Here is a 57,671-nt window from a genome sequence, read left to right on the forward strand (position 1 = left end):
GGTGACCGCCGAGCGCAACGCGCTCGCGTGGGAGGGCGAGGCCGGCGGCAGCTCGGCGCCGGCCTCCGTCTCGAGCGCCCGCAGCACCACGAGCAGCTGCTCGAGGGCCTCGGGGTGCGGGTTGAGCGCGGCCGTGGCGTCCGCGAGCCGGTTGAGCACCACGCTGGGCGGGACGACGGCACGCTGAGCAGCGGTGACCATGAGCTCGACGATGGTGCGGACCCATGATCGGGCGTCCAGGGAGGCGGGGCGCTCGGCTCCGGAGCCAAGGAACACCGCACGGGTGAGCTCACTGAGCTGGGCCGCTGCCGAGCCGGACGGCAGCGGCGCGCGGCTGCCGCTGCCGTCGACGAGCAGACCAGCGTGCGCCGACGTCAGGCAGCCGCACGACTCCCGCGCCACCAGGGTCGTCTGGCTCAGGTGCGTGCCCGCTCCCACGTCCTGCCCGCTCAGCTGGGCGAGCAGCAGCGTGACCGCGAGCTCTCCCACCCGGTCGTGGTGGGGGTCCACGCTGGACAGCCGCGGCCTGGCGCGCGCACCGTTGTCGCTGTGGTCGAAGCCGATCACCGCATGGTCGGCCGGGACGGACAGGCCGCGCGTGCGCAGCATCCGCATGAAGCCGAGGGCGTTGCGGTCGGTCGCGGCGATCGTGGCGGTCGTGGGCATCCCCCGCTCGAGCAGCTCGGTCGCCGCGGCCGAGCCGCTCACCTCCTGGTTGTCGCTCGTGGTGAGGATCCAGCTGTCCTGGGTCTCGATGCCGTTGGCCTGCATCGCCGACCGGTAGGCCTCGTAGCGCTCACGGATGTCGAGCTGCTGCGGGTTGCCCAAGAACCCGATCCGGGTGTGCCCATGAGAGACGAGGTGCTCGACGGCGGCCCGCAGGCCGCCGCGGTTGTCCGGGGTCACCACGGGGGCGCGCAGCCCGGCCTCATGCTCGCTGACCACCACGAGCGGCTTGGCCGAGGCGTCGAGCTCACGCAGGGTGTCCCGGTCGACGGCGGAGGTGATGACGATGAAGCCGTCGAGGGCGTCCATCCCGGCCGGCACCTCGACCCGGGACCGGTCCGGGAACCGCTCGCGGTCCAGGTCCGCCGCGTAGGTCTGGATGGCAACCACCTGGTGACCGCCGGAGCGGGCAGCCCGGGCGATGCCCGACAACAGCTTGCCGAAGTAGAAACCTCCGACGACTGGCGAGAGCACCCCGATCGTGAACGGCCCCGCTCCAGCGCCACGTGCACCTGCGGTTGTCGTCATGGAACCAGCACCATCATTGACCTACCTCGCCCCTTCGGTGGAGTCGAGCAGATGCGCGCACGCGCTCCGTCGAGCATGCTGTGGTCTCGTGACACCCGAAACTTCACCCGAATTTACGCATGCAGCGACGAAACGTCCAACGATCACGGATGTCGCCCGTGCAGCAGGTGTGTCGATCGCGGTCGTCTCCTATGCGCTCAACGGCCGCCCCGGTGTCTCGGCGGCCACCCGCGACCGGGTGCTGCGCATCGCCGACGAGCACGGCTGGCGCCCGAACGCCGCGGCTCGGTCGCTGCGCACCAGCAGCCGTACGGTGGGCCTCGCGCTCGTGCGCGGCGACTCCGCGGCGACCCACCCCTCCTACTTCGTGGACCTCCTCAGCGGCATCCAGGACGCCCTCGCCGCGAGCGGCCTGGCCCTGGCGCTCCAGCTGGTGGACGACCACGAGAGCGCAGCAGCGCTGTACAAGTCCTGGTGGGCCGAACGCCGCTTCGACGCCGTGCTGGTGACCGACGTCCAGACCGAGGACCCGCGGATCAAGACCCTGCGCGCCCTGCGCATCCCGGCCGTCGCCCTCTGCCACCCCCGGGCAGCCCGCGGGCTCGCCTGCGTGTGGGTGGACGAGGAAGAGGCCTACCGACGGGTCGGGGACTACCTGGTGAACCTGGGGCACACCCGCGTCGGCACCGTCACCGGACCTGCCAACCTGGACATGTCCGTGCGCCGCTCGGCGGCGCTGCGCGAGGCCGTCGAGGACCGGGGGGCGAGCATGATCCTCGCACCGTCCCTGGCGTCCCACGAGGCGGGAGCGGGCGCGACGCGGCGTCTGCTCATCGACGCCGAGCCTCCGTCGGCCATCGTCTTCGACACCGACCTGTGGGCGGTCACCGCCCTGGACGTCGCTCGCCGCCTGCGCAAGGACGTCCCCTGGGACCTGTCGATCGTGTCCGCCAACGACTCTGCGGCCTGCCGCCTGACCACCCCGTCGGTGACCACCCTGCCGCACCCCGCCGTCGCGCTCGGGGCGGCCGCGGCCACCGCCGTGCTCGACCTGCTCGACGGCGCCCAGGACATCCAGCGCATGCTCCCGGTGGGGCCACTGACGGTTCGTGGGACGACTGCACCTTTTGGTCGATGACGCAAGACATCCGACCATCACGGTCTGGTAACGGGACCATCGCCTAAACGTTTCATCCATATGTCCTCAACGGTCCCGCATGTCAGATTTCACCCGGTGCCACACTCCGTCGCACCCCCGTTCCTCAGGGCCGTTGCGCCCGAGGACCTGACATGCTCGACCTTTGGAGGACCTCGTGTCTCACGTCTCAGAACGGCTGCGCAAAGGCGCGACAGCCGTCACTGTGGGAGCGCTCCTATCCGCGCCCATGATCCTTGGCACCACGACCGCCGCTGTCGGCGCCGAGGGCCACGTCGACAACCCCTACGCCGGAGCCACCCAGTACGTCAACGACAAGTGGAGCGCGGCGGTCACCGCTGAGGCTGCTGCCGTCGCGGCCACCAACCCCACGCTCGCCGCTCAGATGCTCGCCATCAAGGACCAACCCACAGCGGTGTGGATGGACCGCATCGGCGCCATCAACGGCAATGTGGACGGCCCGGGCCTGAAGTACCACCTGGACGCTGCGCTGGCGCAGAAGGGCGCCGCCCCGATCGTCCTCAACGTGGTCATCTACAACCTGCCCGGACGCGACTGCTACGCCCTCGCCTCCAACGGCGAGCTCCCTGCGACCGCCGCCGGCCTGACCCGCTACAAGACCGAGTACATCGACCCGATCGCCGAGCTCCTGGCCAAGCCGGAGTACGCAGGCATCCGCATCTCCGCGACCATCGAGCCCGACTCGCTGCCCAACCTCTCGACCAACATGAGCGAGCCTGCCTGCCAGACCTCGGCGCCGTACTACAAGGAGGGCGTGACGTACGCCCTCGACAAGCTGCACGCGATCACCAACGTCTACACCTACGTCGACGCGGCCCACTCCGGGTGGCTGGGCTGGGAGAACAACGCCAGCCACGCCGTCCAGACCTTCGTGGACGTCGCCACATCGACGAAGGCGGGCTTCGCCTCGATCGACGGCTTCGTCACCAACACCGCCAACTCCACCCCGCTGACCGAGCCGTACCTGCCCGACTCCACGCTCTCGCTCAGCGGCACGCCGATCCGGTCGTCCAGCTTCTACGAGTGGAACTTCGACTTCGACGAGATCGACTGGACCGCGAACCTCTACACGCGTCTCGTCGCGGGGGGCTTCCCGTCCACCGTCGGGATGCTCATCGACACCTCCCGCAACGGCTGGGGCGGCCCCAACCGCCCCACGGCCACCAGCACCTCCTCGGTCCTGGAGACGTACATCGCCGAGTCCAAGGTGGACAAGCGCACGCACCGCGGCGCGTGGTGCAACCCGGCGGGCGCAGGGATCGGCGAGCGCCCCCAGGCGACCCCGGCCGGCTACACCTCCTCCCACCTGGACGCCTTCGTGTGGATCAAGCCTCCGGGAGAGTCTGACGGCTCGTCGAGCCTCATCCCCAACGACGAGGGCAAGGGCTTCGACCGCATGTGCGACCCGACCTTCAGCTCACCCAAGCTGTCGGGCAAGCTGACCGGCGCGCTCCCCGGGGCCCCCGTCTCCGGGAAGTGGTTCTCCACCCAGTTCCAGCAGCTCGTGACGAACGCCTACCCGGCGATCCCCGCCACCGGAACCCAGCCCCCGGCCGACACCGTCGCCCCGTCTGTCCCCACGAACCTCGTGGCCGGCGCGACGACCTTGTCGAGCATCGCCGTGTCGTGGACCGCCTCGACCGACAACGTCGCAGTCACCGGCTACGACATCTCCTCCGGCGGCGTCGTCGTCGGCTCGTCGCCCACGACGTCCTTCACCGTCGCCGGTCTGGCGACAGACACGGCGTACACCTTCACCGTCCGCGCCAAGGACGCGGCCGGCAACGTCTCCGCCGCCTCGGCGCCGCTGACCGCCCGGACGGCCACCGACGTGGTCATCCCGGGCCCCGACACCGTCGCACCGACCGCTCCCACGAACCTCGTGGCGGGCACGACGACGACGTCGGCCGTGCCGCTGACGTGGACCGCGAGCACCGACAACGTCGGCGTCACCGGCTACGACGTCTACTCCGGCACCACCAAGGTCGGGTCCTCCACGACCACCAGCCACACGGTCACGGGCCTGACCGCGGGGACCAGCTACACCTTCACCGTCCGCGCCAAAGACGCGGCCGGCAACGTCTCGGTCCCGTCCGCGGCGGTCACCGCCACGACCCAGACGGTCCCGGTCACCCCCGCCGGCTCCTGCCAGGTCACCTACTCGACCAACGACTGGAACTCCGGGTTCACCGCGACGGTGAAGATCAAGAACACCGGCACCGCCGCCATCAACGGCTGGTCGCTCGGCTTCGCCTTCCCCGCCGGGCAGACCATCACCAACGGCTGGTCCGCCGTCTACACCGCCGCCGGCGCCGCCCAGACGATCACCAACCAGTCCTGGAACGGCACCATCGCCGCCGGCCAGACCGTGGAGATCGGCTTCAACGGCTCTCACACCGGCACCAACACCCGCCCGACCGCCTTCACCCTCAACGGAGCCGCCTGCAGCTGACCTGACCGGCACAGACCACCGGCCGCCCGTGCTCCTCCCCCGGGGCACGGGCGGCCGGCCCTTTCACCCACTTCCTGCGCCTTGGAGGATCCACATGCCTGACACCTCTGCCCGTCGCTCGGTGATGCACCGCCTGCGGTACGCCACGACGACCCTCGCAGCCACCTCGCTGCTCACAGTCCCCATCCTTGCTGCCCCAGCCGGCGCAGCGACGAGCCTTGCTGCTGCCCCCACCGCGATCTCCCTCGCCGGAGCACTCACCTCCGACGGCACGGACTGGTTGCACACCGACGGGAACCGGGTGGTGGACGCCTCGGGCAAGGAGGTGTGGCTGACCGGGGCCAACTGGTTCGGTTTCAATGCGAGCGAGCGGGTCTTCCACGGGCTGTGGTCGGCCAACATCGAGACGACGACCAAGGGCATGGCGGACCGCGGCATCAACGTCGTGCGGGTCCCGGTCTCCACCGAGCTGCTGCTGGAGTGGAAGAAGGGCCAGACCGTCACCGCCCCCAACGTCAACACCTACGCCAACCCCGAGCTCGTCGGGATGAACAACCTGCAGATCTTCGACTACTGGCTCGAGCTGTGCAAGAAGTACGGGCTCAAGGTCATCCTCGACGTGCACAGCGCCGAGGCCGACAACTCCGGGCACGTGTATCCCATGTGGTTCAAGGGCGCCATCACCACCGAGGATGTCTATGCCGGCTGGGAGTGGGTCACCGACCGGTACAAGAACAACGACACGATCGTCGGGGCGGACCTCAAGAACGAGCCGCACGGCAGCCAGGGTGACAGCGAGCGCGCCAAGTGGGACAGCACCACGGACAAGGACAACTTCAAGCACTTCGCCGAGACGGCGGCGTCACGCATCCTGGCGATCAACCCGAACATGCTCATCCTCGTCGAGGGCGTGCAGATCTATCCCAAGGCCGGTAAGAGCTGGACGTCGACGAGCGTCGGCGACTACGACAACTACTGGTGGGGTGGCAACCTGCGCGGCGTCGCCGAGCACCCGGTGAACCTGGGCGCGAACCAGGACCAGCTCGTGTACTCCCCGCACGACTACGGCCCTCTCGTCTCTCCCCAGCCCTGGTTCGAGGGCACCGCCTGGAACCGCACCTCCCTCGAGCGCGACGTCTGGGGACCGAACTGGCTGTACATCCACGACCAGGAGATCGCACCGCTGCTCATCGGCGAGTGGGGCGGCTTCCTGGACGACGGTCCCAACCAGAAGTGGATGCTCGCCCTGCGCGACCTCATCCAGGAGGAGCGGATCCATCACACCTTCTGGGTGCTCAACCCGAACTCCGGGGACACCGGCGGGCTGCTGACCAACGACTGGGTGAGCTGGGACGAGGCCAAGTACGCGCTCCTCAAGCCGGCACTGTGGTCCGAGGGCGGCATGTTCGTCAGCCTCGACCACGAGGTCAAGCTCGGCGGCGCCACGTCCACGACGGGGATCAGCCTGTCCCAGGCGCCCGGCGGGACGACGAACCCGCCGGCCGACACCACTGCACCCTCGGCGCCGGTGAACCTGGTGGCCGGGGCAACAACAGCCTCGTCGATCTCCCTGACCTGGGCACCTTCGACCGACGACGTCGCAGTCACCGGGTACGACGTGTACCGGGGAGCGACGAAGGTGGGGTCCACTGCGACGACGAGCTACGCGGTGACGGGCCTTGCTGCCGGGACGGCGTACACCTTCACCGTCCGTGCCACGGACGCGGCAGGCAACGCCTCCCCCTCGTCCGCGCCGGTGACCGCATCCACCCAGACCGTCGTCGTCCCGGCGGGCACGTGCCGGGTCACGTACTCGACCAACGGCTGGAGCACCGGTTTCACCGGGTCCATCACGATCGCCAACACCTCGGCGGCGGCGATCAGCTCGTGGTCGCTGGGCTTCACCCTTCCCGCCGGTCAGACCATCACCAACGGCTGGTCGGCGCTCTACACCCAGTCCGGCTCTCAGGTCACGGTGACCAACCAGGCGTGGAACGGCTCGATCCCGGCCGCCGGGACGGTGGAGGTCGGTTTCAACGCCAACCACACCGGCTCTCTCGCTGCCCCGGCGTCGTTCACGCTCAACGGGTCGTCCTGCACGACACCCTGACCGATGTCGTGGACCTAAACGTTTCACATGTTCCTTTCGTCGAAGCGCTTCGCTAACCTCCAGACCAGCCGCGACAGACCCCTCGGAGGTGGTCAGTCTCCTGCGGCACACCGTCTGACACAAGGGAGTGACACGGATGCGTGCTCTATCTGCTGTGGTACCGCTCACGGCCTTCGGCCTGCTGGTGAGCGGCCTGGGGACGGCCTCCGCCGCCCCCGATGCCACCCCCGCCGCGGCCCCGGCCGTCTCGTCGAGCTACGACTGGGGCAACGTCGAGGTCGTCGGCGGGGGCTTCGTCCCCGGCATCGTCTTCAACCAGAGCGAGAAGGATCTGGTCTACGCCCGCACGGACATCGGCGGGGCCTACCGGCTGGACGCGGCCACCCAGCGCTGGGTCCCGCTGCTCGACCACCTCGGGTGGGACGAGTGGAGCCACACCGGCGTCCTCAGCCTGGCCACCGACGCCGTGGACCCGGACCGGGTCTATGCCGCGGTGGGGACGTACACCAACAGCTGGGATCCCAACAACGGCGCCATCCTCCGATCGCAGGACCGCGGGGCGACCTGGCAGAAGACCGAGCTGCCGTTCAAGGTGGGCGGCAACATGCCGGGCCGGGGCATGGGCGAACGGCTGCAGATCGACCCGAACAACAACGCGATCATCTACTTCGGCGCCAGCAGCGGCAACGGACTGTGGAAGAGCACCGACTACGGCGAGACCTGGGCGCAGGTCACCCAGTTCCCCAACGTGGGCACCTACGTCCAGGACCCGGCCTCGGCCGAGTTCGGCGGCTACCTCGCTGACAACCAGGGCGTCGTCTGGGTCACCTTCGACCCGACCACCGGGGCGGGCGGATCGACCACCCAGACCATCTACGTCGGCGTCGCCGACAAGGAGAGCTCGGTCTACCGCTCGACCGACGGCGGCGAGACGTGGTCGGCGATCCCCGGGCAGCCGACCGGCTTCCTCCCCCACAAGGGCGTGCTCGACGCGGCCGGCCAGCAGCTCTACATCTCCACCTCAGACACCGGAGGCCCCTACGACGGCGGCTCCGGTCAGGTGTGGCGCCTGGACGTGGCCTCAGGGGTGTGGACGGACATCAGCCCGGTCAAGACCTCCGACCCGGACCTGTTCTACGGCTACTCCGGCCTGACGGTCGACCGTAGCGACCCGGACACGATCATGGCCGTCAGCCAGGTCGCCTGGTACCCGGACATCATCATCTTCCGCAGCACCGACCGCGGGCAGACGTGGCAGCGGATCTGGGACTGGGACGGCTTCCCGGACCGGACCCTGCGCTACACCCTCGACATCTCCGGCGCCCCCTGGCTCACCTTCACCAAGCCGGCCGCCGACCCCGAGCCCAGCCCCAAGCTCGGCTGGATGACGGAGTCCTTCGAGATCGACCCCTTCAGCTCAGACCGCTTCTACTACGGCACGGGCGCCACCCTCTACGGCGGCACCAACCTCACCGACTGGGACACCGGCGGGACGGTCGACATCTCCGTCAAGGCCCAGGGGATCGAGGAGACCGCGGTGCTGGACCTCATCGCCCCGCCGGCAGGCGCTGAGCTCGTCTCCGGGCTCGCGGACATCGGTGGCTTCGTGCACACCGACATCACCGAGGTCCCCTCGATGATGTTCACCGAGCCGTACCACGGCGCCGTGCACAGCCTCGACTACGCCGAGCTCGAGCCGACGACGATGGTCCGCGTGGGCCAGGGCGTCGACGGCGCCGTCGAGTCCCACATCGGGGTGTCCACCTCGGGCGGGTCCTCATGGTTCGCCGGCCAGGAACCCGCAGGGGTCACCGGGGCCGGGACCGTCGCGGTCAACGCCACCGGGACCACCATCGTGTGGAGCCCGGCGGGGACCGGGGTGCACGTGTCCACGACGCACGGGTCGAGCTGGACAGCCTCGACCGGCCTCCCCGACGGCGCGCGGGTCGAGTCCGACCGCGTGGACCCCGCCATCTTCTACGGCTACGCGGGCGGGCGGTTCTACGTCTCCACCGACGGCGGCGCGAGCTTCACCGCCTCCGCCGCGACCGGCCTGCCCGAGGACGGGAACGTCAGGTTCGCAGCCGTCCCCGGCCACTCCGGCGACGTCTGGCTCGCCGGCGGCATGACGGACAAGACCTATGGCATGTGGCACTCGACCGATGCGGGCGCCACCTTCACTCGGGTCGACGCCGTCGACGAGGGTGACTCGATCGGATTCGGCAAGGCGGCTCCGGGCTCGAGCTACCCGACGATCTTCACCTCCTCGAAGATCGACGGGGTCCGCGGCATCTTCCGCTCCGACGACGCGGGCGCGACGTGGAACCGCATCAACGACGACGCCCACCAGTGGGCGTGGACGGGCGCTGCCATCACCGGGGACCCGGACGTCTACGGGCGGGTCTACATCGGCACCAACGGCCGCGGGATCATCGTCGGCAGCACGAGCGAGCCGGTCACCCCACCGGCCGGCTCCTGCAAGGCGACCTACTGGACCAGCGACTGGAACACCGGGTTCACCGCCATGGTGAAGATCACCAACACCGGCACCACCGCCATCGACGGCTGGTCCCTCGGCTTCACCTTCCCCGCCGGGCAGACCATCACCAACGGCTGGTCCGCCCACTACGCCGCAACCGGCGCCGCCCAGACGATCACCAACCAGTCCTGGAACGGCACCATCGCCGCCGGCCAGACCGTGCAGATCGGCTTCAACGGCTCCCACACCGGCACCAACACCCGCCCGACCGCCTTCACCCTCAACGGGGCGACCTGCACCTGAGCGACGACCTGGCTACCAGCCGGCCCTGCGCTCCCCGGGCGCGGGGCCGGCTGTCGTCTCCCGTCCCCCCTCGGAGGTGATGCTGAAACCGTTTGCAACGGTGCTCACGTGCGTATCTGCTCCACTAGGATGGGGTCACCATCAACGCGACCTTTACGGGGTTTCGGGCAGAGAGGCTCACCGTGGCACCGCACGACGACGCGACCGCACGTCCCCGCACGGCCACCCTCAAGGACGTGGCGCAGCTCGCCGGGGTGTCGATCGCCACCGCCTCCAAGGCCCTCAACGGCCGTGACAACGTCCACCCCGACACCCGGCGCCGCGTCGTGGAAGCCGCCGAGCGGATCTCGTTCACCCCCAACCAGCTCGCTCGCAGCATCGTCGCCAAGCAGACCGGCACGATCGGCCTGCTCACCCACGACCTCGAGGGCCGGTTCTCCATCCCCATCCTCATGGGCGCCGAGGACGCGGTGGGAGCAGGTCAGATGTCGGTGTTCCTGTGCGACGCCCGCGGCGACTCCATCCGCGAGCAGTACCACCTCAAGGCGCTGCTCTCCCGCAGGGTGGACGGACTCATCGTCGTCGGCGGCCGGACCGACCCCCGCCCGTCCATCGGCCGCGCGCTGCCGGTTCCCGTGGTCTACGCCTACGCCCCGTCCCTCGACCCGGCCGACTGCTCCGTGATCCCGGACAACACGAGCGCCGGGTCGCTCGCCGTCCAGCACCTCGTCTCGACCGGGCGGCGGCGTATCGCCCACGTCTCCGGCGACGTCACCTACCTCGCGGCGCGTGAACGCGCCGCAGGAGCGGTGCACGCCCTGGCCGGCGCGGGTCTCGAGCTGGCCGGGGGCGAGGTGCTCTACGGCAGCTGGTCTGAGGCCTGGGGCCGGTCCGCCGCGCACACCTTGCTCGAGCGCGACCCTGAGATCGACGCGATCCTGTGCGGCAGCGACCTCATCGCCCGGGGCGTCCTGGAGACGTTGCGGGACCGCGCGGTCGACGTGCCGCATGCCGTGGCGGTCATGGGCTTCGACAACTGGGACGTCCTGGTCAGCGGCGCCCGCCCGCCGCTGACCAGCGTGGACATGAACTTCGAGGCCCTCGGCCGCCGCGCAGCGCTGCGGCTGCTGGAGTCCATCGCCGGCGAGCACCACTCCGGCGTCGAGCAGCTCGACTGCCGGGTGGTGGTCCGCGGCTCCACCGCCTTCGACGGCTGAGCAGCCTCAGGGCGGGTCGGCGCGGGTGAAGACCCGCTGGGAGTCGCGCGTCCAGTGCATGAGCAGCACCGTGCAGTCGTCCGAGAGCATGCCGTTCTGCCAGGTGGACACGGTCCGGCACAGGGTCCGGGCGATCTCCGGGAGCGAGTCTGCGAGCGCGGCCTCCCGCTCGAGGAACTCCACCAGCCCGCTCGTGCCGAACATGACCTTGGAGGCGTTGCGCGCCTCGGTGATGCCATCGGTGAACAGCACGAGACAGTCCCCCGGCTCCAGCCGCTCCTCCCCGACGGTCAGCTCCGTGGCCTCGATGCCGAACAGCGGTCGCCGTCCCGCGCGCAGCGACCGCACCACGTGCCGGTCACGCAGCACGAGGGGGTAGGGATGCCCTGCCGCGAGGTACCGCAGGTGCCCCGTGTCCAGGTCGAGGTGAGCCAGCACACCGGTCACGTAGCTCCCCGGACCGAACTGGTCAGACACCGCGCGGTCCACCGCCTCGGCCTGGGCGAACAGCGACCGCCCTTCGCGTCGGGCGTTGCGGTAGGAGGTCAGCGCCGTCGCCGCCACCAGGCCGGATCCCAGGTCGTGGCCGGTCGCGTCGAAGATCGCGACGTCGGCGCTGTGCTCGGAGACGGCGACGTCGAACACGTCTCCGCCCACGTCGTTGTTCGGCTCGACCCGCCCGGTGATGACCACCTTGTCAGTCCCGGTCGTCAGCGGCGGCAGCAGCGCCCAGACGAGCTCGGCGGCGACGCTGCGTCCTTCCTGGCGACGCAGCCGGTCGATCCCGTCGCCGTGCCGCCCCACCACGGTCACCAGGTGCCCGGCGAGCTGGGCCAGGAGCTGGATGTGCTCACGCAGCGCGGCCTCCTGGATGCGGGCCGGGTCGACCGTCACCTCGAGCACGCCGACCCGTACGACGCCGTCCGCGACCGGTACCCACAGGCGGGCCCCGCCCCGCTCGGTGGACTCCACGGTGAAGTGCCGGAAGGCGCGACCAGCCAGCGTCGAGTCGACCTCGAGCCGGGAGCGTTCGACCGCGTGGGCGCCTGGAAAGGCGACGAGCACGCTGGAGGTGTAGTCCACGACGTAGAGCACCACCTGGACACCGAGCATGTCAGCGGCGGCGTCGAGCACCCCGGGCAGGCCGTCCGGGGACGTCAGACGAGACCCGCGCAACATCTCGACCATGGCTGCGAGCGGCTCCTGAGACCGGGACGTCGTGCGCAGCGGTCCGGTGTAGGCCGCACGGTGCCGGGTGCGGTGCGCCTCGAGCCGCTCGTTGACGACCTGCGCCACGAGGTCCTGCTCGTCGGGCTCGAGGCGGGCCTTCCCCGCGACGAAGTCCGCCAGGACCGCCGGCCCCTCGGTCCCTCCCACGCAGAAGTAGAGCAGCCACAGCTCATCCAGGCTCAGACCGGACTGCGTGAACGCGTGCACCACCGAGCTCGCGGCACGGTCCTTGGCCGGGGCCACCGTCGATCCTCAGCGCCGCGTCTGGCGTGAGACGGTGGCGACCACCTTGCTCGCCACCTCATGGACAGGTTTGCCGTCGCGTTCAGCGATCCCCACCAGTCGGGCGAAGGCCATGTCAGCAGGGACGGTGTCGCGGGACATGAGGATCCCGGTGGCCCGGTTGATCACGTCCCGGCGCCGCAGCGCGGCGCGGACCCGCTGGCTGACCCGGCCGGCCTGCTCGGCCACCCGGTCGTTCTTGAGCAGGAACGCCGCCTGCGCGGCGAGCAGCGTGAGCAGCTGCTCCTCCCGGTCACCGAAGACCGCGGCCTGGTGGGAGTACAGGCAGATGGCGCCGAGCACCTCGTCACCGGCGACGATCGGAGCGCTCATCACCGAGAGCACCCGCAGCTCGACCGCGGTGGGCGACCACTGCGGCCACCGGTCCTCGTGGCGCAGGTCGTCCGAGCGTGCGGTGGTCCGTCCCGCCCAGGCGGTGAGGCCGGGGCCGGCCCCGGCAGAGGACTGCGTCTCCTGGAGCCGCTCGGCGACGGCGTCGGTCGCTGCCACAGCGTGGGCCGCGCCGTCGGCGTCGATCACCGTGAGGGCCGCGCCGCTGGCCGTGTCGGTGCTCGCCACCGCGACCGAGGTGACGAGCAGCACGGCGGCGCTCAGCGCGTCGTGGGTGAGCAGCCCACCCGTCGTCCCGGCGAACACGACGCCCAGCTCGTCGGAGACTGACGTGGTCGGTTCTGCTGGCTGTGTCTGGACCATGACGCTCCCCTCGTCGGGATCTCCGTTTTCTGACGGTATACCCGGCGCGCACAGGTGGCACGGCCGCAGACCGAACCTCTCTACGAGGTGCGCTCAGCGGCGATCGGTGCGTGGGGGTAGTCCGGGGTGCGCCCCTGGAAGGTGAGGATGGTCGGGTTGAGGACGCGGCCGTCGCGGATCTCGGTCGCGCGGCGGATGGTCGCGTTCTCCTCCCACGCGAGCGGCCCCTCCAGGACGGTCCGCAGGAAGGGCATGAGCGCCTCGCTGATCTCCCACGTCGCGGAGTTCCACAGGTAGGACGGGCTGTGGTCCACGCCGTAGTAGTTCGTGCTGCCGCCGACGGTGAGCATGGGGTGGGCAAAGGTCGTGGGACGTGCCCACTCGAAGCCCATCCCCTCGTCGCAGGAGACGTCGACGATGATGCTCCCGGGGCGGAAGGCCGCGAGGTCCTCGGTCCGCAGGTAGGTCAACGGCGCCTGCGGGTCTTGGAGCGTGCAGTTGACCACGATGTCGACGGCGGCCAGGAAGGGCGCGAGCGGCACGGTTCCCTCATCCGTGTGGACGGCGCTGCGGAACGGAGCGGTCTGGTCATGGTCGAGCTGGACGATCCTGGCGGAGTGGATCGGGGAGGCGACGGCCGCGACCTCGCGGTGGGCAAGCACCTGGACATCGTGGATGCCATGGGCGTTGAGGGCGGTGACTGCCCCGCGCGCGGTCGCCCCGAAGCCGATGACCACGGCACTGAGCCGCCGGCCATAGTCCCCGGTCGACCCGCAGAGCTGCAGGGCGTGCAGCACGGAGCAGTACCCGGCCAGCTCGTTGTTCTTGTGGAAGACGTGCAGGCTGAAGCCTCCGTCGCTGGCCCAGTGGTTCATCGCCTCGAAGGCGATGAGGGTGAGCCGGCGGTCGATCGCGAGCTGGGTGATCTCCTGGTCCTGGACGCAGTGCGGCCAGCCCCACAGCACCTGCCCCTCGCGCAGGTCGGCGAGGTCGCTCGCCTGGGGCTTGGGGAGCAGGACGACGTCGGCGTCGGCGATGAGTTCGGCGCGGGAGACGATCCGCCCCACCAGCGGTGCGAGCTCGGCGTCGGTGACACCGAACTCGGACCCGTAGCCGCTCTCGAGGATGATCTGCGCGCGCAGGTCGGCGTCGATCTGGCCGAGGTGCGCCGGGTGCAGCGGCAGACGTCGCTCGTCCGGCTTGCGGGAGGTGGCCATGCCCCCCAGGCGGAGCAGGCCGGTCGTCGCGGACGGTGGTGAAGACCTGACGGTCATCGTGGCTCCCTCAAGGGTCACCACACTGGCGACCCACGTGCAAGACTAACGCACGAAACCGTCAAGAATTCATAAAGCGGTCACATCACGCGATGCGGAACCGCTCGACGAGGTCATCCATCACGCCGTCCATCCGTGCATCGACCACGCGGCGAGCGGGATCGCCGTCGTACCACTCGACGATCTCCCGCGCACCACGCTCGAAGGGGATCGTCGCCCGGTACTCCGGGACGAGGGAACGGACCTTGGCGTTGTCGAAGACCATCGAGTGCGCCTTGTCACCGAGCAGACCGGCGCCCCACCCCGGGTCCGCCGCCGCGATCGCGTCAGAGGGCACGTGCACGATGCGCGCCTCGACCCCGGCCGCCCGCGCCAGCGTCTCGACGATGTGGTTCCAGGTCGGCGCGTCGTCGGAGGTGATGTGGAAGGCGTCGCCCACAGCGCGGGCGTGCCCCAGCAGCGGGACGAAGGCTTTGGCGAAGTCCGCGGTGTGGGTGAGCGTCCACAGGGAGGTCCCGTCGCCGTGGACCACGACCTCCTTGCCCTGACGCATCCGCTCCACGACGGTCCACCCGCCGTCCATGGGCACCGACGTGCGGTCATAGGTGTGGGACGGTCGCACGATCGTGGCCGGGAAGCCCGCGTCGCGGTAGGCCGCCACAAGCAGGTCCTCGCAGGCGATCTTGTTGCGGGAGTACTCCCAGAACGGGTTGCGCAGCGGCGTCGACTCCAGGACCGGCAGGCGGGCCGGGGGCGTCTGGTAGGCCGAGGCCGAGCTGATGAAGACGTACTGGCCGGTCCGCCCGGTGAACAGGTCGATGCCCGCCTGGACATGGTCAGGGGTGAAGGCCGTGAAGTCGACGACGGCGTCGAAGTCGTGGCCGGCGAGGGCGTCGCGGACGGCTGCGGCGTCGCGCACGTCGGCGCGGTGGACGACGGCCTCGGGTGGCAGGGGCCTGGGCGAGGCGGAGCCGCGGTTGAGGACGTGCAGCTCGACCCCCCGCTCGACGGCGAGCTGCGCGCTCGCCGAGCTGATGATGCCGCTGCCGCCGATGAAGAGGACTCTCAGTGCGCTCATCTGGTCACCTTAGCCACCCCGGGCAGCCAGCGGGGGCAGCCACACCAACACCAGAGGCCCTCCGGATCCGAAGATCGGGAGGGCCTCTGGGTCGAACATCTACTTCACAAGTAGCGGGGACAGGATTTGAACCTGCGACCTCTGGGTTATGAGCCCAGCGAGCTACCGAGCTGCTCCACCCCGCGTCGGTAAACACCACTCTACGCCATGTCGCGCGCACTCTCGACCACCCGTCGGCGAGCAAGCTCCGCCGCCAGCTCGGTCCGCCCCAGGGCCAGCACGAGCGCGACCGCCGCGGAGAGCGTGGCCCCGCCCAGGATCATCAGCGGCAAGCCGCCACCGTTGGCCTCCGCGAAGCCACCCAGATAGACCGCGACACCCGCCACCACGACCGTGGCGCCGCACACGCAGATCGTCGCGACCTCCAGGAGACGCCGAGCACGGACGGAGACGATCTCGCCGGCGGCCAGGAGTGTGAGCAGCCGCCAGACGATGACGAGCACGACCTCCCCGAAGGCGATCGCGACGATGGCAGCGAGCGAGTACGGGACGACCAGATGGGTGACCTCGGGGTTCACGTCGGCGATCTCAGCGGCCCCGAGAGGCAGGAGGACCTGCGTCGCCGCCGCCCCGAGGAACAGCACCACCAGGGCCACCCGCAGCATCGCGATGAGCACTGCGCGAGCACGTGCTGGCCGTGCGGGAGTCCCCTGAGGCATCATCCATCGAGTATCGATGGATTGCTGTCGAAAAACAAGAGGGGGGGGGACGGCAACCGAGGGCGCACCCAGCGATATGCAAAAAGACCCTGGTTCGCATGTCTGCGAACCAGGGTCTTTCTCTGAGTAGCGGGGACAGGATTTGAACCTGCGACCTCTGGGTTATGAGCCCAGCGAGCTACCGAGCTGCTCCACCCCGCGTCGGTAGATACAACGTTACGTCACGGGGGCGCCCACGCCAACTCGGCGGCCCGTGACTCCCGTCACAAGGCCAGCCGCAGGGAGCAGATCAGCGGGTGATCGTGTGAGCTCCGAAGGCGAAGGTCTTCTCCTGGCCGACGGCGAGGCGGACCTCGTCCTGGCGGTCAGGGCGGTTGAAGGCATCCGTGGTCGTCTCCAAGGACTCGATCGCCGCAGACTCCCGAGGACGGGTCAGCGCGTCACCGGTGAAGGCGAGCAGCGTGCCGCGGTCCTGCCACACGGCCACGCCCTCCCCCGTCTCCGGGTCGGTGAGCAGGGTGCGGATGCGCCCGTCGGCGTCGGGCACCAGGCGGTCCCAGGCGTGGTCGTAGACCACACCTGCGAGGGTCTCGTGGACGAGGTCGGAGTCCATGGGGGCGTAGGCGGCGTCGCCGGCGAGCGGGACGAGCCTGTCGTCGGTGACGATCGCGGCACGCGCGGGGACCCGCAGGGACAGCGTGTCGATCGTCGCGTGACCGGGGACCCGGAAGTACGGGTGCCAGCCTGCGGCGACCGGGGCGTCGGTGTCGCCGACGTTGCGGTAGGTGAGCAGCACGTCCAGGGAGGACTCGGTGAGCTCGAAGCGCACCGTCGCGTCGACGGAGAAGGGGTAGCCGGCGATGTCACCGGGGCGGATGGAGTATCCGAAGGTGATGCTCACCGCGCGCGGGTCGCTGACGTCCTCGTCGACGACGGTCCAGTCGGCCATGCGCGCCGACCCGTGGATGACCTCCTTGTCGACCGGGAACTGCAGGCCCACCTCGTGAGTCACCCCGTCGAAGGTGTACTGGTTGTTGCGCAGGCGGTTGGCGAAGGGGAAGAGGATCGCGCTGCGACCGCCGAACTGCCCGGCGAAGTCCGCCTCGTCGACGTACCCGTCGATGAACTCGCCCAGTCCGCCGTGCCACGGCGCGGCCCAGGACAGCACCGTCGCCCCACGGACGAGGATCTCCGCCTGGGCGCCGCTGGCACCGTGGCGCAGGATCTTCGTCGGCAAGGATCCGAAGGTGCCGTCGGTGATGGTGTTCGCGACGGTGGCCGCAGGGGATTTCATCGTTGTCATGGGCACTATCGTCCACGCTGCACGCCACCGGGAGCAAACCCGCCACGTGCGACGACGGCGGCGACGCACCTCGAAGGTGCGTCGCCGCCGTCGTCATGCGTCCTGGCCGGGACCTGAGTCCTAGCCGAGCTCGGCCTCAGCCGCCAGCGCCGCCTCGACGGCCGCCTGCAGACGGGCCTGCGCCTCGCCGTAGGCGGCGAAGTCACCATCGGTGAGCGCGGCCTGGCTGGCTTCCAGGGCCGACCTCGCCTCGGTCAGCGCCGCGGTCAGGCGCGCCTGGGCGTCACCGACCGGGGCCTGGGTCGGGGTGTCGGTCGGCGTGTCCGTCGGAGCGTCGGTCGGCGTGTCCGTCGGTGTGTCGGACGGGGCGTCGATCGGCGGGGTCGGTGCCACGGGCACGTCACCCTCGTCCGGTGCGGTCGCGTCTCCGGCGTTGGCGCCGGAATCACCGGCGAACACCTGGTCGAGCGCCTCGTCGAGGGTGTCGGCGAAGCCCACCTGGTCACCGAAGGCCACGAGCACCTTGCGCAGCAGCGGGAAGACCGTGCCGGTCGAGGACTGCACGTAGACGGGCTGCACGTAGAGCAGACCGCCACCCATGGGCAAGGTCAGCAGGTTCCCGTTCTTCACGACCGACTTGCCCTGACGCAGCAGGTTCAGGGCACTGCCGATCTCCGGGTCGGAGTCGAAGTTGTTCTGCACCTGACCCGGTCCGGGCACGGTCGACCCGCGTGGCAGCTCGAGCAACCTGAGCTTGCCGTAGTCCGCATCGGGCTTGCCCGCGACGTCACCCGCCTCGGCGTTGACCGCCAGGTACCCGGTCATGACGTTCCGGTCGCTGGTGCCGCCCGTGATGAAGGACGACGACAGGGAGAACGTCGGGGTGTCCTGACCCGGCATCTGCAGGGTCTGGTAGTACGGCGGCTGCAGGGTGTTCGGGTCCTCAGCCTTGAGGGTCGGCTCGTCCGGGCTGCGCCAGAAGTCCTGGCCGGAGAAGAACTCGCTGGCCGTGGTGACGTGGTACTGGGTGAGCAGCGACCGCTGGACCTTGAACATGTCCTCGGGGTAGCGGATGTGGCTCATCAGCTCGCTGGAGATCTCCGAGATCGGCTGGATGGTGTTGGGGAACACACCCTGCCAGGCCTGCAGGACCGGGTCCTCGGTGTCCCAGGCGTAGAGCGTGACCGAGCCGTCGTAGGCGTCGACCGTGGCCTTGACCGAGTTGCGGATGTAGTTGACCTCCTGCGGGGCCTGCGCCTGGATGCTCAGCGACGCCTCGGTGAGCGAGTCGGTCGTGGCGTCCTCGAGGGACTCCGACGCCGAGTAGGGGTACTCGTCAGAGGTGGTGTACCCGTCGACGAGCCAGACGACCTTGCCGTCCACGACCGCCGGGTACACCCGGCCGTCGAGGGTCAGGTACGGGGCGACCTTCTTGACGCGCTCACGCGGGTCACGGTCGTAGACGATCTGCGACACGTCGGTGACGCGGTCGGAGAAGAGGATCTCCTCGGACTGGAACTTCAGCGCGAAGAGGGTCTTGTTGAGGAAGGAGCCTACCGACGGGCCGATCGCGATCTCCTCGGTCGGGAAGGTGTTGTTCACCTGGCCGCCGGTGTCGTCGGTCGGGTAGTCGAGCTCCCACGCCGGGGTGTCCTCGGGGGCACCGACGATGGAGAAGCTCGGCGACGACGGGGAGAAGTAGATCCGCGGCTCGTAGCCCTCGGTGTTGAGATCGGTCAGCGCACCCACGGAGGGGATGCCGCCCTCGAAGAAGGCCGGGCGGCCGTCGGGGCCGATCTGGTTGCCGTAGGCAGCCACCACACCGAAGCCGTGGGTGTAGACCGTGTGGTCGTTGACCCAGTTGCGCTGGTCGGCGCTCAGTCCGTCCAGCTCGAGCTCGCGCACGGCGATGACGGTGTCGCGGCTCTCCCCGTCGATGACGTAACGGTCGACCGAGAGGGTGTCGGCGAAGTTGTAGTAGCCACGGTTCTGCTGGAGCTGGCGGAAGGACGGGCTGACGATGGTCGGGTCGAGGAGGCGGATGGACGCCGTGGTCTGGGCGTCTGCGCGCAGCGCGCCCTGCTCAGCCGTCGTCTTGGCGTCGTAGGCCTGGACCTCCATGCCATCCAGGCCGAAGGCCGTCCGGGTCGCGTCGATGTTGCGCTGGATGTACTCGGCCTCCTTCACCTGGGCGTCCGGGTTGACCTGGAAGCGCTGGACGACAGCCGGGTAGACCCCGCCGACGACGATCGCCGCGACGACCATGAGGCCGACGCCGATCGCCGGCAGGCGCCACGTGCCGCGCACCGCCGTGACGATGAAGAGCGCAGCGACGAGCACTGCGACGCCGGCGAGGATGGCCTTGGCCGGGATGACCGCGTTGACGTCCGCGTAGGAGGCGCCGGCGAACTTCTCACCGTCGGTCTTGAGCAGGGAGTACCGGTCCAGCCAGTAGTTGAGGCCGATGAGTGCCATGAGCAGCGCGGCGATGACGGCGAGCTGGATCCGTGCGGCGCGGGTGGTCCGGACGCCGCCCTCGGCGATGCGCACGCCCCCGTAGAGGTAGAGCGTGGCGAGCGCGGCGATGCCGGCGATGATGACGACGGCGACCAGGAACCCTGCCACGAAGCGCAAGGCCGGCAGCGTGAAGATGAAGAAGGACAGGTCGATGCCGAACTGCGGGTCGTCGGTGCCGAAGGGCACCGAGTTCAGCGCCAGCAGCACCGTGGTCCACTGCGAGGACGCCGCGACGCCGGCGAACAGGCCCACGAGGATGGGTGCCGCGATCATGACCAGCTTGCGCAGCGGCTCGATGGCCTCGCGGTACTGGTCGAGGGTCGCCTGCTCAGGGGTGGACGGGGCGTAGATCGGCCGGTTGCGGTAGGCGAGCTGCAGGCTCCCCCAGACCGCTCCGCCCATGACGAGGAAGCCGGCGGCGAAGAGCGCCGCTCTGGTCCCCCACTGGGTCCAGATGACCTTCTCGTACCCGAGCTGGTCGAACCACAACACCTCCGTCCAGAACTGCGCGAGCAGGAACAACGCCACCACGACCACGCCGACGGCGATGGCGGTGATGGCGAGCGGACTCGGCCTGCGGCCGCCCTTGCCCCGCACGGGGGCTGGACGGCGTGGAGGTGCTGCTGAAGACACGACGTGGGATCCTCGCTGTTGGTGACACTTCGTCTGTGAGGCGCCAAGCTGCGGCCCTCACCCGGTCCAACGCTTATGAACTTCCTTAGGTTCCCACAGTTGGTCCGCCCGGCGCACTGCCACTGGTGAGCGCATCTGACATCCTGGTGACCATGACTGCCCCTTCCTCCTCCCCCGCGCCCGCGGGGTCCCCGCTCTCCCCGTCCCAGCGAGCCCTGGCCGACGCCGTCATCGACGTCGAACGCCACGTCGCCAGCACCGGGTGGGACGCACCCACCCGCGTCTTCGCCCTCGTCTCCACCCAGGCTGCGCTGGAGGCGGAGCCCGAGCTGGCGACGGTGCTGCCGCCCACGACCGTGGAGGCTGCGCTGGCCGACCCGACGCACCTGACGTCGGTCGAGCAGGACGACCTGCCCGAGACCGACTCGCTGGAGGACCTGCTCGCCTCGATCGTGTGGCCGGAGACCGTCACCGGCGCTGCGGTGGTCGTCGAGCGCAGCATCTTGCCGCCGTCGGCCGAGGCCGACATCCCCGACGACCCGGCCGCGGCCCTGGCCTTCCTCGCCGAGCACCCCGACCGTCAGGACGTGCGGATGGCCGTGGGCGTCCTGCGTGATGGCGCCTCCTGGTGCGCGCTGCGCACCCGTGCCAACGACTCCGACGAGGACGTGGCCACCGGGCTGAACCTCGTGCCCGGGCTCATCGCGGCGCTGCGCTCGACGTTCTTGTGAGCGCCTGAGCAGTCCCTAGGACGAGCAGGTGGGCAGGGAGTCGCCCTCGCCGGCGCCGATGGCCACCATCGCGTCGTAGGCCTCAGCGAGGGTGGCGACCTTGACCACCCGCAGCCCGTCAGGCACGTGCCCCACGACCTCGTCACAGTTGGCCGCCGGAGCCAGGAACCAGCTCGCGCCGTCGCGCACGGCGCCGTTGAGCTTCTGCCGGATCCCGCCGATCGGCCCCACCGTCCCGGTGGTGTCCATCGTCCCGGTCCCGGCGATCACCTCACCGTTCGCCTCGTCCTGAGGGGTGAGCTTGTCGATGATGCCGAGCGCGAACATCGTGCCCGCGCTCGGGCCGCCGATGTCCTCGATCTGGATGTCCACGTCCACCGGGAAGTCGAAGGTGGTGTCCACGAGCACACCCAGGCGTGAGCCGGTGCCACCTTCGGGCGGGTCCACCGTCTCGAAGGTCTCCTCGACGGGGACGCCGTCGCGGACCAGGCCGAGGGTCACCGTCGTGCCCGGCTCGATCTCCGAGAGCGCGTCGACCAGGCCCTGCGAGCTGGTCACCGGGGCGCCGTTCAACGACGTGATGACGTCGCCCTCCTGGACGTGGTCCGGGGCCTGGGAGGCCTCGACCGTGCCGGCCGCGACGAGGGTCACCGGGATGTCGTACCCGAGCTCGGACAGGGCGGCGTAGGTCGCGTTCTCCTGCGAGCTGACCATGTCTGCCGCGCTCTCGGCGTCGAGCTCCTCGCGCGTGATGTTCGTGGGGAAGACCTCTTCGACCGGGAAGACGGCACGGGTGTCGTCGAACCAGCCCTGGACCACCTGGACGAGGTTGACCGGGTAGCCGGGTCCCCCGCCCACCCCGACGGTGGTGAGCAGCAGCTCACCGGTCGAGGGGTACGTCTCGGTGCCGGAGATCTGGATGAGGTCCGCGCCGTCCGCCTGCCCGAGCGTGTCGCGCGTGGGTCCGGGCGACTTCACGACGTAGGGCGCGGGCAGCACCGCGAGCCCGGACAGCAGCAGCACGGTGGCCATGAAGGACACCCCCAGCGTGATCGAGCGGCGGCTGGGACGCTCCTCCGGGGCGGTCACGACCGAGGGACCGCGCCGGCGGCTGCGACGACGGCCGGGACCGGCCGGAGCCAGATCGGTGGGGCGCTCGTCGTGCGGGTGATCAGCACTCAGGTTCTCGGCGTTCGGCTCGGTCGACACCGGACCATCATCCCCGACAAGTCTGGACGCGCGCTGAGACGCCCACGCTGAGGCTCCCGCTCAGCGTCGCCCGCGCGACTGCTTGAGGATCGCCGCGGTGCCCAGCAGCGCGACGGCGGCGCCCGCCGCGCCCAGCGCTGCGGCGTCGAGCCCACCCACCCGTCGCCCGGCCACCCCGACCCGCCCGCGCACCTGGGCCACCAGGGTCCGCAGGCACGCCTCGCTCGACCACGTGGGTACCCATCCCGCGTCACGCAGGGTCGTTGCGCTCACCGTCCACGGGTACACCGAGAAGCTCATGTCTGAGGCCGGCGCGGGCAGCACGCCCACCCGGTGCAGCCGCTCGGCCACACCGAAGGCCGAGGCGGCCGGCAGGTCGATCCCCCGCATCCCGGCGATGCGCTTCACGACCTCCGGCGTGAGCACGTCCGGCTGACCGTCGCGCAGCGCGCCGACGGTCAGCCGGCCGCCCAGCCCCTGCTCGACGACGACGCGCACCGCGTCGGCCACGTCGTCGACGTGCACGAGCTGCCACTCCCGGCGCACACCACGGATGGTGAGCACCCGTGGTGCTTCGAAGTGGCGGGTCATGAGGGTGTCGATGTCAGGGCCGACGAGCACCGCCGGGCGCAGCACGGTGACGGTCATCCCGGCCTCGGCGGCAGCAGGCGCCATCGCCTCGATGGTCGCCTCGAAGGTCAGCACGTCCCCGGCGTAGCTGGCGTCGACCTCGTCCAGGCGGGGGTCGTCGTCGGCGATGAGAGCTCGGTCAGGATGCGCCCCGTTGACCATCGCCGAGCTGATCGCGACCACATGCTCGACCCCGGCGGCCGCGGCGTCGGCCAGGTCCTGCTCGACGCCGGCCACGAGCGCGGCGCGCCGCGGCGCCACGCGCTGGGCTCCCACCCGCGCGAAGTCGCCGGTGTGCCCGACGAGCACGACCGCGCGGGCACCGGCGAAGCGCGACGCGGCGGCGTCGTCGCTCTGCGTCTCCTCGCCCCCGGTCATGCCCAGCAACCGGAGCCGGTGGCGGATGCCGCGGGCCGTCGGGGTGTCCCCCACGACCACCACGGGCCCCACGGGCTCGGTGCGCTCAGAGCGAACCGGTCGTGCGGTCATGGTCGTCCTGCCTCCCTGGTGCCTGTTTAGTGGTTACCGTAAAGAGCATCGAGGTCAGCGATCACCTCGAGGCGACCGCGTCATCGATCAGTCATCGCATGAGGAGACTCTATGAGCAGCGACCCGTCCGACCGTTCTGGCGCGCCGCAGGAGCCGGACCCCTCACAGTGGGAGGAGCTCCTGCGCTCGCTCTTCGGGTCTGACGCCGAAGAGGCCCTCCAGGAGCTGCGCTCGCGCGGTTTCGACCCCGCCACCCTCGCGGCGGGCTCCGAGTTCCAGAACGACCCGCAGATGCTCCAGCACATTCTTGACCAAGTCCGACGCCTGCTCACCTCGTCCGCCACCGGACCGGTCAACGCAGACGTCGCGCACGACGTCGCCCGGCAGGCCGCGATGGCCGGCGGCGACCCCTCGCTCACCTCCCGCGAGGTGCGGGTGGCCACCGAGGCCCTGTCCGTCGCCGAGCTGTGGCTCGACGCAGCCACCGACATCCCTCCGGGCGGCGGGAAGGCCCTGGCCTGGACCCGCTCGGAATGGGTCGAGCGCACCCTGCCGGCCTGGAACATCCTCGCCCAGCCGGTCGCATCCTCGGTCGCGGACGCGCTCACCGCGATCCTGCGTGACCAGCTCCCCGGCGACCTGTCCGCCCTCGGCGAGAGCGGCCTGCCCGGCGGGATGATGAGCGGGATGTTCGGCGGCGACGGCGCGATCGACCCGAGCCAGATCATGCGGCGCATCGGCGCCGCGGTCTTCGGCATGCAGATCGGCACCGCGGCCGGCACCCTCTCGCGGGAGGTCTTCGGTGCGACCGACATCGGGGTGCCGCTGCTCAGCGAGCCCGCGACGGTGCTCGTGCCGGCCAACGTCGCCGCCTTCGCCGAAGGGCTCGCCGCTCCCGAGGAGGAGGTCCGGCTGTTCCTCGCGCTGCGCGAGGTCGCCCACGCACGCCTCTTCACCCACGTGTCCTGGCTGCGCGGTCACCTGCTGGGCCTCGTGGAGGCCTACGCCAAAGGCATCACCATCGACATGGACGCCCTCGAGTCCTCCATGCGCGAGATCGACCCGACCGACACCGAGGCGCTGCGCGGTGCGCTCTCCGGCGGCGTCTTCGCCCTGCAGTCCACCCCCGAGCAGAAGGCGACGCTGCTGCGGCTGGAGACCGTGCTGGCCCTCGTCGAGGGCTGGGTCGACGAGGTCGTGGCGCGCGCCGCCCTCCCTCACCTGCCGCACGCCGTCGCGCTGCGAGAGATGATCCGCCGACGCCGCGCCGCGGGCGGCCCCGCCGAGCAGACCTTCGCCTCCCTCGTCGGCCTCGAGCTGCGTCCCCGTCGTTCGCGCGACGCCGCGGCGCTGTGGGCCTCGATCGACTCCCAGGTAGGACCGACCGAGCGCGACGCGGTGTGGGACCACCCGGACCTGCTCCCGGGGACCCTCGACCTGGACGACCCGGCCGGCTACTTCACCCGGCGTGCTGCGGTCACCGCTGAGCAGTCCGACGTGGACCGCGCTCTGGCGGAGATCTTCGGCGAGGCCGACGGCACTGATGGTGCTGATGGTGCTGACGGCGACACCCCAGACGGCACCGGCGAGGAGCCGACGAAGGACTGACTAGCCCGGGGCGTCGCCGAGCTCGTCGTCGGCGCCCTCGTCCGGTCCGACGTCCCGCGCGAAGGCGTGCCCCTCGAGGAAGCCCCGCGCCCGCTCGGTGCGGGGGTAACGGTCCAACAGCGCCCAGAAGTCTGGCCCGTGGCCGGCGTGCAGGGTGTGCGCCAGCTCGTGCAGCAGCACGTAGTCGAGGACCCAGCCGGGCATCCCCCGCACCCGGGTGGAGATGCGGATGGAGCCCTCGGGAAGGCTGCACGAGCCCCAGCGGCGTCCCTGGCGGGCCGACCACCGGACGGATGACGGACGGGCCAGCCCGTCGAGGTACTTCTCGGAGAGCTCCAGCGCGCGGGTGGCCAGGCCCTCGTCGGAGGGCCGGCGGCGCTGCTCCTTGTCGGCGAGACGGTCGAGCATCCGCTGCACCCACTCACGCTCCTGGGCGCGAGAGAACTTCGCGGGGATCGAGACGATGGTCCGGTCCCCGTCGCGGTACGCGCTGACCGTGCTCGTGCGGCGACGGCTCCGTCGTACCTCGACCTGAGTGGTGGCGGTGTTGGCGACTCCGTCGGCAGTGTCGGGCACGCTCTGACCGTAGCGGGGTTTCTGCCCGAAAGTGGGTAGTACGCGCCGACGAGCAGGTGCCTGTGCACAACGTCGACGACCTCGCCACCCGTGCCACGATCGCAGCATGAAGCTTCGTCCTGGCCTGCGGGTCCTCGAGCGTGGTCCCGGGACCGTGCAGTTCGGCGCCGACCAGCGGTGGGCGACGGTGCTCACCGGGCTGACCTCCGCCGAGACGGACGTGCTGCGCAGGCTGGCCGGCCCCGACCCGGTCGTGGGCGCCGAGCTGCTGCGGCGGTGCCGTCCGTCCGCAGGGGCACCGGTCGATCCTGAGCGCCTGAGCGAGCTGCTCGCCGCTCTCACCCGGTCCGGTCTGCTCACCGCGGTCCCACCCGGCCCGCTGCCGGTCGGTTCCGGTGCGGCGGACGACGTCCGGTCGGCGGCCTGCACCGCAACGGACGGGGACGGCGCGCGGGTGGTGGCCGCGCGCGCTCGGGCGGTCGTGGCCGTCGTCGGGCTGGGCCGGGTGGGGATGGTCCTGGCGGACACCCTGGCCTCGGCCGGGGTCGGCACCCTGGCGCTGGACGACGCCCGGCAGGTGCGGGCGGGCGACGTCGGGATCGGTGGGCTGCGGGACCGGCACGTGGGGCGGGCTCGTGCCGAGGGCGCCGCCGAGGTGCTCAGCGGAAGGTACCCGGCGCTGCGGGTCGGCGGTGACGGGCAGGCGCCGGACGTGGTGGTCGTCGTCTTCGACGAGGTGGCGGACTCCGTGCGCACCGTCCGCCTCATGGTCGAAGGAGTGGCGCACCTGGTGGTCACGGTGCGGGAGGGGGACGTCGTGGTGGGTCCGTTCGTGCTGCCGGGGCAGACGCCGTGCACCACGTGCCTGGACTGCCGGCGCACCGAGCTGGACCCTCTCTGGCCGCGCGTGCGCGACCAGCTCAGGGACGCTGCGGTCCAGCTTCCGCCCGCACAGGAGTCGTCGACCGCCGCGGCGAGCGGTGCGCTCGCCGCAGCTCAGGTGCTCGCGCACCTGGACGGGCGCCGGCCCGTGACAGCCGGGGCGTGCATCGAGGTATCAGCCCCGGATGCGGTGCCCCGGCTGCGGGAGTGGTCGATGCACCCCGACTGCGGGTGCGTCGACGTGTCGCCACCTCAGCGGTGACCGTCGGTGCTGCGTCATGGCTAGGCCGCCGCGTCCTTGCGCGGACGCCCGCGGCCGCGCTTGCGAGCGACCACCACCCCGTCGACGAAGACCTCGCCGCCCCATACTCCCCAGGGTTCGGCGCGCTCGACCGCTCCGGCCAGGCAGGCCTGCACGAGCGGGCACTGACGGCACATGGCCTTGGCCTGCTCGATCTGTGCGGTCTGCTCGGCGAACCACAGCTCGGGGTCGTTGGACCGGCAGGGCAGCAGGCCTGCCACGAGCTGGACGAACTCACGCCCTTCGCGCTGGGTCAGGGCTCGCTCGGGGGTGGCCTGGGCAGCGGGTGGTGTGGTGCGTGACATCGTGTCGAGCAGCGTCGTGGATTGCACGGCGTCCTCCTGAAATCCCTGTGTCGTGCCTGTCGTGGAACAAAGGGATTCACGGAACTTCGGCAAGCCACCCGGTGAGCATCAATGCTCAGAGGCTGGGAGAACACGAAGGCCGCGGATCCCTGGGGACTCCGCGGCCTGGTACTGGCTCATCTGGTGCTCAGACGAGAAGTTCCCTGGTGACGGAGACGTGGGGTGCGCGAGAACCGGTTGCGCGGAATCGGTTCGTGAAACCGATCGTGGCGTCATGCCGGATGACCGCAAGGGTCATTGTCGTGATCTTCATCTGTGCACCCACCTCCTTCTCGTCTCGGGCTCAGGCCTCTCGGCCGTCGCCTTCCTACAGGGACTCATGAACCATAGGCCGCCGCTTCACAGCGGGGCAACTTATTTATCGGACGAGTTTTCCACGAAGTTTTTCACGACCTCCAGGACCGAGGCTCCGTAGGTCTCGATCTTGCTCGGACCGACCCCGCCGATGCGCACCAGCTCGGCCACGGAGGTCGGCCGCGTCTCGGCGATCGCCTCGAGGATCGTGTTGGAGAACACGACGAAGGCCGGCCGGTCGATCTCCTTCGCCCGAGCCTGCCGCCAGTCCCGCAGCGCCTGGTAGAGAGCCTCGTCGTAGTCCCCGGAGATCTTCACCGCACTGCGCCCGACGACGTCGCGCGCGTCGCGGGCAGGGCGGCGCACCCCAGCGCCGGGGCCCTCCCCCGGCCACAGCCCGTCCAGGAACCGGGTCCGGCGCCGGGTGGCGCGCCCACCGGGGTTGCGGGACTTGGCGAAGGACAGGTCGAGGTGCTCGCGGGCACGGGTGATCCCGACGTAGAGCAGACGGCGTTCCTCGGCCACGGCCTCGTCGGTCTCGGCGAGGGAGATCGGCATGAGCCCTTCGCTCATCCCGGCCAGGAACACCGCATCCCACTCCAGGCCCTTCGCCGCGTGCAGCGAGGCCAGGGTCACGCCCTCCACAGTCGGTGCGTGCTGGGCGGAGGCGCGTTCCTCGAGGTCCATGAGCAGGTCCGCCAGCGTCGCCTGCTGCTTGGCGGCGAGGTCGTCGGCGAGGGAGACGAGGGCCTGCATGGACTCCCACCGCTCGCGGGCCGCGCCGCGCGCCGCGGGGGGCGCGGCCGACCACCCGGCTGAGGTCAGGACGTCACGGACGGTCGTGGGCATCGGCACGTCGGGCTCGGCCGAGCGGGCCGCCCCGCGCAGCAGCACGATCGCATCACGGACCTCACGGCGGGCGAAGAAGCGCTCGCCGCCGCGCACGAGGTACCCGATCCCGGCGTCGGCCAGGGCGGCCTCGAAGGCCTCGGACTGGGCGTTGGTCCGGTACAGCACCGCGATCTCGCTGGCCGGGGTCCCGGCTGCGATGAGCCGGCCCACCCGGGTGGCGATGCCGCTGGCCTCGGACTCGTCGTCCTCGTAGGTGGTGAACTGCACCGGCGGGCCGGCCGGGCGCTGGGCGACGAGCTCGAGGGCCGGGTGGCTGCCCGAGCGGCGCACCCCGCGCACCGCGAGGAGGTTGTTGGCCAGCTCGACGACCTGCGGGGTGGAACGGTAGTCACGGATGAGCTTGACGACGTGGGCGCTGGGGTGAGCCTTCTTGAAGGTGAGCAGGTGGTGCGGGGTGGCCCCGGTGAAGGAGTAGATGGTCTGGCTCGGGTCGCCGACCACGCACAGCTCTTCCCGTCCGCCCAGCCACTGGTCGAGGACGAACTGCTGCAGCGGGGAGACGTCCTGGTACTCGTCGACGACAAAGTGGCGGTACTGGCGGCGCACCGTCTCGGCGATGGTCGCCTGGGAGGCGAGCATGTCCCCGAGCATGAGCAGCACGTCTTCGAAGTCGATGACCGACCGCTCGGTCTTGACCTCCTCGTAGGTGGTCAGCAGCCGGGCGACGGTGCGGTGGTCGAAGCCGCCCGGTGCGGGACGGGCGATCGCGGTGCACGCGCGCTCGTAGTCCTCAGCCGTGATGAGGGAGACCTTGGCCCACTCCACCTCGGAGGAGAGGTCACGCACAGCGACCCGGTCCACGCTCAGACCCAGGCGCCGGGCAGCCTCGCCGACGGCGGGGGCCTTGTGCTCGAGGATCCGCGGCGGCGCTCCGCCCACGACCTGCGGCCAGAAGTAGCTCAGCTGGCGCAGCGCGGCGGCGTGGAAGGTGCGCGCCTGCACGCCGGAGACGCCGAGGTCCCGCAGCCGGGTCCGCATCTCACCGGCCGCGCGCGCGGTGAAGGTGACCGCCAGGACGGTGGTTGGGGTGTACATCCCGGTGCGCACGCCATAGGCGATGCGGTGGGTGATGGCTCGGGTCTTGCCGGTCCCGGCTCCCGCGAGCACGCAGACCGGGCCGGTCAGCGACTCGGCGACCTCGCGCTGATCGGGGTCGAGCGCATCGAGGATGGCGTCGGCGGAGCGCGGGACGTGGGGCAGCGAGCGCGGGTTGTCAGACATCACCGCCCATTCTCCCAGGCTCCACCGACACCACGACGACGCGGCAGGGACGGAGCGGGACGGTGAGGGGAATACTGGGCGGGCACCCTACGGTTGACCACGTCATACCCGCCGCAACGAGAGGACTCACGCGCCATGACCGAGACCACCGTCACCTCCCCGTCCATCCCCGAGGCCGGATCGGTCGTGATGTACACCACGTCGTGGTGCGGCTACTGCCGTCGGCTCAAGACGCAGCTGGACTCCGCCGGCATCGGGTACACCGAGATCAACATCGAAGAGGTCCCCGGGACCGCCGAGTACGTGCAGGCCGTCAACGGTGGCAACCAGACGGTCCCCACCCTCGTCTTCCCCGACGGCACCTCCGCGACCAACCCATCCCTGGCCGACGTCAAGGCCCGCCTGACGGTCTGATCCCCACCCCACCCGCCCAACCCGCCCCACCCCGACCCCACCCCACCCGGTTCCCCGAACTCGTGAACCAGCCGCCGAGCTCGTGAGCCACAGCCGTTCGCGCAGGCGCCCCGCCCCGTGGCTCACGAGTTCGGCGGGGTGGGGTCGGGGGGGAGTTAGGCGCCGGGTAGTGCGGCGCCGTACCAGTCTTCGATGAGGGCGCGGGCGATGGAGGCGCGGCCGGGCAGCACCACGGTGCCCTGCTCGATCGCCTCGACGAGCTCCGGTCGGTCGAACCACCGGGCGTCGACGACCTCCTCGCCGTCGACCTGGATGTGCGTCGAGGTCGCGTGGGCGACGTAGCCCAGCATGAGGGAGGCCGGGAAGGGCCAGGGCTGGCTGCCGCGGTACTCCACGGCGCCGATCTGCACGCCCACCTCCTCGAGCACCTCACGGCGCACGGCCGCCTCGAGGGGCTCCCCCGGTTCCACGTAACCGGCCAGGGTGGAGAACTTCCCGGGCGCCCACTGGGCGGCGCGTCCCAGCAGCAGCCGGTCGGCGTCGTCGAGCACGGCCATGATGACCGCCGGGTCGGTGCGCGGGTAGTGCTCGCTGGCGTCGTTGGTGCACCGCCGCACCCAGCCGCCCTGGACCGCCTCGGTCGGTTCACCGCACCGCGGGCAGCGGGGATGGCTGGCGTGCCAGGCGGCGAGGGCGACGGCCTCGGTGGCCAGGCCCGCGTCCCTGCTGGACAGCGCCGGAGCGAGGTCCCGCAACGACAGCCAAGTGTGCGCGGTGACGAGGTCCCCGGCGGGGCTCTCCGGTGCGATGCCCTCCAGGCCGAGCACCGGGGTGCCGGCGGCGTCGGGCAGGATGAGGGCGACGAAGGCGCCTGTGGCGTCCTCGCCGAGGTAGAGCCATGTGCCGCGCTCCTGCGGGGAGTCCTGGCTCCGGGCCGCGCCAGCGGTCCCCGCGCGCTGGGGCGCCAGCGCGGGCGCGACGGCGTCGGCGGCCAGGAAGGTGAGCCGCGCCGCGTGCTCGTCGCCCGTGGCGGCGAGCCTGCCCCGGTGCACGAGCAGCACCTGCGTCCCGTCCTCGGTGAGCACCTGCGCGACGACGTCCGGCTCGGTGCGGCGGTGCGCTCCGCGCCCGGTGGTGGCCCGTGACAGCGGCAGCGTCTCCCAGTCGACATATCCCATGGCTCCACCGTACGGCCCTCCAGGCGACGATCTGCGCCCAGCGGTGCGCCGGGGAGCCTTCGGGCCAACAGCGGCTGAGCAGATTACCGTTGTTCCGTGTCCCGCTCTCCGCTCGCCCTCGCTGCCCTGTCGACCCTCGCCGTGCCCGGCCTGGATGTCCACCATGTCCAGGGATCGGCCGCACCCGACGGCTTCGACGCCGCCGTGGCCATCGACGCCGAGCACCGCCGGTGGGTGGTGCGTGCACCGCGCAGCCTGGCGGCCGGCGCCGCCCTGGAGGCCGAGTGCGCCTTCCTGTCCGGGCTGGTGGACTTCGTCGACGCGGGCACGCTGCCCTTCGAGGTCCCCCGCCCCGCAGGCTTCGCACCGCTGCCCGACGGCGGCCGCGCGGTGGTCTATCCCGAGCTCCCCGGCCACCCGCTGCGCGTCGACCGCATCGCACCGGGCCCGGGGATCGGTGCCAGCGTGGGCCGCGCGATCGCCGCGCTGCACGAGCTGCCCGTCTCCCTCGCCGAGAGCTCGGGGCTGCCGGTGTACTCCGCGGAGGAGTACCGCCAGCGACGCCTGTCCGAGGTGGACGAGGCTGCCCAGACCGGCAAGGTTGCCGCGACGCTGCTGCGCCGGTGGGAGCGGTCGCTGGAGGATGTGTCGCTGTGGCGGTTCCGCCCGGTCGTGACCCACACCAGCCTGTCTGCCGAGACGCTGCTCATCCGCGCCGGCCAGGTCAGCGCCATGACGGACTTCTTCGAGGTGCAGGTCGGCGACCCGGCGGACGACCTGTCGTGGCTGCTGGTCACCGCGCCCCAGGAGTCGGTCGAGTCGATCGTGGAGGCCTACCAGCTGCGCCGCACCGAGCTCATCGACCCGCACCTGATGGACCGGGCGCTGCTCGCCAGCGAGCTGGCGCTGGCCCGGTGGCTGCTGCACGGGGTGCGCAACGACCGCGCCGACGTGGTCCAGGACGCGGTGAGCATGCTGGCAGACCTGGACCGCGCGGCCACGGAGGTGGGCGCGTTCAGCGTCGCTGCCAGCCAGGCGAAGCCCGCTGACCCGAAGCCCGCCAGCCCGAAGCCCGCCTCAGCGGCGCCGCGAGCGCCCCGCGAGGAGCCGCCGGCGCTCGACGAGACGGCCGGCTCGACCGAGCGGGTGCCCGACTACGCCAAGGTGCTGCCCCGTCCGACGCAGGACGTGGACACCACTGCCTACGCCACGGTCCCGGCCGCCGGGGACGCGGGTGAGGCTGATGAGGCTGAACCTGACGAGGCTACGGACGAGGCCGCCGCCGAACCGGTGACCGAGCCGGACGCAGCACCGCAGACCGCGCCGACCGACCGGGTCTGAGCCGTCATCTGGGCGGCCGCATGCCCTCCCCTGCTGACTCACCGGTGATGAGCTGTTCCAGCTCAGCCAGCCCCGCGAGGTTGGTCGGGCGCACGGTCCGGTCGTCCCCGACGTAGTAGAAGGCGGCCGAGACCTGCTCGAGGGGCACCTTGGCCCACTGCGACCAGGCGATCCGGTAGACCGCCAGCTGAACCTCTCGGGCTCGCATGGCGGCCGGGTCGCTCGGCGACCTGCCCGTCTTCCAGTCGACCACGACCACGCCAGGCCCGTCGGAGGCCGGACGGTCCGGGTCGGGGAAGACCGCGTCGATCCGCGTCCTGGTGATGACGCCGGCCACCACAGTGTCGATCGCGACCTCCACGGCCAGCGGCTGCAACGAGGCCCAGACAGACCGTTCGAAGGTGCGCTGGAGGTCGTCCAGGGCCTGGTCGGCGTCCATCCGGTCGTCGTCCGCCCCGGGCATGTCGTCGAGGTCGAAGAGGGAGGTCGAGCCGTAGAACCGTTCCACCCACAGGTGGAAGGCGGTCCCGCGGCGCGAGTGCACCGACGGTTCGCGGGGGATCGGGCGGCGCAGGGAGAGGGCGTACGCCGTCCGGTCGAGGGCGATCTCGACCAGCCCGGAGGCTGAGATGTGCGCGGGGAAGTCCATCGCCGTCGCCGCGGCTCCGCGCGCGGACCGCTCGGTGAGCAGGATCTCGCTCAGCTCGGTGAGGTTCGTGCCGTCGCGTCCCAGCACGGCACGGCGCTCGTCGGGGTCGACCGCCTCGGTCGTGCCGGCCCCCGTGAGGCTCAGCTCTGCGAGCGCCCGGGAGACGAGGTCCCTGGACCGGCGCAGAGCAGGCAGCAGCGCACCTGACGGCGTCACGGCGTCGGGGTCGGTCATGCCGGTCGCGCCGGTCGCACCGTCTGAGACGCCGCGCTCGGGCGGCCAGACCGCCTGGCGGGTCAGGTCGTCGCGCGGGTTGGTGTCGTCCGGGGTCGGTGCGTCGGCGACGGTGAACTCCGCGAGCACACCGGCGTCGTGCAGCTCGGTGAGGAAGAGAGACGGGCTGGTCGGCTTCTGCGCGGTGCGCCACCACGCCCCCGTGAGCAGCAGGTCCGAACGTGCCCGGGTGAAGGCGACGTACGCCAGCCGGCGTTCCTCGAAGACCTCGTGCTCCCCGCAGCTGGACCGGAAGTCGGCGATGCGGGTTGTCAGCTCGGCCGAGTCCTCCGCCCCCGCCAGGGAGAGCTCGGGAAGGTCGGCGGCGTCCCCGCGCAGAGGGAAGGGCAGCGAGCCCAGCCCGGTCAACCACCCGGCAGAGACGGGCCCCTTGGGTCCGCTGGTCTTCGTGGACGGGAAGACCCCGTCCACGAGCCCAGGCACCACCACGACGTCCCACTCCAACCCCTTGGAGGCGTGCACCGTGATGAGCTGGACGGCCTTGGGGTCCGGGGCGTTGGCCGGGCGGTCCAGTCCCCGCTCGCGCTTCTCGGCCATGGTGAGCCACGCGAGGAAGGCACCCAGGCTGGCGCGGTCGGAGGTGTTGGCGAAATGCACGGCCACGTCCCGGAAAGCGTCCAGGTGCGCCCGTCCTCGCGGGTCAGAGGCCAGGCGGTCTCCCCCGCCGTCCCGCCCGGCTGCGGCGACGAGCGCCACCTCGATGTCCAGACCGAGCGCCCGCTCGGCGCGGTCGACGAGCTCGGGCAACGACAGGTAGGTCAGTGCGCGCAGCTCACGCAGCATCGCGGCGAGCTCGCGCAGTCGCTGCCATCCCTCAGCGGTGAAGGACCGACCGTCTGGTCCCGTCCACTCCACCCGCGGCAGGTCGTCGATCGCGTCCACGATGGACCGCTCGTCGGAGGTGTCCCCCTCGACCGGCCCCTGGCCCGTCCGGCGCCGGGCGAGCTCCTTGGCGCGGGTGCCCAGGGCGTGCAGGTCTGCGGCGCCGAGGTTGAGCCGCGGACCGGTGAGCAGGCGCATGAGCGAGTCGCCGCGGGTCGGGTCGTGGACCACCTCGAGCAGCGCGACGAGGTCGACCACCTCGGGCGTGGTGAGCAGCCCGCCCAGCCCCACGACCTCGACCGGCAGCCCGCGCATGCGCAGAGCCGCCTCGATGACCGGGAACTGGCTGCGGGCACGGCACAGCACCGCGGCCGTCGTCGATCCCGGGGACCAGCGCTTGGCGATGAACTCGGCGATGGCAGCCCCCTCCTCCTCGACCGTGGGGCTGTAGACGGCGTGCACCGCGCCGATCCCGGCTGCGGGCCGCGCCCCGAGGGACGGCAGGGAGTTGTCCGGGTCTGCCGCGTACAGGGGCCCGGAGGTGGTGTTGGCGACCTCGAGCACCGCCAGGTCGTTGCGCCAGGAGGTGCTCAGCCGGTGCACCGTGGCGGGGGCTCCCGAGGCGTCGCGGAACTGGGCCGGGAACCGTGCCGGGCCGGCGGCGCTGGCACCGCGCCAGCCGTAGATCGACTGGTTGGGGTCACCGACGGCGGTGACCGGGTGACCGTCACCGAACAACGAGCTGAGCAACCGGATCTGGGCGTAGGAGGTGTCCTGGTACTCGTCGAGGAGCACCACCTTGAACCGGTCACGCTCGCTCTCGGCCACCGCCGGGACCTCCTCGGCGAGCAGGGCGGCGAGGGCCACCTGGTCCCCGAAGTCGACGGCGTCCATCGCCCGCTTGCGCTGCTGGAAAGTCTCCACGACGTCGAGCAGCCGGCGCCGTTCGGCCAACGACTGCGCCAGCTTGAGCACGTCGGCGTGCAGGCTGGTGCGCTTGCCACCGAAGGGCGTCGCGGTGATGTCGTCGAGCAGGCCGTCCAGCCCTGCGCGCGCCTGCTCCACGGACAGCAGGTGCTCGCTCAGCGCGTTCGACAGGTCGAGGACCGCGGCCACGACGGTGGAGACCGCGGCGTCGGTCCCCAGGTCTGCGTGCCAGCTCTCCACGACGTCGCTGGCGACCTGCCAGCTCGAAGCCTCCGACAGCAGGCGCGCACCCGGCTCACGACCGATGCGCAGCCCGTGGTCGCTGACCAAGGACGCCGCGTAGGAGTTGTACGTCGAGATGGTCGGACGGTCGAGGGCGTCCAGCGCGCTGCCGGTCTCGGAGGAGACCGCGCGGCGCAGCTGGCGCAGACGCTTGCCGACCCGCTCGGCGAGCTCTCCGGCGGCCTTGCGGGTGAAGGTCAGCCCGAGGACCTCGTGCGGGGCGACCAGCTTGTTGGCGATGAGGTACACCACCCGGGCGGACATCGTCTCGGTCTTGCCCGACCCCGCTCCGGCCACCACGAGCATGGGGCTCAGCGGTGCCTCGATGACCTCGGTCTGCTCGGGGGTGGGCGGGTGCTGGCCGAGCAGGGTGGCGATCTCCGCGGCGGTCAGCGCGGGCGCGGAGAGGGTCGGGGGTGTGGTCGTGGTCGTCATGATCGGTCCTCTCCCGGTTCCACGGACGAGTCTGCGGGGCGCTGGCTGCGTGTCTCGGGCAGGCCCAGGTCGACGACCTGGCGGCCTTCGGTCTGCAGCGGGCAGGAACGTCGCACCGCGCACATCGAGCACAGCGAGTTCTCCGTCGCGGTGAACTCCGACCCGGCCATGGCCTCCGCGGCGTCCTCGACGAGCGTGCGGGCCCAGTTCTCCGGGTCCTGCCCGATCGCGTCCTGCTTGCGGCGGGTGCCCTTGGCGCCGTCGCTGAGGAAGACGAGCTGGGCGCCCACGCTGCGGGTGCCCGGTGGCAGCGACTCGAAGGCCCCCGCCTCCACGGCGAGCTGGTAGGCCCCGAGCTGAGGGTTGGTCTGCCCCTCGGGGACGGTGGGGATCCCCTTGCCCGTCTTGAGGTCGGTGACCCGGACACTGTCCGGGCCGATCAGCTCGAGGCGGTCGACCGCACCGCGCAGCACGGCCCGGCCCACAGTGACCTCGAAGGCCTCCTCGACCACGACCTCGCCGGGGACGTCCTTGTAGTACTCCGCGAGCCGCGTGATCATCGCGTCCGCGCGGCGCCGGGTCTGCGTCGCCGGCCAGCCCTCAGGCAGACCGAGCTCGTGCCAGCGCCGGTCCAGCTCGGCAGCCAGCTCGGCGTGCCCCGCGGACGGCAGCTCGCGCGCGATGTCGTGGATCAAGGTGCCCACGGACTGCGACAGCGCGTTGGCGCCGGTCCCTCCGGCGCTCTCCAGCGCCCACCGCAGACCGCACCGGTGGACCTGCTCCACCTTGGACGGGGACACCATGACCTGCTCGTCGGCCGACCACAGCGCCTCGTGCGTGGACACCTGGGCGGAGCCGTACCAGGTGCGCGGGTCGGCCTCCCCCACCCCGGCCATCGCGAGCCGTGCCAGCAGCGCGGCGACGGCGGCAGCCCGCTCGGAGCCGTCGGCCGACGCGTCGGATCCGGTCATGCCCTCGACCGCCTCGGCCAGCTCGGTACGCAGCGTCGCGACGACGCCGCGCAGGTCGAGCGGGGCAGCGAAGACGTCGGGGGCGTCCTGGCCCTGGCCGTCCGAGGTCTCGGAGCTCTCGTCGTCGTCCAGCAGGTCGACGAAGACCGAGGGCTCGTGGTCGGTGTCGCTGGCGGCGGTGACCACCAGGCGCCTGGTGGCGCGGGAGACCGCGACCGCGAAGGCCCGGAGCTCGTCAGCCAGGACCGAGCGCCGTGCTTCTCGACCAGCGGTCGAGGCGTCCTCGGAGCGCCCGGACAGGACGTCCACGAGGACCTGCGACCCGAGCAGGGAGTCTCGCAGGCGCAGGTCAGGCCAGCTCCCGTCCTGCAGGCCGGCGACGATCACCACCTCCCACTCCCCTCCAGCGGCGCCGGCCGGGGTGAGCAGGGAGACCGTCTCGGCTGCGGCGCCCTGACGGGCCAGGGTGTCCGCCGGCAGGTCCTGGGACTGCAAGAAGTCGGCGAAGGCGAGCGCGGTGGCCTGCGGGACGCGGTCCACGAACTGCTCCGCCGAGCGGAACAACGCCATGACGGCGTCGAGGTCACGGTCGGCGCGCGCGGAGCCCGGTCCCCCGTTGATCGCGATGGAACGCCAGGTGTCGGCGACGTCGGCCGCGGCCCACAGGGCCCACAGCACGGTCTGGGCGGTGGCGCCGGGGGCGTCCATCGCCGCGCGGCCGGCCTCGAGCATCCGCACGATCCGCCGGGGGGCGCGGGCGACGTCGGACGGCAGCTGCTCCACCCGCTCGGGATCACTGACCAGCTCGACGAGCAGCGCGTCCGAGGACCGGCCTCCCCCGGTCGTCAGCTCGGCGCCGCGCAGCGCCCGACGCAGCCGGCGCAGGGCGACCGCGTCGATCCCGCCCAGGGGCGAGGTGAGCAGCTCGACGACCGTCTCGACGTCGACCTCCCCGTCCGCCGCTGCGCGCAGCACGGCGAGCAACGGGCGCACGGCTGGCTCGTCGCGCAGCGGCAGGTCCGCACCGAGGACCGTGACCGGGACGCTGGCGCTGGTCAGAGCGCGGCGCAGGCGCAGCAGCTCCGCACCGGACCGGGCGATCACCACCATCTGCGACCACGGTGTGCCGTGCAGCAGGTGCTCCGCCCGGAGCGTCTTGGCGATGTGGGCTTCCTCCAGCGCTGGGCTGGGCAGGATGGCAGTCTCCACGGTCCCGTCCGCGTCCGTGGTCTCGCCGGGGCGGGCGCCTGCGCGCCGGTGCTCGACGGCGCCCACCGACCCGATCTCCTGCGTCACCGCCTGCGTCGCGGTGCGCAGCCGGGAGCCGTGCCGCCAGACGGTGTCCAGCACCAGGGTCGTGGCACCGAACTCGTCGCGGGCGGTGCTGGGGTGGTCGGCGCTCGGCGGGTGACCGGCCGCGGCCCGTCCGATGAGCGCCGGGGTCGCACCACGAAAGGCCTGCGCCGAGGTGTCCGGGTCGCCGAGCAGCACCAGTCGCGCCCCGGCCGCCGCCAGCGCATGGCACAGCCGGGCGGTGGCGGCGGTGGCCTCCTGGTAGTCGTCGACCACCACGAGGGACCACTCGGGCCGTCCCGGGCCGGTCCAGTGCTCGAAGACGTCTGCCGCCTCGTCGACGACCACGGCCGGGTCATAGCGGGCGCCCGAGTCCGGGGTGAGCTGGCGCAGCGCCATGACGGAGAGGTACTCGTCGTAGAGGCGGCCGGCGGCCTCCCACTCCGGGCGGCCGTACCGCCGTCCCAGGGCACCGAGGTCGTCCGGGGTCAGGCCGCGCTCGGCCGCGCGCATGAGCAGGTCACGCAGCTCTTCACGGAAACCTCGCAGGGCGAGCGTCTCCGCCGGGATCGTCGCGGGCCACACGACGGGGATGCCTTCGCCGCGAGCGTGGCCGGCCAGGAGCTCGGCGAGCGCCAGGTCCTGCTCGGGACCGGTGATGAGGACAGGCGGCGGTTCGCCAGCCGACTGGGCGAGCTTGGTGAGGATCGCGAAGGCGGCCGAGGCGGCCGTGCGGACTACCGCGCCGCGGACCGTCAGCCCGAGCCGTGCCGCGAGAGCGTCACGCAGCACCCCGGCGCCTCGCCGCGTCGCGCTGAGCACGAGGATCTCGTCGGGGTTGAGGCCGTGCTGCTCGACAGCCGCGGCCGCGATCTCGAGGGCGAGCGTCGTCTTGCCCGTCCCGGGGGCGCCGAGGACCAGGGAGGTCGGTGCGGCGAGGGCGCCGTCGAGAGCACGGGCCTGGGAGGGGTCCAGCCGCAGAGCGGAGGTCCGGCTGGGCGTGCGCGTGCCTGGCGTCTGGCGCCGACCGTCCTGGGTGCCCGCTGCGGGAGGGAGAAGATCCACAGAGGAATACCACCACACGCCACTGACATCGCTGGCATCACCATCACGCAGCCGTCAGGGCTCAGGTCAGGGGAACGGCCACCCGTTGGGCACGCAGGCGATGGGCGCGCCGCTCTGCTGGACCATGACCGGAGCCAGCGACCTCGACGAGGTGCAGGTGCTGTGCCGGTGGCCGAGCACGTGGCCGACCTCGTGGTTGACGAGGTACTCCCGGTAGGCGGCCATGTCGTCGCCGTAGACCGGCGAGCCGGTCACCCAGCGCAGGTGGTTGAGGACCGCCCGGCCCTGAACGCCGCAGGACCACAGGCCCCCGGTGTCCAGAGGGGCGCACAGCCGGTCCACGGTGGCCGGGCTGGCCAGCGTCACGGTCAGGGTCGCCTCGCCGGCGGTCCGTGAGAACGTGCGCGACCCGTCCCCGCCCCAGCTGCGCGGGTCGTTGAGGGTGGCCAGGACCTGGTCGGCGAACTTCGCACCGTCGATGTCGAGGCCCTGCTCGACCTCGATCCGTACGGAGGTGACCGTCCCCTGGCCGGGGGCGGGTACCTCGCCGGGCACGACGTCGAGGGTCCCGCTCGCGGCGTCGGGCACGGTCCGGGAGAGCAGGCCGGCGGCGAAGTCGATCTCGTCCACGCCCTCAGGGAGCACGGGCGCAGCAGCAGCCTCCGCAGCAGCAGCGTCCTGCGCCGCGGCGTCGATCGCGGCGTCCACCGCTGCGTCCACCTCGGGGTCCGCAGCCTGCACGCGCTCGTCCGTCCTGCTCGCGCGGTCCAGCAGCCCCACCCGGGACCCCTCGACCGTCGACACGCCCGAGGTGACCTGCTCCGCGACGGCGACGACCTCCGCGGCCGGTGGCGGGGTCAATGCCGAGAGGGCCGCTCCGGAGGCGACCCCGGCGACGAGCCCGGTCGTCGCCAGGACGGCCGCGACCCGGCCGCGCATCGGCGTCCTCACGCGCCGCGCCGGGCGCGGGGAACCGGCTGCGCGGTGCGCCGCGGAGCGCTCACGCTGCGCGCGACGGGTCCCACCGGTCTGCCCCGGGGCGGCTGCGGGCACACCGTCGGCGGCGGTCGGATCAGGGCTGGTCACCGGACTATCGTGCCAGACGAAGTGGACCTCACTTAGGCTGTCGCTGTGCCCCGCCGTCCTGGGCCCGATCCGGTGTCCGGATCACACAGGCCCCTCCGAGCCCGCATGCCGAAGAACGAGCGGCAGGCGCAGATTCTCGCGATCGCCCAAGACCTCTTCGCCACACACGGTTTTCACCACATCTCCATGGACGACATCGCCGCCCGCGCCGACGTCTCCAAGCCGATCCTCTACCGGCACTTCCCCTCCAAGCTCGACCTCTACCTCACGGTGGTCGACGAGCGCGGCCAGGCGCTGGTCGACGCCGTCGCACACGCGCTCGAGCCCGTCGTGGGCTGGGGTCCGGAGACGGACGAGATGCCCGACGGCTACGCCATCATCCACGCCGTGGTGGGCGCCTACATCAAGTTCGCCGAAGGGTCCGGGGCGGCCGCGTCACTGCTGTTCGAGTCGGACGTCACCCGCGACCCGACGGTTCGAGACCGGGTGGACGCACCCAACCGGCGCAACGCCGAGCTCATCGCCCAGGCGCTCGTCACCATCACGGACCTCACGCCCGAGCAGGCGCTCACGGTCGCCCGGACGTCCACCGCGATGGCCCAGGTAGCAGCCTCCGACGCCCACCAGGGGACCGCAGACCTGGTCGCACAGTTCGCTTGGCGCGGAATCCATGGGATGTTGCGGCGCGAGGACCCCCCTGGTCCCACCGCGGCGCTCTAGGATCGAACCAGCCCGGCTGACCCCCTCAGCCCTCGACCATGGAAAGTGGGACCTCGTGGACATCACGATCGGCGTTCAGAACCAGGCACGCGAAATCAACCTCGAGTCGGACGCGACGGCTGACGAGGTCGCCCAGCGGGTGACCGCAGCCGTCAACGACGGCGTGGTGCTCGAGCTCGTCGACACCAAGGGTCGTCGTGTGCTGGTGCCCTCGGCAGCCATCGGCTACGTCGAGATCGGCACCGAGGAGCCGCGCAAGGTGGGCTTCGGCGCCGTCTGAGACGACGTCCACCAGCCGATCAGGCCACCAGGCCTGATCGGCTGTCAGGCCGCCAGGCCCAGCCGGCCCATCCGGCGCGTGTGCTCCGCGGTCAGTTGGGCGAAGACCCAGCTCTGGTCGACGTCGGTCTCACCGGCCCGCTGACGGGCACCGTCGAGCACGAGGCGGTTGAGCCCGTCGTGACGGACGATGAGCGACTGCATGAGGCCGAGGGCCTCCCCCACCAGACGCCGGCCCCACAGCGCGAGCCGCGAGGCGAGCACCCCGTCCCCACCTGCGGCGTCGGCCAGCAGGCGGACTGACATCTCGGCGTTGCGGTTGTCGTCGAGGACCTCGATGACGAGGGAGCGGGTCTGCTCGTCCAGCCCGTCGACGGCGATGCGGCAGAAGTCGTCGGCCACCCCGTTGCCGACATATCCCTTGAGCAGGTTCTCCCACCAGGTGCCCGGCACCGTGCGGGCGTTGTAGTCGTCGAAGGTGCCGTCGAAGGCGAGCAGCTGCGCGTCCGCGTCGCCGCCCAGCTCCTCGATCCGGGCGAGGATCCGCTCCATCCGGTTCACCGCGTCACCGGCCAGGCGCACCAGTCGCAGCTGGTGGTCCGACGTCGGGGCGGTGGCGGCCGCACCCGCGAGGCGGGTGAAGGTGGTCAGCTCGGTGTAGGCGATGAAGCCGAGGAGCTCGAGGGTGTCACTCATCTGACCAGGATAGGACGCGCGGGCAGCCAGTCCGGCCACGCCATCGCAGCGCTGTGCGGGCAGGTTCCGCAGGGATGGGCCGTTCGTCCGATAGACTAGGGACGTACATCGGTTGCCCGGTCGTCTCGACCTACTGTCACGCAGGTCCGCTCGTCAGAGCGATCCGCCTGACGCCGCATATTCGCGATCGGCTGCCGGCCACAGGCGAGCATGCCCGTGCTGACACCGGAGCGCCCTGGTTCGCCCAGGTCGCGACCCCTGCAGCCACGTGTGGCGCCGCCCAGACTTACATGAGGCAACGTGACCAGCACTTCAAGCAGCGTCCAAGCTGCTGACGTTACATTCGACGACTTCGGCGTCCGTCCCGAGATCGTCCAAGCCCTGGCAGATGCAGGCATCACCACCCCCTTCCCGATCCAGGCGATGACGCTTCCGGTCGCGATGGCCGGGCACGACATCATCGGTCAGGCCAAGACCGGGACGGGCAAGACGCTCGGCTTCGGCGTGCCGCTGCTGCACCGCGTCGTGGGACCGGGCGAAGAGGGCTACGACCAGCTGCCGGACCCCGGCAAGCCGCAGGCCCTCGTCATCGTCCCGACCCGTGAGCTCGCCGTGCAGGTCGCCAACGACCTGACCGCCGCGTCCGCGAAGCGCCCCGTGCGCATCGTCCAGCTCTACGGTGGCCGGGCCTACGAGCCCCAGGTCGCCGCGCTGACCAAGGGCGTCGAGGTCGTCGTGGGGACCCCGGGCCGGATGATCGACCTGCTCAACCAGGGCCACCTCAACCTCACCCGGGCGCAGTGCGTCGTGCTCGACGAGGCCGACGAGATGCTCGACCTGGGCTTCCTGCCCGACGTCGAGAAGCTCCTCTCCCGCACCCCGGCCGCGCGCCAGACGATGCTGTTCTCCGCGACGATGCCCGGCGCCGTCGTGTCCATGGCTCGCCGCTACATGACGCAGCCGACCCACATCCGGGCCAACGACCCCGACGACGGCGGCCAGACGGTCAAGAACATCAAGCAGGTCGTCTACCGCGCCCACGCCCTGGACAAGGTCGAGGTGCTCGCCCGCATCCTGCAGGCGCAGGGCCGCGGTCTCTCGATCGTCTTCGCGCGGACCAAGCGCACCGCGGCGAAGGTGGCCGACGAGCTCACCGAGCGCGGCTTCGCGGCCGGCGCCATCCACGGCGACCTCGGCCAGGGCGCCCGCGAGCAGGCGCTGCGCGCCTTCCGCAACGGCAAGGTCGACGTGCTCGTCGCGACCGACGTCGCCGCGCGCGGCATCGACGTCGACGACGTCACGCACGTCATCAACTACCAGTGCCCCGAGGACGAGAAGACCTACCTGCACCGCACGGGTCGCACCGGGCGCGCGGGCAACAAGGGCACCGCGGTGACCTTCGTCGACTGGGACGACATGCCGCGCTGGGGGCTCATCAACAAGGCCCTCGGACTGGACATCCCCGAGCCGGTCGAGACGTACTCCACGTCCCCGCACCTGTTCACCGACCTCGACATCCCCGAGGGCACCAAGGGCCGTCTGCCCAAGTCCGCGCAGACCCGCGCCGGCCTGGGCGCCGAGACCCTCGAGGACCTCGGCGAGACGGGCAAGCGCGGCGGCGCGCCCAAGCGCGACGGCGGTTCTCGTGACAGCTCGCGCGGCAGCGCCCGTTCCTCCTCGCGGGAGGCCGCACCGGCACGGGAGGCAGCGCCTGCTGCCGAGGCCGCACCCGCTGGGGAAGCGCGTCGCCCCCGCACGCGTCAGCGCACCCGCAGCAGCCAGACCGGCAGCCAGAGTGCTGAGGCCGCCGCGCCGCGTACCGCGGACAGCGCGTCTGCGCCGACCACCGGGCCGTCGTCGAACACGACTGCCGTGAAGGCCGAGAACGACGGGGCCGAGCGCCCCCGTCGTCAGCGCAGCCGCCGCCGTTCACGCGGCGACGCGCCCGCGGCTGGCGGGGACACCCCGGTCACCGCGTGATCATCCGCTGACCGGCTCCGGCCGTCAGCACGAACGAAGGGGCGTGGCCACCGGCCACGCCCCTTCGTTCGTCTCTGCTCAGACCGTCCCGCTCCTGCCGCGGGTCAGCTGGCGGCTTGGACGAAGGCAGTCACGGCGTCGGCGATGAGCTGGACGGCGATGGCTGCCAGCAGCAGGCCGGCGATGCGGGTGACGAGCAGCGTGCCGCTCTCCCCGAGGATCTTGTGGACCACGTTGGCGAAGCGCATGGCCAGCCACAGGCACAGGCAGACCGCGACGAAGCCGAGGAAGATCGAGACCCAGTCCTCGGAGGAGCCGTCAGCGCGCTGGACGAACAGCATGGACGCCACGATCGCACCCGGTCCCGCGAGCAGCGGGGTGCCCAGCGGCACGAGCGCGACGTTGACTCCCTTGGCCCCAGGCTTGGGCTCTTCCATCTTCCCGGTGAGCAGCTCCATCGCGATGAGCAGGAGCAGCAGCCCTCCGGAGGCCTGCAGCGCAGGCAGGGAGATGTGCATGTAGCTGAGCAGCTGCTGACCGAACAGCGCGAAGGCGAGGATGACGCCGGCGGCGACGAAGATCGCCGTGCGGGCGGCCTTGGCGCGCTGCTTGTGGGTCATCGCGCTGGTCAGCGCGAGGAAGATCGGGACCGTCCCTGGCGGGTCCATGATGACGAACAACGTGATGAACACTTCGGTAAACAGGCGGGCGTCAAGCACTGCGCTCACTGGCGGATCACTTCACTACGACCTAACTCTTCTATCTGGGCGAACACGTCGGGGTGGGTGGTGTTCTCGGCGAGCCGGTTCGGTTTACCGGTCCCGTGGTAGTCGCTCGACCCCGTCATGATGAGGCCCAGCGACCGTGCGATCTCGGCGAGTCGCACCTGTTGTGCCTGACTATTGTCCCGGTGCCGGACCTCAAGTCCGACCAGGCCCGCGTCGGCCATCTCCTCGATGACCGTGTCAGGGACGACCCGGCCCCTCCCGTCGGCTCCCGGGTGGGCGAACACCGGCACGCCGCCGGCGTCGCGCACTGCGCGGATCACCTCGATGCCGTCGGGTGCCACGTGCGGCACGTAGTACGGCGTGCCCGGGCGCAGGATCGAGGTGAAGGCGGCGGACCGGTCGGTCAGATATCCTAGCGCGACGAGAGCGTCGGCGATGTGCGGACGCCCGATGGTCGTTCCCGGCTCGGTCTGAGCCAGCACATCCTCCCAGGTGATCGCGTAGTCCCGGGAGAGGCGGTCGACCATGTGCCGGGCCCGTTCGGTCCGGGCGGCCTGGACCTCCGCGTTCTGGAGCACCAGCGCTTGGTGGGCCGGGTCGTGCAGGTAGCTGAGCAGGTGGACGCTGATCCCGTTGGAACGGGCCGAGAACTCCGTCCCGGGCACCAGCACGACGCCGAGGCGGCGCGCCGCCGCACCGGCCTCGGCCCATCCTGCTGTCGTGTCATGGTCGGTGAGGGCGACGACGTCCACCCCTGCAGCGGCTGCCGCGGCGACGAGTCCCGCGGGACTATCCGTGCCGTCAGAGGCGTTGGAGTGGGTGTGGAGGTCGATCACGAGGTCGCGAGGCACACCCACACTGTACTTTCACGGCACTCGCTCAGGGCTGTCGCCACCGCACACGCGGCGCGTGCGACCCTCGGAATCGGCCAGCTCCCTCTGAGCCCTCTCCTGCCCCTCTCCTGACAAGGCGGTACTTGTGAAGCGTCCTGCTCTCGTGTTCATCCATGGTGTCCGCAGCTCCAGCGCGCTCTGGGACGCCCAGCTGCGTGCAGCGCGCGCGGCCGGCTACGAGGCCGTCGCCGTCGACCTGCCCGGCCACGGCGAGCGCCGGGACGAGCGTTTCACCCTCGACACCGCCTTCTCCGTGATCGACGACGCGATCGCCTCGATCGGCGACGGCACCAGCCCGGTCGTGCTCGTGGGACTCTCTCTCGGCGGGTACGTCACCCTCGAGTACGCCGCCCGCCAGCCCGAGCGGCTCGCCGGCGTCATCGCCTCGGCCTGCAGCTGCGACCCCAAGGGCAAGCCGGTGCGGATGTACGGGCAGGTGGCCCACCACGTGAGCCGTGCCGTGGGCACCGCGCGGACGTGGATGGGGCGATGGACCCCTGCGCTCCTGCCGCACCTGACCGGCCGCCGGCTCCAGGTCGACGGGTCCACGGCACCCTTCCGACCCGGCTGGGACGTGGTGACCGACATGCTCGGCCAGCTCGCCGGCCGGTCCTCGATCGAGAACCTCAAGCAGATCACCGTCCCGATCTGGCTCGTCAACGGCAAGCGCGACCACCTCCGCCTGGAGGAGCGCAAGTACCTCGCGGCGGTGCCGACCTCCCAGCTCGTGGTCATCCCCGGAGCCGGTCACGACGTGAGCTTCGAGGCACCCGAGGAGTTCAACCGGGTGATGCTCGGCGTGCTGGAGGATATCGAGCACGAGCGTGCCGTCCTCCCGGCGGCGTCGTCGACCTCGCCGACCTCCGCATCGGGCGTCACGACTGTGGCCCTGGCGCGCGGGGTGTGAAGATGGACGCATGAACGACCAGACCTCTCCCCTGACCACTCTCGCCTCCGAGACGACCCCCGACGCCCAGCCCCTCGCCGACCGCGGGGAGAACCGGTCCCAGCGACCGTCGTCCCCGGCGTTCCGCGACTTCATCACGAGCAGCTGGGCTCCGCGCGCGGCCTCGACCGTCGTCCCCAGCCCCGCCGCGGAGTACACCGCCGCACGGCGCGCAGCGCTGTCGGACGCCTTCCCCGGTGACCGCCTCATCATCCCCGCGGGCACGCTCAAGCAGCGGTCCAACGACACCGACTACCGGTTCCGTCCGCACTCGGCCTTCGCCCACCTCACCGGTCTGGGCACCGACCAGGAGCCCGACGCCGTGCTGGTGCTCGAGCCGTCGGCCGCCGGCGGCCACGACGCGGTGCTCTACGTGCGCCCGCTCGCCGAGCGTGACACCGAGGAGTTCTACGCCGACTCCCGCTACGGAGAGTTCTGGGTGGGCGCCCGCCCGTCCCTCGACGACGTCACGACGCTGACCGGCATCCAGGCCGCGCACGTCGACTCCCTCGCCGACGCGCTCGCCCGCGACGTCGACACCGTGCGTCTGCGCGTGGTCTCCGAGGCCGACGACACCGTCGCCGCCCTCGTGGAGTCGCTGCGCGCCGAGGCCGAGACCGACGCCGAGGCCGCCGCCTACGACGACCTCGACGCCGAGCTGGCCGAGGCCCTGTCCGAGCTGCGCCTCATCAAGGACGACTACGAGATCGCCCAGATGCGCGAGGCCGTGGCTGCCACGATCGACGGCTTCGCCAAGGTGGTGCCTGCGCTGCCCACGGCCACCGGTCACCGCCGCGGCGAGCGCGTCGTGGAGACGACCTTCGACGCGCACGCGCGCCTCGAGGGCAACACCGTGGGCTACGAGACCATCGCGGCCTCGGGCGAGCACGCCACGATCCTGCACTGGATCCGCAACGACGGCCAGGTCCGCGACGGCGACCTCATCCTGCTCGACGCGGGCGTCGAGGTCGACTCCCTCTACACCGCGGACATCACCCGCACCCTCCCGGTGAGCGGGCGCTACACCGACGTCCAGCGCATGGTCTACCAGGCCGTGCTCGACGCGGCGGACGCCGCCTTCGCCGTCGCCCGTCCGGGGACTCGGTTCTCCGACGTGCACGCCGCGGCGATGGAGGTCATCGCCGACCGTCTCGCCGACTGGGGCCTGCTGCCCGGCACGGCTGAGGAGTCCCTCGCCCCCGAGGGACAGTTCCACCGCCGGTGGATGGTCCACGGCACGAGCCACCACCTGGGCCTCGACGTGCACGACTGCGCCCAGGCCCGCCGCGAGATGTACCTCGAGGCACGCCTGGAGCCGGGCATGATCTTCACCATCGAGCCGGGGCTGTACTTCAAGAGCGACGACCTCTCGGTGCCCGAGGAGTTCCGCGGGATCGGCGTGCGCATCGAGGACGACGTCCTCATCACCGCTGACGGCAACGAGAACCTCTCCGCTGCGCTCCCCCGCCGCCCGGAGGAGATCGAGGCCTGGATGGCCTCGCTCCGCTGACGGCAGGTCCTGGCCCGCCGAGCGCAGACGCTCAGCGGGCCAGGACGACCGCTCCGCTCAGGACGAGGGCGGCGTCGGGGTCTGGTTGGGGTACTGCGGCTTGCCGTCGACCACCCGCACCCCGTACTTGGGCTCACCGGGCGGCGTCTTGGCAGCCGGAGGCGTCGCAGCGGGCTGCGCCGGTGCACCAGGCGCCCCCGCGCCCGGCTGGACCGGGGCCGCGGGCTGAACCGGGACGGTCGGCTGGACCGGGGCGCCGGGGTAGGGCGCTCCCGGGTAGGACACCGGCTGGTTGACGGGCACATAGCCGATGAGGTTCTTCTCCCGCAGGATGCGCACGGCCTCGCCGGCACGCTCGCTCGCGCAGAGCAGCCCGTAGGACGTCGCCACGATCTGGCTGGCGGAGGTGAAGTCCCGCTTGCCGCGGGTCATCGAGTAGGACAGCACGGAGAACAGCAGACCGAAGCCTGCACCGATGCCGACGGCCACGAAGATGGGCATCGGCGTCCCGGTCCCGCCGCCGAACAACGACAGCACGAGGCCGACGAAGAGCCCGAACCACGCTCCGGAGGCCAAGCCGGCCGCGGCCACCCGGGAGTAGGTCAGCCGACCGGTGACACGCTCGACCATCTTCAGGTCGGTTCCCACGATGGTCACGTGCTGGACCGCGAAACCTGCCGAGGACAGCGCCTCGACCGCCTTCTGAGCCTCGAGGTACGTCGAGTAGGAGGCGATCAGGTCGCCGCGCGGGAGGGTGGGCAGCTTCGGTGCGACGTTCTGGCGGGGCATGCTCATATCTCATTCTCGCCCACCTGCCCAGAACCCGCCAGGCTCCGGATCTGTGACCTTCACCTGCACAAACAGTGCGGGGCGCATGCCAGGAGGCGGACCAGTGCGTAGGCTTACGGCGTGAGCAGCGCCGGAACTCAAGTCTTTGTCGCGCGCCTCGCCGGGACCATGGTCTTCGATCCGATCGGCGACCAGGTAGGGCGGGTGCGCGACGTCGTCATCCTCATGGGGTCCAAAGGTGCCCCGCGGGCGGTCGGCCTCGTCGTCGAGGTGCCTGGCCGCCGCCGCGTCTTCCTGCCGTTGACGCGCGTCACGAGCATCGACTCCGGGCAGGTCATCAGCACCGGCCTGCTCAACATGCGACGCTTCGAGCAGCGAGCGCTGGAGACCTTGGCGGTGGGCGAGCTGCTGGACCGCACGGTCGAGATGGCCGACGGCTCGGGCAAGGCCACCATCGAAGACCTGGCCATCGAGAAGCAGCGCACGGGCGACTGGCGGGTCAACAAGCTGTTCATCCGCCGCGCCCCTGAGGGCAAGTCCACCCTCGGCCTGCGCCGTCGCGGCCACACCCAGGTCGTCGACCTCGACGCGGTGACCGGCCTGGCTGACACCGCCGCCTCTCAGGGCGCCGCCCAGCTGCTGGCCGCCTACGACGACCTCAAGCCCGCCGCTCTCGCCGACGTGCTGCACGAGCTGGGCGAGAACCGCCGGCTCGAGGTCGCCACCGCCCTGGACAACGAGCGCCTCGCAGACGTCCTCGAGGAGCTCCCCGGCGACGACCAGGTCTCGATCCTGTCCTCCCTGGACAACGACCGCGCCGCCGACGTCCTGGAGGCCATGCAGCCCGACGACGCCGCGGACCTCCTGCACGAGCTGCCCGACGCCCAGGCCGCCGAGCTGCTCGGCCTCATGGAGCCCGACGAGGCCAAGGACGTGCGCCGGCTGCTCGCCTACGACGAGAACACCGCCGGCGGCATGATGACCACCGAGCCCGTGGTCCTGTCCCCCGAAACGTCCATCGCCGCCGCGATGGCCCACATCCGCCGGGCGGACCTGTCCCCCGCGCTCGCGTCCATGGTCTTCGTCGTGCGCCCGCCGCTGGAGACGCCCACCGGGCGCTTCCTCGGCGTCGTGCACTTCCAGAAGATGCTGCGCGAGCCGCCGCACGAGCCGCTGGGCTCGGTGCTCGACTCCGACGTCGAGCACGTGCGCACCGACGCACCGCTGGGGAACGTGGCCCGTCTGCTCGCCGCCTACAACCTGCTCGCTCTCCCGGTGCTCGACGCCGAACGCCGCCTCGTGGGGGTGGTCAGCGTCGACGACGCCCTCGACCACATGCTCCCCGAGGACTGGCGCGAGAGCGACGACTCCGACAGCACCCTCGAAGGAGGACCGCGTGGCTGACCGCCTGGACACCCCCAAAGAGGCCAAGCGGTCCCTCCTGCCGACCATCAGGATCGAGCCGGACGACTTCGGCCGGACCGCTGAGCGCATCGCCCGGTTCATGGGCACGCCGCGGTTTCTGCTGTACATGACGGTGTTCTGCATCGTGTGGCTGGCCTGGAACGTGTGGGGACCGGAGAGCCTGCAGTTCGACTCCGCGGCGCTCGGCTTCACCGCGCTGACCCTCATGCTCTCCCTGCAGGCCTCCTACTCGGCGCCGCTCATCCTGCTGGCTCAGAACCGCCAGACCGACCGCGACCGCGTCACCGCCGAGCAGGACCGCCAGCTCGGTGAGCGCAACCTCGCCGACACCGAGTACCTGGCCCGGGAGATGGCGGCGCTGCGCATCGCGCTGAGCGAGGTCGCCACCCGTGACTTCGTGCGGTCGGAGATCCGCAACCTGCTCGAGGAGATCGCCCTCAAGGACTCCGCACGCGACGCGGAACGAGAAGCTGAGCGTGAGGCCGAACGCGAGGCGGAACGCGCAGACAGAGAACGCGACGCCGCTCAGGAGTGAGTGCCCCCTCCCCGGGCGACTGCTGACCAAGGTCATGCCTCCTTCCTCGCGGCCCTGCGTAGGATGGCGGCATGGCTGACTTCCCCCTCACCGTTGACCTCCCCGCGCTCGAGACCGCCGTCCGGGAGGCGCTCACCACGGTCATCGACCCGGAGATCCGCCGCCCGATCACCGAGCTCGGGATGGTGCGCTCGGTCGCCGTGCAGGAGATCGACGGGCGCCCGGGGACGGCGCGCGCCGTCGTCGGCATCGACCTGACCACGGCCGGGTGCCCGATGAAGTCCACGCTGACGACCGAGACCACCGCTGCGGCGCTGACGGTGCCGGGGATCGAGGAGGCATCCGTCGAGCTCGGGGTGATGAGCACCGAGCAGCGCCTGGGGCTGCGCACGATGCTGCGCGGCGGCACCGGGGCGCCGGAGATCCCCTTCTCCAAGCCCGACTCGCTGACCAAGGTGTACGCGATCGCCTCCGGCAAGGGTGGCGTGGGGAAGTCGACCGTCACGGCAAACCTCGCCGCGGCGATGGCCGCGGACGGGCTCAAGGTCGGTGTGATCGACGCCGACATCTACGGCTTCTCCATCCCGCGCCTGCTGGGGGCGACCGGTCAGCCCACCAAGGTCGACACCATGCTGCTGCCGCCCATCGCGCACGAGGTCAAGGTCGTCTCGATCGGCATGTTCGTGCCGGCCGGGCAGCCGGTCGTGTGGCGCGGACCGATGCTGCACCGCGCGCTCGAGCAGTTCCTCGCGGACGTGTTCTGGGGTGACCTGGACGTGCTGCTGCTCGACCTTCCCCCGGGCACCGGTGACATCGCCATCTCGGTGGGTCAGCTGCTGCCCAACAGCGAGATCGTCGTGGTGACCACCCCGCAGGTGGCTGCCGCCGAGGTGGCTGAGAGGGCGGGTTCTGTCGCCGTGCAGACCAACCAGGGGCTCGTCGGAGTCATCGAGAACATGTCGTGGCTGGAGCAGGCGGACGGCACCCGTCTGGACCTCTTCGGCACCGGCGGCGGCGAGACGGTCGCCGAGAACCTCTCGACCCTGACCGGGACCTCGGTCCCGCTGCTCGGCCACATCCCCCTCGACGTGACGCTGCGCGAGGGCGGGGACGCGGGGATGCCCGTCGTGCTCAGCGACCCGACGTCGCCTGCTGCCCGCGCCCTCATCGAGATCTCCCGCACGCTCGCAGCGCGCGGGCGCGGCCTGGCTGGGCGCCGGCTGGGGCTCAGCGTGGTCTGAGCCTGGTCTGGGCATCGCCGCCGTCCGCTGGTCGGTGGATACACGGACGATCTTCGACATCTACTCTTGTCGCATGCGACGGGCATCCCGTCCATCTCGACCACAGCATCTGAGATGTCGAAGGAGACCGATCATGGCCCGACCTCCCCTCCTGCACGCAGGGGCCGTTGCAGCCCTGGCAGGCTTGCTGACCCTCTCGGGATGCTCCGACGACTCACAGCCGGAGGCAGCGGCAGGCGCGCCCGAGCACGGTCCGCTCACCGCGATGCTCGATGCAGCAACGGGCGACGTCGGACAGGAGGCTGACGCTCGGGACGACGCGACGATCGAGAACCTGATCGCGGAGTGCATGGCTGCGGAAGGTTTCGACTACACGCCCCTGGCCTCGCCGGACACGATCTTCTTCACCGACGAGGACTACGCGAACGCCGACACCGAGAAGTGGGTCGCCGCGCACGGCTACGGCATGTACAAGGCCATGCAGGCTGCGGAGCACGCAGCTGACGGCGAGACGACGGCTGAGCCGGTCGACCCGAACGCCGGCTACGTCGCCTCGTTGTCCGAGAGCGAGGCTGCCGCCTACTACCTGGCTCTCTACGGCGACGCCGCGCAGACACTCCCCGACGAGGAGACCGGTGACCCTGGCTACTCGTGGGAAGACGCCGGCTGCACCGGAGCCGCAGACCACGAGGTCACGGGCGGGGCGGACGCCCTCACCGAGTTCGACGAGATCAACACGGCCATCATGGACCTGTACGCGAGCGTCCAAACAGATCCCCGGCTCGCCGACGTCGCGGCCGCGTGGTCCGACTGCATGGCGGACAAGGGCTACCCCGGGCTCACGACCCCCGAGTCCGCCATGGAATCGGTGGGCGACTCCTGGGATGCCATCTACCACTGGGACGACCCGTCCTTCACCGAACCGTCGGACGAGGACATCGCTGAGTTCCGTGACCTCGAGATCGCGACTGCGACCACCGACCTCGCGTGCCAGCAGGAGGTCGGCTGGGACACCGCGATGCAGGAGGTGCAGGTCGCCCTCGAGGAGAGCTTCCTCAAGGACAACAAGGCAGCCGTCGACGAGTACGTCGCCGCGCTCGAGTCCGCTCGCGGATAGGCGTTCCCGCCTGCCAGAGCTGCCAGGTCAGCCGATCGGATGACTCTCTGATTCAGAACACGCTCGATGTCCACCTCTAGGTGGATACACGAGGTATTCACAACCTCTATGGTTGTCGCAGCAGCGCGCCGTCTCGTGCCGCTTTCAACCATTTCGTGCGTTGTTCGTCGAAGGAGATCCGCCGACCATGATCCGACCCTCCCTGTTGCGCTGGTCTACCGCGATGGCGCTCGTCGGGGCGCTCGCCCTCGCTGGGTGCTCCGACGACACGAAGCAGAGCTCCGACGGCAGCTCTCCCGACGAAGGCCCGCTGAGCAAGATCCTCGGCGCCGCCTGGGAGGAGGAGGACGCGGACTACTACACCAAGCAGCAGGTGGAGGTCGAGAACCTGGTCGCGGAGTGCATGGCGACCGAGGGCTTCGAGTACACCCCCCAGGACTACTCCAGCATGCAGATGGCTAGCTTCGACGAGGAGGACTGGGCCGCACGGAACACCGAGGAGTGGGTGGCCAAGAACGGCTACGGCATGTCCGTGGGCATGGAGACCGAGGAGCCGACCGACCCCGATGCGGAGGAGGGTGAGGAGTGGGTCGACCCGAACGCGGACTACGTCTCCTCCTTGTCCGAGGGTGAGATGACGGCCTACTACGAGGCCCTCTACGGCGTCCAGGACACGGAGATGACCGAGGAAGACATGGAGGAGTACGTCTACAACTGGGAAGAGGGCGGCTGCCAGGGCTATGCCCAGCACGAGGTCTCCGGCGAGATGGACGCCATCTACACCGATCCCCGGTTCGAGGACATCACCGAGGCGATGAACGACTTCTACACGACGGTGCAGGCCGACCCTCGGGTCACGGAGCTGTCCTCCAAGTGGGCCAGCTGCATGGCCGACGCCGGCTACACAGAGTTCACCACGCCTGACGACGCCATGATGTCGATCAACGACGCCCAGAACGAGCTGTACAACTGGGAAGGCGACTTCGACGAGGAGTACACCGGCCCCTCGAGCGAGGAGATCGCGGAGTTGAGTGAGCTTGAGATCGCCACCGCCCTCGCCGACTTCAAGTGCAAGCAGAATGTCGACTGGGACAAGATCTCGCAGAAGGTGCAGTTCGAGCTGGAGGAGACCTTCGTCAAGGACAACAAGGCTGCCCTCGACGAGTACGTCGCCGCCATCCAGGACGCGCGCAAGTGAGCGGCACCGCAGGGGGCACCGCGCTGCTGCGCGGTCACAGGGTGATCTGGCTCATCGCGATCGTCGCGGTCGTGTCCCTCGCCGCCGGCGTGGTGCTCAGCCGGTTCATCCAGTCGCCGAGCGACGCTGCAGCGAAGGCGCAGCCACCGGCAGCCGGTCTCATCACGGTCCCGGTGGAGAACCGGGTCATCGCCAACGACGTGACGATGCGCGCCGACGTCCTCTACGACGAGGCCGTCGAGGTGAAGATCGAGACCGGCGAGATCTCCGGCGCAGCGGTGGTCACCGGAAAGCTCCCTGAGGTCGGCTCCGAGGTGGGTGCTGCCTCGGTGTTCCTCGAGATCGCCGGCCGCCCGGTCATCGCCCTGCCCGGAGAGCTGCCGGCCTACCGCAGCCTGCGAGTCGGCGTCTCTGGTCCGGACGTGCTCCAGCTCAAGCAGGCCCTGGCCAGCCTCGGGATCGAGCCGGGGTCCGTAGAGTCCGACTCCTACGACGCCCGCACCGCCGCTGCCGTGGACAAGCTCTACGTCATGGCCGGCTACCCCTCCCCCGCCGCCTCCGAAGAGAGCCAGGCCGCGCTGGACAGCGCGCGTGCGGCGCTCACCGCAGCGAAGGACATGCTCGCCACCGCCGACGCGGACCTCGCCACCGCGAAGTCCGGACCGACCAAGGCCGAACGGTTGGCGGCCGACAACGCCGTCAACTCCGCCCAGCGAGCCCTCGACACCGCCGTCGCTGAACGCGACGCACCGGCAGGGGTCGACGAGGACGGGCTCGCGCTCCCCAAGGACCAGCGGGCCTTGGACAACGCCGTCGCCGATGCCCAGGACTCGCTCAACCTCGCCGTCGTCCAGCGCGCCGACATCGTCGCCGGCGCCGGGACCGCCGCCCAGCAGACTGCTCGGAACGCCGCGAGCCAGGCCGTCACAGAGGCACAGACCGAGGTGAACGACGCGGCCGAGGCAACGCTGACCTCGCTCCCTGCGAGCGAGGTGGCGTACTTCGCCGCCCTCCCGCGCCGCGTCGACCAGGTCACTGTGGCCCGCGGGGAGACGGTGACCAGCGCCAAGGCTGTCATGAGCGTCTCCGGGGCGGACATCGTCATGTCCGGTTCCGTCGCGTCCTCGGACGCCGCGCTGCTCGAGGCCGGGATGGTGGGCACCTTCCCGCTCCCCGACGGCAGCTCGACCACCGCGACCATCACCGAGGTCACCGCGGCGGAGAGCGCCGCCGACGACGAGGGCGAGTCCACCGACTCCGGGAAGGGCGCGGGAGCAGGGCGGTTCACGGTGCTCTTCACCCCGGACGCCCTCACCCCCGAGCAGATCATCGAGCTCCAGGGCAGCAACATCAAGGTCACCGTCGGCGTCAACTCCACCGGCGACGAGGTCCTCGCCGTGCCGTCGGCCGCGTTGACCGCAGGCCCGGGTGGGGAGTCCCGTGTGGAGCGCAAGGTCACCGGTGAGACCACCGAGCTCATCACGGTCGAGACCGGCCTCGCCGCCGGTGGCTACGTCCAGATCCTCTCCTCCGAGACCGACCTGAGCGACGGCGACCTCGTCGTGGTGGGCAAGTGACCCTCACCGACGAAGCTCACCTCCCGGCCCCGGTGCGCCACCCCGTAGTCGAGCTCGCCGGCCTGACCCGGACCTTCCCCGGGCCGCCCGAGGTCAACGCGCTCACCGGGGCGAACCTCGTGGTGAACCCCGGGGACTACCTGTCGATCATCGGCCCCTCTGGCTCGGGGAAGTCGACCCTGCTGCACATCCTCGGGCTGCTCGACCGCCCCACCAGCGGGGAGTACCTGCTGGACGGGCTGCCGACCGGGAAGGCGTCGGAGTACGACCGCTCCGCGCTGCGGGGCGGGCGCATCGGCTTCGTGTTCCAGTCCTTCCACCTGCTGCCCACCCGGACCGTGCTGGACAACGTGCTGCTGGCCACCCTGTACTCCGGCGTCCCGCGGGCCGAACGCACCAAGCGAGCCAAGGACGCCCTGGAACGGGTGGGACTGGGCCACCGGCTGACCTTCACCCCGGCGACCCTGTCCGGTGGTGAACGTCAGCGCGTGGCCATCGCCCGCGCCGTCGTGGCGAGCCCCAAGCTGCTGCTCGCCGACGAACCGACCGGGAACCTCGACACGAAGAACTCCGCCGGCATCATGGACCTCTTCGACGAGCTGCACCGCGACGGGCTGACGCTCATCGTCATCACCCACGACCTCGCTGTCTCCGCCCGCGCCACCCGGCGGGTGCGGATCACCGACGGCGAGCTGGCGGAGGTCGACTGATGGAACACCTCTCGACCCAGCAGTTCCTGAGTGACGAGCTCAGTGACATGGGCGACGACGTCGGGCCGGGCCCAGGCGCCCGGCGTTGGCTGCCGCGCTTCCTGCGACGCGGGAAGGGCCCGCGCCCGGTCAAGGCGCAGATCCACCTCAGCCACCGTCGCGACCGCTTCTCGGTCAAGGATCTGTTCGCCGAGGCCGCTCACGGCATCGGCGCGCGCCCTGGCCGGCTGCTGCTCACCATCCTGGGCACCGTGCTCGGCATCGGCAGCGTCGTGGTCACGGTCGGCCTGGCCCAGACCGCCGCCGGGCAGATCAGCGCGCAGTTCGACGCGGTCGCCGCGACCCAGGTGGTCGTGGAACCCGACACCACCGGGAACTCCTGGAGCGGGAACGCCCGGCCCAAGACCAAGCTGCCGTGGGACTCCCCCGAGCGGGTCATACGGCTCAACGGCGTGGAGCGGGCCGGGCTCATCGCCGCGGTCAACACCACCGGCGCGACCGTGACGGCGGTGCCGGTCAACGACCCCTCCGCCTCGGCGAGCATCGGCCCAGCGGTCCTCGCGACCTCCGGCGGCCTGCTCGATGCCGTCCGCGGCGAGGTCGTCACAGG

At 71.0% G+C, this 57,671-nt stretch carries 44 protein-coding genes and 2 tRNA genes (2 of these 46 cut by a window edge); 23 read left to right on the plus strand and 23 right to left on the minus strand.

Going from position 1 to position 57,671, the window contains the following annotated elements; translation table 11 throughout:
- Positions 1-1,254, minus strand: partial view of a substrate-binding domain-containing protein gene (locus SS2_RS11725; protein ID WP_066464272.1) — the 5' portion only. 972 nt of this gene lie to the left of the window's left edge; the window shows 1,254 of its 2,226 coding nt (coding positions 1-1,254); the start codon lies at positions 1,252-1,254; its stop codon lies off the left edge, out of view.
- Positions 1,255-1,342: 88 nt separating this feature from the next.
- Here SS2_RS11725 and SS2_RS11730 point away from each other — a divergent pair, with 88 nt between their 5' ends.
- From SS2_RS11730 to SS2_RS11750, 5 genes are all read left to right on the plus strand, one after another.
- Positions 1,343-2,392, plus strand: coding sequence for a LacI family DNA-binding transcriptional regulator (locus tag SS2_RS11730; protein ID WP_281178685.1), 1,050 nt, complete (start codon positions 1,343-1,345; stop codon positions 2,390-2,392).
- A gap of 247 nt (positions 2,393-2,639) precedes the next feature.
- Entirely contained in the window at positions 2,640-4,883 is a 2,244-nt protein-coding gene (locus SS2_RS18150; protein WP_083942168.1) for a glycoside hydrolase family 6 protein, read from the plus strand.
- A 94-nt stretch (positions 4,884-4,977) separates the two neighbouring features.
- Positions 4,978-6,993, plus strand: coding sequence for a cellulase family glycosylhydrolase (locus SS2_RS11740; protein ID WP_245643536.1), 2,016 nt, complete (start codon positions 4,978-4,980; stop codon positions 6,991-6,993).
- A 136-nt stretch (positions 6,994-7,129) separates the two neighbouring features.
- Positions 7,130-9,775 (plus strand): cellulose binding domain-containing protein, encoded by a 2,646-nt coding sequence (locus tag SS2_RS11745; RefSeq protein ID WP_066464277.1) that lies wholly within the window; start codon positions 7,130-7,132, stop codon positions 9,773-9,775.
- A gap of 182 nt (positions 9,776-9,957) precedes the next feature.
- A complete protein-coding gene (locus SS2_RS11750) occupies positions 9,958-10,992 on the plus strand; it encodes a LacI family DNA-binding transcriptional regulator (RefSeq protein ID WP_066464279.1) in 1,035 nt (344 codons plus the stop codon).
- 6 nt (positions 10,993-10,998) lie between these two features.
- Here SS2_RS11750 and SS2_RS11755 read toward each other — a convergent pair whose 3' ends face one another.
- The 9 genes from SS2_RS11755 to SS2_RS11795 all read right to left on the minus strand — a co-directional run bounded on the left by SS2_RS11755 (position 10,999) and on the right by SS2_RS11795 (position 20,742).
- The gene (locus tag SS2_RS11755; RefSeq protein WP_066464281.1) at positions 10,999-12,465 is read right to left on the minus strand and encodes a PP2C family protein-serine/threonine phosphatase; all 1,467 of its coding nucleotides are present in this window, start codon (positions 12,463-12,465) and stop codon (positions 10,999-11,001) included.
- 9 nt (positions 12,466-12,474) lie between these two features.
- Positions 12,475-13,218 carry a GAF and ANTAR domain-containing protein gene (locus SS2_RS11760; RefSeq protein ID WP_066464284.1) on the minus strand — a complete coding sequence of 248 codons (744 nt, stop codon included), beginning with the start codon at positions 13,216-13,218 and terminating at the stop codon, positions 12,475-12,477.
- Between the two features lie 80 nt (positions 13,219-13,298).
- A complete protein-coding gene (locus tag SS2_RS11765; protein ID WP_066464286.1) occupies positions 13,299-14,492 on the minus strand; it encodes a N(5)-(carboxyethyl)ornithine synthase in 1,194 nt (397 codons plus the stop codon).
- Between the two features lie 85 nt (positions 14,493-14,577).
- On the minus strand, positions 14,578-15,570 hold the full coding sequence (locus SS2_RS11770; protein ID WP_066464289.1) for an NAD-dependent epimerase/dehydratase family protein: 993 nt from the start codon (positions 15,568-15,570) through the stop codon (positions 14,578-14,580).
- A 111-nt stretch (positions 15,571-15,681) separates the two neighbouring features.
- Positions 15,682-15,755 (minus strand) — tRNA-Met (locus SS2_RS11775).
- Between the two features lie 15 nt (positions 15,756-15,770).
- Positions 15,771-16,292, minus strand: a complete 522-nt coding sequence (locus SS2_RS11780; RefSeq protein ID WP_083942169.1) for a DUF2975 domain-containing protein — start codon at positions 16,290-16,292, stop codon at positions 15,771-15,773.
- A gap of 124 nt (positions 16,293-16,416) precedes the next feature.
- A tRNA-Met gene (locus SS2_RS11785) sits at positions 16,417-16,490 on the minus strand.
- An 88-nt stretch (positions 16,491-16,578) separates the two neighbouring features.
- Positions 16,579-17,592 carry an aldose 1-epimerase gene (locus SS2_RS11790; protein WP_245643537.1) on the minus strand — a complete coding sequence of 338 codons (1,014 nt, stop codon included), beginning with the start codon at positions 17,590-17,592 and terminating at the stop codon, positions 16,579-16,581.
- A 120-nt stretch (positions 17,593-17,712) separates the two neighbouring features.
- Positions 17,713-20,742, minus strand: a complete 3,030-nt coding sequence (locus SS2_RS11795) for a UPF0182 family membrane protein (RefSeq protein ID WP_066464295.1) — start codon at positions 20,740-20,742, stop codon at positions 17,713-17,715.
- 152 nt (positions 20,743-20,894) lie between these two features.
- On the opposite strand from SS2_RS11795, the gene SS2_RS11800 reads away from it, so the two are divergent.
- Positions 20,895-21,473: a PPA1309 family protein gene (locus SS2_RS11800; RefSeq protein ID WP_066464478.1), complete on the plus strand. Its 579-nt coding sequence runs from the start codon at positions 20,895-20,897 to the stop codon at positions 21,471-21,473.
- A gap of 15 nt (positions 21,474-21,488) precedes the next feature.
- Here SS2_RS11800 and SS2_RS11805 read toward each other — a convergent pair whose 3' ends face one another.
- Together SS2_RS11805 and SS2_RS11810 are read right to left on the minus strand one after the other, a co-directional pair.
- A complete protein-coding gene (locus SS2_RS11805) occupies positions 21,489-22,682 on the minus strand; it encodes a YlbL family protein (RefSeq protein ID WP_245643538.1) in 1,194 nt (397 codons plus the stop codon).
- Positions 22,683-22,742: 60 nt separating this feature from the next.
- Positions 22,743-23,801, minus strand: a complete 1,059-nt coding sequence (locus tag SS2_RS11810) for an NAD-dependent epimerase/dehydratase family protein (RefSeq protein WP_066464296.1) — start codon at positions 23,799-23,801, stop codon at positions 22,743-22,745.
- Positions 23,802-23,912: 111 nt separating this feature from the next.
- Between SS2_RS11810 and SS2_RS11815 the strand changes: the two genes are divergently transcribed.
- Positions 23,913-25,409, plus strand: a complete 1,497-nt coding sequence (locus tag SS2_RS11815; RefSeq protein WP_066464297.1) for a zinc-dependent metalloprotease — start codon at positions 23,913-23,915, stop codon at positions 25,407-25,409.
- Here the strand turns inward: SS2_RS11815 and SS2_RS11820 are convergent, their stop codons facing one another.
- Positions 25,410-25,985: a M48 metallopeptidase family protein gene (locus SS2_RS11820; protein WP_066464298.1), complete on the minus strand. Its 576-nt coding sequence runs from the start codon at positions 25,983-25,985 to the stop codon at positions 25,410-25,412.
- Between the two features lie 106 nt (positions 25,986-26,091).
- On the opposite strand from SS2_RS11820, the gene SS2_RS11825 reads away from it, so the two are divergent.
- Entirely contained in the window at positions 26,092-27,129 is a 1,038-nt protein-coding gene (locus tag SS2_RS11825; protein ID WP_066464299.1) for a ThiF family adenylyltransferase, read from the plus strand.
- A 20-nt stretch (positions 27,130-27,149) separates the two neighbouring features.
- Here the strand turns inward: SS2_RS11825 and SS2_RS11830 are convergent, their stop codons facing one another.
- On the minus strand, positions 27,150-27,500 hold the full coding sequence (locus SS2_RS11830; RefSeq protein WP_245643539.1) for a WhiB family transcriptional regulator: 351 nt from the start codon (positions 27,498-27,500) through the stop codon (positions 27,150-27,152).
- 387 nt (positions 27,501-27,887) lie between these two features.
- A complete protein-coding gene (locus SS2_RS11835; RefSeq protein ID WP_066464300.1) occupies positions 27,888-29,960 on the minus strand; it encodes an ATP-dependent DNA helicase UvrD2 in 2,073 nt (690 codons plus the stop codon).
- Between the two features lie 135 nt (positions 29,961-30,095).
- Between SS2_RS11835 and SS2_RS11840 the strand changes: the two genes are divergently transcribed.
- On the plus strand, positions 30,096-30,374 hold the full coding sequence (locus SS2_RS11840; RefSeq protein ID WP_066464305.1) for a mycoredoxin: 279 nt from the start codon (positions 30,096-30,098) through the stop codon (positions 30,372-30,374).
- Between the two features lie 155 nt (positions 30,375-30,529).
- Here the strand turns inward: SS2_RS11840 and nudC are convergent, their stop codons facing one another.
- A complete protein-coding gene (gene nudC, locus SS2_RS11845; protein ID WP_066464307.1) occupies positions 30,530-31,552 on the minus strand; it encodes an NAD(+) diphosphatase in 1,023 nt (340 codons plus the stop codon).
- Between the two features lie 96 nt (positions 31,553-31,648).
- On the opposite strand from nudC, the gene SS2_RS11850 reads away from it, so the two are divergent.
- Positions 31,649-32,893 (plus strand): phosphotransferase, encoded by a 1,245-nt coding sequence (locus SS2_RS11850; RefSeq protein WP_083942171.1) that lies wholly within the window; start codon positions 31,649-31,651, stop codon positions 32,891-32,893.
- A 4-nt stretch (positions 32,894-32,897) separates the two neighbouring features.
- Here the strand turns inward: SS2_RS11850 and SS2_RS11855 are convergent, their stop codons facing one another.
- From SS2_RS11855 to SS2_RS17045, 3 genes are all read right to left on the minus strand, one after another.
- Positions 32,898-36,302, minus strand: coding sequence for an ATP-dependent helicase (locus tag SS2_RS11855; protein ID WP_066464312.1), 3,405 nt, complete (start codon positions 36,300-36,302; stop codon positions 32,898-32,900).
- Positions 36,299-39,631: an ATP-dependent helicase gene (locus tag SS2_RS11860; protein ID WP_245643540.1), complete on the minus strand. Its 3,333-nt coding sequence runs from the start codon at positions 39,629-39,631 to the stop codon at positions 36,299-36,301. The genes SS2_RS11855 and SS2_RS11860 overlap by 4 nt, the downstream gene beginning before the upstream one ends.
- A 66-nt stretch (positions 39,632-39,697) precedes the next feature.
- Positions 39,698-40,717: a DUF3152 domain-containing protein gene (locus SS2_RS17045; RefSeq protein ID WP_157607318.1), complete on the minus strand. Its 1,020-nt coding sequence runs from the start codon at positions 40,715-40,717 to the stop codon at positions 39,698-39,700.
- 105 nt (positions 40,718-40,822) lie between these two features.
- Between SS2_RS17045 and SS2_RS11870 the strand changes: the two genes are divergently transcribed.
- Positions 40,823-41,437, plus strand: coding sequence for a TetR/AcrR family transcriptional regulator (locus SS2_RS11870; RefSeq protein WP_066464316.1), 615 nt, complete (start codon positions 40,823-40,825; stop codon positions 41,435-41,437).
- 55 nt (positions 41,438-41,492) lie between these two features.
- Positions 41,493-41,717, plus strand: a complete 225-nt coding sequence (locus SS2_RS11875) for a DUF3107 domain-containing protein (RefSeq protein WP_066464320.1) — start codon at positions 41,493-41,495, stop codon at positions 41,715-41,717.
- Between the two features lie 44 nt (positions 41,718-41,761).
- Here SS2_RS11875 and SS2_RS11880 read toward each other — a convergent pair whose 3' ends face one another.
- Complete coding sequence (locus tag SS2_RS11880; RefSeq protein WP_066464323.1) at positions 41,762-42,412, minus strand: ferritin-like fold-containing protein; 651 nt, start codon at positions 42,410-42,412, stop codon at positions 41,762-41,764.
- 300 nt (positions 42,413-42,712) lie between these two features.
- Between SS2_RS11880 and SS2_RS11885 the strand changes: the two genes are divergently transcribed.
- Positions 42,713-44,392, plus strand: a complete 1,680-nt coding sequence (locus tag SS2_RS11885) for a DEAD/DEAH box helicase (protein WP_083942173.1) — start codon at positions 42,713-42,715, stop codon at positions 44,390-44,392.
- A gap of 104 nt (positions 44,393-44,496) precedes the next feature.
- Here SS2_RS11885 and SS2_RS11890 read toward each other — a convergent pair whose 3' ends face one another.
- Positions 44,497-45,120 (minus strand): MarC family protein, encoded by a 624-nt coding sequence (locus tag SS2_RS11890; protein ID WP_066464324.1) that lies wholly within the window; start codon positions 45,118-45,120, stop codon positions 44,497-44,499.
- Positions 45,117-45,971: a PHP domain-containing protein gene (locus SS2_RS11895; RefSeq protein WP_083942194.1), complete on the minus strand. Its 855-nt coding sequence runs from the start codon at positions 45,969-45,971 to the stop codon at positions 45,117-45,119. The genes SS2_RS11890 and SS2_RS11895 overlap by 4 nt, the downstream gene beginning before the upstream one ends.
- Before the next feature lie 127 nt (positions 45,972-46,098).
- On the opposite strand from SS2_RS11895, the gene SS2_RS11900 reads away from it, so the two are divergent.
- On the plus strand, positions 46,099-46,920 hold the full coding sequence (locus SS2_RS11900; RefSeq protein WP_245643541.1) for an alpha/beta fold hydrolase: 822 nt from the start codon (positions 46,099-46,101) through the stop codon (positions 46,918-46,920).
- Positions 46,921-46,930: 10 nt separating this feature from the next.
- Positions 46,931-48,469: an aminopeptidase P family protein gene (locus tag SS2_RS11905; protein WP_066464326.1), complete on the plus strand. Its 1,539-nt coding sequence runs from the start codon at positions 46,931-46,933 to the stop codon at positions 48,467-48,469.
- A 57-nt stretch (positions 48,470-48,526) separates the two neighbouring features.
- Here SS2_RS11905 and SS2_RS11910 read toward each other — a convergent pair whose 3' ends face one another.
- Entirely contained in the window at positions 48,527-49,264 is a 738-nt protein-coding gene (locus tag SS2_RS11910; protein ID WP_245643542.1) for a YflT domain-containing protein, read from the minus strand.
- Positions 49,265-49,378: 114 nt separating this feature from the next.
- On the opposite strand from SS2_RS11910, the gene SS2_RS11915 reads away from it, so the two are divergent.
- The 8 genes from SS2_RS11915 to SS2_RS11950 all read left to right on the plus strand — a co-directional run.
- A complete protein-coding gene (locus tag SS2_RS11915; protein ID WP_066464328.1) occupies positions 49,379-50,662 on the plus strand; it encodes a magnesium transporter MgtE N-terminal domain-containing protein in 1,284 nt (427 codons plus the stop codon).
- Entirely contained in the window at positions 50,655-51,218 is a 564-nt protein-coding gene (locus SS2_RS11920; RefSeq protein ID WP_066464330.1) for a DUF1003 domain-containing protein, read from the plus strand. Before SS2_RS11915 ends, SS2_RS11920 begins: the two co-directional genes overlap by 8 nt.
- A 71-nt stretch (positions 51,219-51,289) precedes the next feature.
- Positions 51,290-52,459 (plus strand): P-loop NTPase, encoded by a 1,170-nt coding sequence (locus tag SS2_RS11925; RefSeq protein WP_066464332.1) that lies wholly within the window; start codon positions 51,290-51,292, stop codon positions 52,457-52,459.
- A gap of 133 nt (positions 52,460-52,592) precedes the next feature.
- Positions 52,593-53,576, plus strand: a complete 984-nt coding sequence (locus tag SS2_RS11930; protein WP_066464335.1) for a hypothetical protein — start codon at positions 52,593-52,595, stop codon at positions 53,574-53,576.
- A 187-nt stretch (positions 53,577-53,763) separates the two neighbouring features.
- The gene (locus SS2_RS11935) at positions 53,764-54,774 is read left to right on the plus strand and encodes a hypothetical protein (protein WP_157607319.1); all 1,011 of its coding nucleotides are present in this window, start codon (positions 53,764-53,766) and stop codon (positions 54,772-54,774) included.
- Complete coding sequence (locus SS2_RS11940; protein ID WP_066464337.1) at positions 54,771-56,351, plus strand: efflux RND transporter periplasmic adaptor subunit; 1,581 nt, start codon at positions 54,771-54,773, stop codon at positions 56,349-56,351. Before SS2_RS11935 ends, SS2_RS11940 begins: the two co-directional genes overlap by 4 nt.
- Positions 56,348-57,061, plus strand: coding sequence for an ABC transporter ATP-binding protein (locus SS2_RS11945; RefSeq protein WP_083942174.1), 714 nt, complete (start codon positions 56,348-56,350; stop codon positions 57,059-57,061). The genes SS2_RS11940 and SS2_RS11945 overlap by 4 nt, the downstream gene beginning before the upstream one ends.
- On the plus strand, positions 57,061-57,671 hold the 5' portion of the coding sequence (locus SS2_RS11950; RefSeq protein ID WP_245643543.1) for an ABC transporter permease. The gene runs 769 nt beyond the window's last position; only the first 611 of its 1,380 coding nucleotides appear in the window; it begins with the start codon at positions 57,061-57,063; its stop codon lies off the right edge, out of view. The genes SS2_RS11945 and SS2_RS11950 overlap by 1 nt, the downstream gene beginning before the upstream one ends.

The sequence above is a fragment of the Sanguibacter suarezii NBRC 16159 genome (assembly GCF_001552735.1).
In the GTDB taxonomy this organism is placed as follows: Bacteria; Actinomycetota; Actinomycetes; order Actinomycetales; family Cellulomonadaceae; genus Sanguibacter; species Sanguibacter suarezii.

Coding starts and splice junctions, on each gene's coding strand:
- SS2_RS11745 (WP_066464277.1), top strand. CDS start 7,130: ATGCGTGCTCTATCTGCTGTGGTACCGCTCACGGCCTTCGGCCTGCTG.
- SS2_RS11910 (WP_245643542.1), bottom strand. CDS start 49,264: ATGAGCATGCCCCGCCAGAACGTCGCACCGAAGCTGCCCACCCTCCCG.
- SS2_RS11880 (WP_066464323.1), bottom strand. CDS start 42,412: ATGAGTGACACCCTCGAGCTCCTCGGCTTCATCGCCTACACCGAGCTG.
- SS2_RS11935 (WP_157607319.1), top strand. CDS start 53,764: ATGATCCGACCCTCCCTGTTGCGCTGGTCTACCGCGATGGCGCTCGTC.
- SS2_RS11930 (WP_066464335.1), top strand. CDS start 52,593: ATGGCCCGACCTCCCCTCCTGCACGCAGGGGCCGTTGCAGCCCTGGCA.
- SS2_RS11780 (WP_083942169.1), bottom strand. CDS start 16,292: ATGATGCCTCAGGGGACTCCCGCACGGCCAGCACGTGCTCGCGCAGTG.
- SS2_RS11760 (WP_066464284.1), bottom strand. CDS start 13,218: ATGGTCCAGACACAGCCAGCAGAACCGACCACGTCAGTCTCCGACGAG.
- SS2_RS11800 (WP_066464478.1), top strand. CDS start 20,895: ATGACTGCCCCTTCCTCCTCCCCCGCGCCCGCGGGGTCCCCGCTCTCC.
- SS2_RS11765 (WP_066464286.1), bottom strand. CDS start 14,492: ATGACCGTCAGGTCTTCACCACCGTCCGCGACGACCGGCCTGCTCCGC.
- SS2_RS11870 (WP_066464316.1), top strand. CDS start 40,823: ATGCCGAAGAACGAGCGGCAGGCGCAGATTCTCGCGATCGCCCAAGAC.
- nudC (WP_066464307.1), bottom strand. CDS start 31,552: ATGGGATATGTCGACTGGGAGACGCTGCCGCTGTCACGGGCCACCACC.
- SS2_RS18150 (WP_083942168.1), top strand. CDS start 2,640: ATGATCCTTGGCACCACGACCGCCGCTGTCGGCGCCGAGGGCCACGTC.
- SS2_RS11740 (WP_245643536.1), top strand. CDS start 4,978: ATGCCTGACACCTCTGCCCGTCGCTCGGTGATGCACCGCCTGCGGTAC.
- SS2_RS11840 (WP_066464305.1), top strand. CDS start 30,096: ATGACCGAGACCACCGTCACCTCCCCGTCCATCCCCGAGGCCGGATCG.
- SS2_RS11810 (WP_066464296.1), bottom strand. CDS start 23,801: ATGACCGCACGACCGGTTCGCTCTGAGCGCACCGAGCCCGTGGGGCCC.
- SS2_RS11905 (WP_066464326.1), top strand. CDS start 46,931: ATGAACGACCAGACCTCTCCCCTGACCACTCTCGCCTCCGAGACGACC.
- SS2_RS11925 (WP_066464332.1), top strand. CDS start 51,290: ATGGCTGACTTCCCCCTCACCGTTGACCTCCCCGCGCTCGAGACCGCC.
- SS2_RS11790 (WP_245643537.1), bottom strand. CDS start 17,592: ATGACAACGATGAAATCCCCTGCGGCCACCGTCGCGAACACCATCACC.
- SS2_RS11835 (WP_066464300.1), bottom strand. CDS start 29,960: ATGTCTGACAACCCGCGCTCGCTGCCCCACGTCCCGCGCTCCGCCGAC.
- SS2_RS11855 (WP_066464312.1), bottom strand. CDS start 36,302: ATGACGACCACGACCACACCCCCGACCCTCTCCGCGCCCGCGCTGACC.
- SS2_RS11770 (WP_066464289.1), bottom strand. CDS start 15,570: ATGAGCGCACTGAGAGTCCTCTTCATCGGCGGCAGCGGCATCATCAGC.
- SS2_RS11815 (WP_066464297.1), top strand. CDS start 23,913: ATGAGCAGCGACCCGTCCGACCGTTCTGGCGCGCCGCAGGAGCCGGAC.
- SS2_RS11825 (WP_066464299.1), top strand. CDS start 26,092: ATGAAGCTTCGTCCTGGCCTGCGGGTCCTCGAGCGTGGTCCCGGGACC.